This window comes from Streptomyces sp. NPDC093071, assembly GCF_044754545.1.
GTDB lineage: Bacteria > Actinomycetota > Actinomycetes > Streptomycetales > Streptomycetaceae > Streptomyces.
In genome coordinates this window covers 111,618-169,288 of record NZ_JBIVPH010000002.1, presented here as the reverse complement: position 1 = coordinate 169,288, position 57,671 = coordinate 111,618, and the positions used below count along the sequence as shown (strand labels likewise).

Sequence of the window (57,671 nt, the reverse complement as noted above, 5' to 3'; positions counted from 1 at the left end):
TTCCCCTTCTTCCGTGTGCGGGCCTCCCCGGATGCGGGCGACGCGGGACGACGTGTGCCCCGGGCCGCGTGAGGGAACGGCTGCGAACAGCGTTTGGGTTCCTTCGCCGTCCGTAAGCGTCATGTCGCTCGGAAGGCCCCTCGAAGCGGCACTTTCGAGGCGCCGACCACAGGAGGAACGGTGGCCGGCCGGGGTACACGCGTGACGGCTCCGGCCCCTCCCGAACGCGGGGACGTGACACGAGCGTATGCGCGTCGGGCTCCGCGCCCTTCGCGGATGCCGTCGCCATCCGGCAGACGGGACCTGCCCAGGCGTCGGTCGGACTCGTCGTGGACCCCGTGATCACCGGCGTCCTCCTCCTCGGCGCGAGGATCGGGGACGGGGAACTTCCGCCCCCGACCCCGCCCCCGACCCCGTCTCCCGGCACCCGCGTGCGGCGGGACCGATCGCGCGAAGTCGGGACGACGCGTCGGCGAGAACTGCCCGGGGCGACGGAAGTCCGGCACGCGCCGTATGCCTCTCGCGTCGTGTTTCGACGCAAGAACGACGCGACTGGCGGCCGTCTCTCCGTCGGGGAACGGTGGAGACGGCAGCGAACCCGCCTCACCGATCGGAGGAGAGGTCATGGCCGAACCGCTCGTACCCCCCGAGGAGACCCCGCCCGTCGAGGGTTCCATCTCCTCCGCCCATCCCGAGCGGCCCGACGGGGGCGTCTGGGAGCACCCCATGATCTGGGTGTCTCTCATCCTCCTCGGCTCGCTCTCCGTGGCGCTCTTCTTCGCCCTCCGGATCATCGACCTCTGACTCCGCGTCCGGGGCTCCGGGACACCGACCGGAGCCCCGGACGCGGAATGACCGCACGGATCGACCACGGCCGGTCCCGCGCCGGCCGAAGTGGCGGTCGCGCAGGTTCGCGGAAGCGGTCCGGCGTCCGGTGCCGCTACGTGTGCGACGAGGTCCGTACTCGCCCCGCCGGTCGTGATCGACCACGACTTCCGTGATCGAGTCACGGCCTCGGGAAACCCGGGCGCGTCACCGGCCTGCCCGGGCATGGGGAAGAACGCCGGTCGTGGGCACCGGACGCCCGTTGTGAGGTGGAACCGACAGCTCAGCGGTGAGCCTCTTCTGTCCCGGTACCACGAGGTCGTCGCCCGGCACTGACACCCGGCCCCGGTGACCGGTGTCGCGAAGGCGGGTCGCTGTTCGGTACGGGGGCTGCGGACCGGACGGCGCAGGACGACCCGGGGCCACCGCGCCATGGCAGCCGCAGCGGCCGCGTTCGTCCTCGTCAACGCAGCCGGGACGGCACTCCCCGCCCTGGGTTCCGTGGAGCACCTGCCGACAGCAGTTCTCACCGTCCTCCTGCCGGTCACCTTCCGCGCCCGTCTGCGCGCCACGCCTTCGACCGACCACATGTCGCCACTGCCCGTCTGAGCAAGCCCTCGCCGACTCCACAGCCGCTGCGAAACGCTGCCGACAGGCCCGCGCAAGATCTGCGGTCCCCCAGTGTTGTTCCGGGCTCTCCGTGACCCGATCCGGGGCGTCGGGAGGCGGCTGTTCCGTCAGGTGGGCCGACGACAGTTTTTCGCCCAAGCGGGCTTTTCTCTCGGGCAGTTGCTACGAGAGAAGGAGGGACGGAACGGTGCGTCGTCGGCACGTGTGATCGACGTGCAGACCGTCGAGATCTCCATCGGCGTCCCGGCCTCGAGCCAGGGCATCGACAGCGAAAGAAGGGGCCGCCGACCGCGAGCGAAGCGTCATCACCGACACGCTGGGTCTGCTCCCTGCCGTGCCGGTCACCACCGCCGGCTTGGAGGACTCCACCGCCGGTTCCGCCCACCGGGGAACGGCTCCCGGGGCATTGCCGCCCGTACGGCGTCGGTGTTCGGCGTTTCGGCGTCTTCCCGTGACCACCGCCACGGGAAGACGCCGGGAGCCGGGACGATTCCAGCGCGTCGTGCCCGGACTCGGGGCCGGTGACAGCACCCATCCCGGACCGTTTCGGGATGCCCCTCTGATGTCGAGGGCGGGGGATGCGTCGGCTGGGGATCTCGGTACGGGATCGCGATGATTCTGGTGCCTTCGCGGGGGAGCGGTTCGGCTGCTGTCCGGTCGGAACAGGCTGCCGCCGCTCTGGTTCCTGCTGCGGTGGTGGGCGGCGTGCGTGCCGCGTCCACGAGCGGGTGAGCCCGTGGGGGTGCGGTGCCCGATGTGCGGAGCACTGCCAGAGCTCCGCCCACCCCGGCCCGGCGGCCGTCGGCGGCGGAGGCGTGCGACCGCGCGGTCGCCGGGTCCTTCGGACCCGCCGTCGACGTGCGCACTCATGAGGGGGAGGTCCCTTGCCTTCTGCACCTGCCCGCACAAGCCAGCCCTTCTCCAAGAACCACTGCCTCGGCGAGCAGGCCATGGCCGTCCTCAAGGGAGGGCGGCTCCTGCGGAAGCTCCGCTGCGGCACCAACCGCATCACGACGTGGTGAAGGCCGTCCTCGTCCTTCACCACCACGTGTCGGCCTGGGATCGGAAAGAGCTCACGGTCGGGTGGGAAAGGGCTCGCTCAGCTGCGCAGAGTCCGGTCCAGTCGTCGGAATGCGAGCACGAGGGCGAGGGCGCCCAGCGCCAGGAGGTAGGTGGCCGGCAGCAGCAGTTCGGCGCCGAACCGGCCCAGTGAGGGCTGCCGGACGAGCTCGATGCTCTGGTACAGCGGCAGGCACTCGACCAGTAGCTGGATCGGACGGGGGTAGACCTCCAGCGGGTAGAAGGTGGTGGCGAACAGGAACATCGGCAGCATGGCGAGCTGGATGTACTGGAAGTCCTGCCAGTCACGCAGGTAGGTCACCACGGCCAGGCCCAACGCGGCGAAGGTGAATCCGACAAGGAGCGCGCCGGGTATCACGAGCAGCACCAGCGGACTGTGCACCAGGCCGAAGACGGTCACGGCCACGAGGAACCCGGCCGTCACCAGAGCACCGCGCAGCAGAGCCCAGCAGACCTCGCCCAGTGCCACGCTGCGCACCGTCATCGGTGTGGTCAGGATCGACTCGTAGGTGTGGTTCGTCTTCAACTTGTTGAACAGGTTGAAGGTCGTTTCGTTCATCGCGCCGTTCATCGCTGTGGTGGCGAGCAGGGCGGGGGCGACGAACTCCGCATAGGACACGTCGGTGTCGGCGAGGCCCGGTACGTTGCCGACCAGCCCGCCGATGCCGACGCCGACGGCGAGGAGGTAGAGGACAGGCTCGAAGATCTCGGCGACGAGGAGCAGCCAGCCGTGCCGGTAGATCATCAGATTGCGCTCGACCATCGCCAGGGCGCCCCCGGAGCGCAGGGCCGGGGTGGGGTGAGCGGAGATGTGCGGGCCCAGCACGGCCGACATGGGATCCCTGCCTTTCAGGGGTGAGTGCTGGTGGTCAGGAGTGCAGGTGCCGCTGATAGGTACGCCTCCCGAACAGCAGGCCGACGGCGGTCAGCGCGGCCAGGTAGCCGACGTGGACGGCGGTGCCGGCCGCGGTACCGGTGCCGAGTGCTGCCGTACGGCACAGTTCGACCCCGTGCCACAGCGGTGTCGCCTGCACGACCGGCTGGAGCCAGCCGGGCAGTTGCGTCAGGGGGAAGAAGGTGCCGGAGAACATGAACATCGGCATCACACCGAACCGGAGGACCGCAAGTACCGTCGGCTGGCGCTTCGCGGTCACCGCCCAGGCGGCGGACGGCGTGGCGAACGCGGCTCCGACCAGCAGTGTCGCAACCACCACGAGGGGGGCCCGGAGCGCGTCGACGGCGCCGAAGACGGCTGCCACCGCTGTGAAGGCCGTGGCGGAGAACGCCACCTTGAAGATGTTGAACAGCAGGTGACCGTAGTAGATGTCGACGGGAGACAGCGGTGTGGCGTTCGCCGCCCAGTAGTGACCTTTGGACTGCACCGACTGGTGGACGGGGTGGGCCGAATCGATGTAGGCGGTTTGCATGGCCGAGGCGGCGAGCAGGCCGGGAGTGAGGAAGGCCAGGTAGGACAGGCCGCCCAGGTCGGAACTGTTGTTGTGGTTGACGAGGGTGCCCAGCCCGGCGCCGATGCCGGTCAGGAACAGCAGCGGGTTGGCCACGTTCAGCACCACGGTTCCGCGCCAGGTGCGGCGGTAGCGATGCAGCCAGTACGCGAACTCGCGCAGGGCGGGCGGGACCGTGCGGGCACGACCGGGCGGGACGAAGGGGCGGGAGGCGTGGGTGGTCATCGGTACTCTCCGTGGCGACGCCTGGACGGTGGGCGGGGGAGGCGGCGCTTCAGTCGACCAGGCTGCGGCCCGTCAGGGTGAGGAAGACATCCTCCAGGCTCGCCCTGCGGGTCAGGGCGGTCAGCGGGACGATGCCGCGCGCGTGGGCGGCCGCCATGGTGGCCTCCCCTTCGTCCGTGTAGAGAAGGATGCGGTCGGGCAGTCCCTCGATCCGCTCCACCAGGCCTCGCGCCTTGTCGGTCATGGCCTCGCGTTCGCCCGGGCCGAAGCGCAGTTCGAGCACCTCCCGGGTGCAGTACTGCTTGATCAGTCCGCTGGGCGAGCCCTCGGCGACGATCAGACCGCCGTCCATCACGACGAGCCGGTCGCACAGCTGCTCGGCCTCGTCCATGTAGTGGGTGGTGAGGATCAGCGTGATGCCGTCGTCCTTGAGCTGGAACAGGCGCTCCCAGAGCAGGTGGCGTGCTTGCGGGTCGAGGCCGGTGGTGGGCTCGTCCAGCAAGACGATCTCGGGCTCGTTGATGAGCGCTCTGGCTATCGTCAGGCGCCGCCGCATGCCGCCGGACAGCGCCTCGACCCGTTCGTCCGCCTTGTCGGTCAGCCGTGCGAAGTCGAGGAGGTCTGCGGCGCGCCGCCGGATCTCGGCTTTCGGCAGTCCGAAGTAGCGCCCGTAGATCAGCAGGTTCTCCCTGACCGTCAGTTCGACGTCCACGGTGTCGTCCTGCGGGACCACGCCGATCCGAGCACGGATCCGGGCGCCCTCGGTTCGTGTGTCGAGCCCGAGCACCTCGAGGCTTCCGCCGGTGGCCGGCGAGGTGCACGCGATCATGCGCATGGTCGAGGACTTCCCGGCGCCGTTGGCGCCCAGGATCCCGAAGGCTTCCCCGGGGCGGACTTCGAAGTCGATGCCCGCGACCGCGGTGAACCCTTCGCCACGAGCTGCCTCGTAGCGCTTTTGCAGTCCCTTTGCTCGGATCAAGGGGGTCTGTCCCGGCACTGTGCTCTGTGGCTGTGCAGTGGTCTCAAGCATGGTGGTTTCCTTGCGGATGGCGCCGGAATCGGTCGACGAGTTCGCCCACCGGGGTGCCGGGGCGCTGGGCCGCCCGCACCATCAAGTGCTCGAGCCCTTGCAGGAAGTCGCCGGCGGAGGCGGGCAGGAAGCGCGGGTCTGTGCACAGGGTGAGCGCGCAGGACTCGCGCAACCCGTCGAGGAAGAGGAAGAACTTGGCGCCGGACTGCTGTCCCTCGCTGTCCGGAAGGGTCAGGCGGGTACGGGCCAGGGCCTCCTCCAGCTGAGCGGGAAGCTTCGATGCGTCGATCACGGGCGGCGGGGCGTTGCGCTCCTCGGCGCTGAACCGGATGTCGTTGAAGAAGCAGTAGCCGCCGGGGTCGATGCCGCGCCGGCGGGCGATCTCCTCCAGCTGCTCCTCCATCTTGACCGGGCAGGCCTCCGAGTGCCGGTAGGCGTTCAACGTGGTGCGGGCGGCCCGGGCGAGGAACTGCTCGGTGGACTCGTCGGCGGGTTGCAGGCGGACGATCGCGTTCTGGTTGAAGGCTCCGACGAGCTCTTCGTCCTCGGGCTTGAAGCGGGTCGACACGATCACCCGCAGTGCCGCCTCGGGCTCACCGAGGTAGGAGACCAGCAACAGCGCGGTCGAAGCGAGCAGGGCCGTGGCCGTGTTGCAGCTGCTGCGTCCTGCCAGCGCGTGGGCGGCCAGCGCCAGGGCGGGGGAGTCGATGCGCGCCCAGTCCCGGTCGGACTGCTGCGGCGTCGAGGTGGTCGCCAGCATGCTGGCGGGAACCGTGGCCGCCTGACGGGCCCAGTACTCCAGCGTGCGCTTCTCGCGCCGGGCGCCGGCTTCGGACACCTCGAACTCGGCCCGGTCGACGGGTTGTCGGGAACGTTCGCGCAGACTTGTCGCGCCGCCCGGGCCTGCGGCGAGCGCGGCACGCAGTTCGTCCATGACGATCTGAAAACTCCAGCCGTCGACCGCCAGGTGGCTTGCGGCGATCACCACGGCGGCCGGTACCCCCGCGCGTAATCCGACTGCCGCACGCACCGGGAGTCCGGTGGCGTTGTCGAAGGCTCCCGAGCGGATTCGCTCGCCGAGCGGGGCGACAGCCTCTGCCAGGTCACCCGGTTCGAGCTCACGGAGCAGGAACTCGATCTCGCCCGAAGCCGCGACGTGTTGCACCAGGCCGCCGCCATGTTCGGCGTAGGTCGTCCGCAGCGACTCGTGCCGCTCCACGAGCAGCCTGACCACGTCACACACCTGGGCCACGGTGGCGGAGCCGACCGGCGCCCAGCCGACCTGATTCAGTGAGTCGTCGTCGGGCGGCAGCCAGCGGATCACCTCCCAGATGGCGCGCTGACCCCAGGTCATGGGCCCGGTACGGGGTTGGCCCTCGTGGAACCGTACGCGGGTGGTCGTCGGGTCTGTCACCTGTCCTCCTCCCATTTGTCCTGCTCGCCGGAGTGTCCAGCCGTGAGCGGGCTCAAGAATGGCGCGTACTGGTGTCATTTCTCAACAGCTTGCGCTGAATTTTTTGACACTCAGGTGACACGGACTTGATGTATGCGAGGACGCCTGGAGGCGCCTGGTCCGCTTCTCGTTCATTTTTGGGAGGCTTCATCCCGAATGCCCCTAGTGATGCGTGTGCTTCAGAGAGGGGAGAGTGCAGGAGTTCTGCAAAATCAGCTTGCTACTACTTTGATTTTGCTCCATTCCATGCATAGTTTGCATCTGTCTGGATGTGGCGCTAGCTTCTGGGGCCGTACTCCAGCCTCCAGGCCGTACGCAGAGCTGCATCTCCAAGGAACCGAGGAGCAGATCACGATGGAAGTCCGTGCGAAACCGCTCTGGACACGGATGGCGGTCGACTCCGCAGGGGGCGGATGGCCGCCCGCCCTCACACCCACCGCGGGATTACGCACCGCCCTGACCGTGCTGGACCTGGGCATGATCGGTGGGGACAGCTCACGCCGGGCAGTGCCCTCGGCCGGCGCCTCATACCCCTACGAGTGCTACATCCTGACCAGGGACGACGCAGGCGCGACCGGCCTCCACCAGGTCGACCCGGGCCGGCGGCACTGCCAGATGCTCAGCTGCGGGCCCCGAATCGACGAGGCGCTCTGCCACGCGGCGCTCGCCGTCCCCGAGGGCGGCGCGGTCGTCGTGCTGGCCACCCGACCTTGGCTGTCCATGCGGAAATACGGTGACCGGGGCTACCTCTACACCCAACTGGACACAGCACACCTGCATATGAACCTCGTGCTGGCGGCCGACAACCTCGGCGCGGGTGTCGTGCTGCGCCGACGCCCGCAAGGCCTGGAGTCCTTGGTCACCGAGTACGGCCAGTGCGCGGAGGTCCACTCGGCGCTGGCCGTCACTGCACTGCCGGCCGGCGACGGCCCCGACGTCGAACCACCCGGCTGGGTGGTGCGCGACGCCCGCGCCACCCGGCCGGCCTCGCTGCGCCAGCAGCCACACTGGCTGGAACGGCTCTGCTGGGAGTCACTCGTCACCGATTCCGCAGGAGTCGAAGTCGGCTCGCTCAACGCTGCCATCTCGCTGCCGACGGCTGTGCGGCGCAGAAACAGGACACCTCTCGTGCCACGGGCGGCGTTCCACAGCCGCCGGTCGGCTACCGGATTCGCACCCGGAACCGTCCCTGCGCGAGACGTACGCTCCACCGTCGACCGCGCGATCTCCGTTCTCGACGACGTGCTACCCGCTGCGGGAACGCCGCCCCACGCCACCTTGGTCATACGCCAAGAGGAACGCGAACAAGGCAAGTCCGGCAGGCCGACCGGTCAGAGCATCCGATGGCTCCCCGAGCTGACCGACGAATCGGTGACCGAGGCGTTCATGGCACAACGCCATCTGGCCGACGCCTCGGCCGTACTGCTGCTGCACGCACCCACCGCCTCACTCATCGAAGAGACGGGCGGCTCCCAGCTGTGGACGGTGCTCTACCGCGCCGGGGCGCTGGCCCAACTGGTCTATCTGGAAGCAGCCCAGCGCGGCCTTGCGGTCACGGGTGTCGGGGGTTTCGACAGCGAGCGGTGGAAACAACTGGCCGGCCTGCCCGCCGATCACGATGTGGTGTACGCGGTCGCCATGGGCGTGGACACACCTGACGCCCCGAAGCTCGACCGGCTCGCGGTCGCCTACGCACAGAACGAGCGCTCATGATCCTCGCCTCGGAATTCGACCGGTGCGCCGTCCAGTACGCGGACAGTCCCGTACTGCTCGGCCCGGACTCCTCGATCGACTACCGTGCCTTGCGCGAGCGGAGTTTACGTGCCGCCGAATGGCTCAGCGGCACTCGATCCGTGGATGGCCGCCCCCGGATCGCTCTGGCCGCCCGCAACAGCACGACGTGGGTGACCGCCTACCTCGGCCTCCTGCACGCAGGAGCAGTGCCGTTCCTCATCGACGCATCGGCCGGCGACAGCGAACTGGAACGCATCTGCGAGGACTGCTCGCTCGACCTGGTCCTTCACGACCGCGACACGCCAGGTGATGTGATCCCCGTGCTGCCGGGCCTGACCGCCACGCCCCGCCATGCCGCCGAGCGCCGCCATCTGCTGCACCCCGACACCGAGGTCTGCCGCTTCACCTCCGGTACCACGGGAAAGCCCAACTGTCTGGAGTTCTCCGGCCGGGCGGTGCGCGCGGCTGCGGAGAACTGGGCGGCGGGCACCGCCATGACGGCCGATGACCGCATCCTGTGCTGCGCAGGTCTGTCCAACGGCCTGGCCTTCAACACCTCCCTCCTGTCCAGTTTCCTGGTCGGCGCCCAGCTGCTCCTGTCGCACGGGCTGCCGACGAGCGGCCGGATCCGCCGGCTCACCGCCCAGACCCGGCCCACCCGGCTGGTCGCCTTCCCCGCCCTGTACGACTCCTTCGTCCGCACCGGCGGGGACCGCACGGACTTCGTCTCCGTCCGCGTCGCCATCTCCTCCGGGGCTCCGCTGCGCGAGGACACCAAAAAACAGTTCACCGAACTGACCGGAGTCCCGATGGGCAACTACTACGGCGTTGCCGAAGCCGGACCACTGACGTACTCCACCGCCACCTCGGCGCAAAGCCTGGGCCGCCCGCTGCCGGGAGTGGACATCCAGATCCGAGAGGCTGCTGACGTGGACGGGGCTGTCCATGTGCGCAGCGCCTCGATGGCCACCCGCTACCTCAACGCCCCCGGCCTTCTCGAAAGCCGCATCGACCGCGGCGGCCACTACAGCACGGGGGACCGCGGACGCCTGGAGGACGGTGAACTGGTGCTCACCGGCCGCTCCAACCGGATGATCAACGTGGGCGGCCGCAAGGTCGACCCGGTCGAGGTCGGCGACACCGTCAATGCCGTGCCCGGCGTGGAGCAGGCCGTGATCCTGGAGGTTTCCGACCAACACGGCGAGCCCGCCGTAGCCGCCGTACTCGTACTGGGCGAGGGGCTCGACGCCGGCGAGGTCCGCCTGCGCATCCGAGACAACCTGGCCCCCCACAAGGTCCCCACACTCATCCGCGTCGTCGACGCCATCCCCACCACGGTGATCGGCAAGCCGGTGCTCCACGAACTGCGGAGCCTCTTCGACGCCGCCTCTTCCTGAGCCCGTCCCCACCGTTCCGCTCCCTCCCCACCGCCCCCCTGGCACCCTGCCCGGGCATCCGCGGCCGACGACGAGATCCGCCGGCCCCGTCTCGAGGAGTCAGTCATGTCTGCCAGCCCGCAACTGATACGCGAGGGCGTGCTCCGCCTGATCGTCTCGTCTCACGAAGGTGACATCAGCATCTCGGACATCGAGGCGCACGGAGGCGTACTGGAGGCCGTCAACTACACCTCCCTCTCCTACATCCGGCTGCTCGACGCCATCGAGAACGAATTCGGCGTCTACCTGGACGCCGACGAAGGAGCCGAGGCGCTCGGCACGGTGGACGGCATCTTCGCCGCCGTTCTGGCCGAGCTCGGCTCCGATGCCGCCTGACGCGGCGACGGCCACCCCCCGCACCGGCGGCCGGCCCCTCACCGTGGGCATCGTCGGTGCGGGACGACTCGGCGGTGCACTGCTGCAGGCCTGCACGGACGCGCGCATCCCAGTGAGCCTGCGGGCACGGGCGAGCACCGGCTGGACAGCCCGATCCGTGCCCGACGTCCTCATCGACGCCGGCGCCCCCGCCGGCTTCCCCGAAGTCGCCGCTTACTGCCTGAAGCACACCGTGCCGCTGCTCGAGTGCGTCTCCCATCTGCGGCCGCGGTACTCGGGCCTGCTCGACGAGGTCGCTGCCGCAGTGCCCGTGCTCGAGGCCGTCAACCTCTCGTTCGGCAGCTACCTGCAGCGCAGACTGACCGGTCTGGTCGCCGCCGTCCACCACTTCACAACCCCTCACGTGGACGTCCTGGACCGTCACCCGCACCGCAAGGCGGCGCGGATCAGCGCGACGGCCGAACGGCTCGCCACGGCCTGGACGGACGCCGGCGGGCATCCGGAGGCGCAGCTGGGACTTCGCCGCGGAGGCCCGGAGGTCAGCGAACACTCGATCACCTGGACCTGGGGCACCGATGAAGCCCTCACCGTCCACCACCAGGTGATCTCCCTGCGCGCCGCGGCCCGCACCGCCCTGGCTTTCGCCCCACGTCTGCCGCGGCATCCCCCTGGCCTGATCGCTCTGGACGACTTCTTCCACGCCCTGTCGACGAGCCCCTTCGACGACCACCCCATGAAAGGGGCCTTCTGATGACACGCAGGCTGGCCAACCAGCTCGCCCTGGGCGGGCGGATGCTCTCCCTGGACGGACACGACGACTTCAACCAAGGACAGATATCGGCCAGGAAACCCGGCGCGGACACCTTCCTGATCAAAAACGCACTCTGCGGCTTCGACGAGGTCACCCCGGAGGAGACCGTCAACGCGACGGTGGACCACACACAACGGGCCCCCCGCGTGGCGCCACCCGAACTTCCGCTCCACCAGGCGATCTACCGAGCCAGGCCGGACGTCAACGGCATCGTGCACAGCCACGCCCCGTACACGCTGCTGTTCGGCGCCTGCGACCTCGAACTGCGTCCCCTATCCCACGAGGGTTCCTACTTCGTCGACGCGACCAGCGTCTTCACCACCACCAGCAACACGGTGCTCGACATCGCCACCGGCGACCAGATCGCGAAAGAACTCGGCGACACCGGCCGCGCCGTGTTCCTGCGCAACCACGGAGGGGTGATCGTCGGCAAGAGCGTGCGCCACGCCGCGATCTTCGCCCAAGTGCTGGAACGCGCCTGCCGCCTCCAACTCGCCGCGCTCTCCACAGGAGTGGAGTACCACTACTCGAGTTCCGAAGACGTCCGGCTCAAACAGGACTTCATCTACGCCGACCTGTCCGTACGCTCCTACTGGGACTACGCGGTGCGCCGCACCGTACGGCGGTGGCCCGAAGCCGAGCAGTGGCTGCCGGCCTGATCCCCGCCGGCTTCACCGGCCGGCCGGTCCTGCTGCCACTCGCGCACGGCGACATCAGGGCGGTGACGCTGCTCGGACGCGTGGACGAGACGAACCTCCAGATCGCCGCGGGAGGGACCGACGACCTGCGGGCGCCGGACACGCTTTCCGCCGTGCGCCGCAGGGAATTCCTCGCAGGCCGCACCTTGCTGCGCTTGGCCGTCGCCGAACTGACCGGCGAACCGGCCGAAAAGGTGCAGATCGGCACCCTGGGTGACAGACGGCCGTTCTGCTCGAGCGCCCGCGAGGTGGGCGTGAGCATCTCGCACAGCGCCGGCCGGATCGCGGTGACAGCCGCCCACGGCGGCGAAGTGGGGATCGACATCCAGATCCCCGTGCCGGTGAGCGCCAGATTGCTGCTCCGTTACGACGTGCCCGGATCCGGACCCACCACCTCGGCCGTCCCCCGCCCCGCACGGGACGACCGCGGCCCCGCCGCGCCCGTCACCGACGGCAGCCAGGAAACCCGGGCCGCCCATCCCTCCTACGACTTCGCCGATGCCTGGACGGTACGCGAGGCGTGCGCCAAATCACTCGGCCTGGGTGCCGGTGCGGACCTCTGGCGCATCCGTGTCCCGCCAGGAGCACAGCGAGGCGACTGGGGCGATACGCACTGGTACCGGATGCCCCCCTTCCAGGGCTGCCCCGTGGCGCTCGCGCTGCGCCTTCGCCTCCGCAACGCCGCACCAGGGCCGCAGTAGAGCACCATCCACACCCATCGGGGCCTCGCCCGAGCACTTCTTCACCGGCGTCGACGAACCGACGAAGCACGAACCCGCCACATGTGAGGACGTCACCGTGTCCACCAACGCGCCAACCCGTCACCTCCAGCCCACCGGACCCGCCTGGACGGAGGAGGCACTCGACCTGCTGAACCTCGTTCGACAACTGGCCGGCGCCGAACTCGCCCCACGGGTGGAGAAGTTCGAGTCCGATGCCACCTTCCCCCGTGAACTGCTGAAGACGCTCGGCCGGGCCGGACTGCTCGGGCTGCCCTACCCGCAGCAGTACGGCGGAGGCGGCCAGCCCTACGAGGTGTACCTCACCGTGCTGGAGACCCTGGCCCAGCACTGGCTCGGGGTCGCCCAGTCGGTCAACATCCACGTTCTCTCCTGTTACGGCCTGGCCGCCTTCGGCACCGAAGAACAGCAGGCCGCCTGGCTCCCGGACATGCTGGGGGGCGAACTCCTCGGCGCGAACTGCGTCTCGGAGGCGGAAGCCGGCTCCGACATCTCGGCCCTGCGGACGACGGCCACCCCGCAGGAGCACCGATACATCGTGAACGGCGTCAAGTCCTGGGTCAGTCACGCGGGCGCCGCCGATTACTACAACGTGTTCTGCCGTACCGGGAGCGACGGGGTACGCGGCCTGTCCTTGCTGCTGGCGCCCGCGGACACACCAGGAATCCGCCCGCAGGCCCCCGAGCGCAAGATGGGCGTCCGCTCCTCGCCGACCGCCCAGATCGTTTTCGACGGGGCGGAGATCGCCCGGGACCGGCGGATCGGCAGGCCCGGCAAGGGATTCCTGATCGCGATGGGCCTGTTCGACCGAGGACGCCTCGGCATCGCCGCCTGCGCGGTGGGACTGGCCCAGGCCGCGCTCGACTACGCCGTCGCCTACGCGAAGACCCGACAGCAGTTCGGAAAGCCGATCATCTCCTTCCAGGGAATCGGCTTCATGCTCGCCGACATGGCGACCCAGGTCACCGCCGCTCGCGCGCTGCTGCTTGACGCAGCCCGCCAGCTCGATGCCGGACGACCTTCCTCGGCCGCCGCCGCGAAGGCCAAGCTCTTCGCCACCGACACGGCGATGCGTGTGACCACCGATGCGGTCCAGGTCCTGGGCGGATACGGATACGTGAGCGACCACCCGACGGAACGCTGGATGCGCGAGGCCAAGCTGCTCCAGCTCATCGAGGGAACGAACCAGATCCAGCGGCTGGTGATCTCGACCGCACTGTGATTCGTGCCCCGCGGGTGACAACCGCGTGCGCCGGAGCCGGAGCGGCTTCAGACGGACGTGACCAGACCGTCGATCTCACCGGCCCCGGAAGCTCCGACGTCTGTCCCGCCGTCGAGACGGACGACCTGCGCTGTGGGGGCCCATCATGGAGCGGGGTGCCAAGGACGAGACGCTTGGCGTTCAGCCAGGGAAATCTCGATGTCACCGCAGTGAACCCACGACTTTCCCCGAGACGGTTTCGGATTCCGCGCTCCAACCGAGAGCGTCGCCTCGGCCAGGTGAATTCAAGCCCCTTTCCCAGCGCGAACGTGCGCAGTCCCCGGGTGGTGCGGGTGACGTCGATGAGGCGGGCACCGCCGAGCCGGTGCAGTACGGCTCGTGCGGTCGGTCCCAGACGCCAACACCGGACCGGACAAGGAACCGGCGATGTGCGTCCGACTTCCAAGTGCCGATGCGCGGCGGCGCCCGCCCCGCCTCACAGGACACCGTCTTGTAGTCCCCGCGGGCCGCCCGGCCGCCGGCAGCGGTCGATTGTCTTCGCGCGGTCGCAGAGCGTCCTGATCGCCGAGCCGGACCGATGTCACCGTGCGGCGCGGGGGCGAGCACCCCCATGCCGAAGATTCCTCACGCACTCGACCGGGCCGCCGGGGCAGGCGCCCAGCGGCCGTAACCACTCCCAGACACCCGCAGGAGACCCCCATGCCGTTTCCCCCGCTGGCGCGACCCGCCACCGACCTGCCCACCGGAGAAACGAATCGCCAGGCACACCAGTTGATACTCGCCGGACACGGCTCCGAGGGACAGCGCCGGCTCGCCGCGGGCCGGGTTCTGGTCGTCGGCGCCGACGAGATCGGCGCCCCGCTCATCGCTCACCTCGCCGACGCCGGAGTGGGGACGATCGGTGTCGCCGACGGTTCGCCCGTGGAACCGTGGGACCGCTACCTCGGGCTCCCGGACGCGGAACCCGCAGACCGGGCCACGGCCTGGGTCCGCGCGCTCGGGCGCACCCACCCCATCGTGCGCACCGTCGCGGAGAGCTGGTTCGAGCTGCCTCACGCGCGCGGGCTGGTCCATGACTACGACCTGGTGGTGTGCGCGGGGGAGGACCCGGCCCGGTGTCAGCTCGTCGACGACGTCTGTGCCGAGGCAGGCATTCCCTTCGTGTGGGGCTCCATGGGGGCCGCCGGAGGGCGCGTCTCGGTCTTCTGGGACCGTCACGGACCGGGCATCAGGGACCTGTTCCCGAAGCCTCCCGCCCCCTACTTCCGTGGCGTGTCCGGCGCGCTGAAGGTGATCGGCGCCTGGCTGGGGGTCGCCCTGGCCACCGAGGTGGTGAAGCTGCTCACCGGTCAGGGCGAGCCGCTGGTCGGCCGGGTGATGGAGTACGACGCCATGGCCGGCACGTGCGCGACCGTACCACTGCGCCCGCACACACGTGCCGCGCGCCCGGCCGAGCCCACCGCTGCCGAACCCTTCTTCGGGCTGCTCTCGCCCGCGGCGACCGAGGCCGCCCGGGAGTCCACCATCTCCGTGGAGCAGCTGAAGGAACTGCTCGACGCGGACGCGCCGGTCAACCTGGTCGACGTTCGCGAGCCCGACGAGTACGCCTTCGCCCACCTTCCGGGTTCGGTGCTCGTACCGCAGGGGGAGTTCCTGCACGGCGACGCCGCCACACGCCTGCCCACGGACCGCAAGACCGTGCTGCTGTGCCGGGCCGGCATCCGCTCCGCCGAGGTCCTCGCCGTGGTCAAGCGCAACGGCCACCATGACGCGGTCCACCTGGGCGGAGGGATCTTGTCCTGGGCGGAGCGGATCGACCCCGAGATGCCCACCTACTGAGGTTTCCTCGGCGAAGATCACCTCCGGACGGCAGGCCATCGACGCGAGGCCGAGGGGAGCGGCCTCGCGTCACCGGGCGACGGATGGCCCCGCCAGACGTTCGGCTCACCTGAACACGCATTGTCAAGTAGGGGCAGAAATTTTTCAACAGTCTGAAGAAAAATATGATGACCAGCGAGTTGCGGTGGAGGCTGGTCGGGGTCCACGCGCCCTCGGGTCGACGCCGTTCGCAGGTCCTGCGGGGTCGGGCCGGCGCCCGCCGGTCGACTGCGCTGTCGGCGCCGTCGGCGGAGGCTTCCAGGTGGCCCGGAGGCGGGGTGGCGGCCATGCGGCGAGGGGAGGTGCTGACAGCCCTGTGGGGTACACCCGCTGAGGCGCATCAGTTGAAGAGGCTCGTGACACAGTCGTAATCATGCAATCCTGGGTCGAAATCTTGCGCGACTCTGTTCTGCGTCCTAGTGTGACGCTCCGATCAGGGCAGTGCCCTGGGTCCCACCTCGGAGGAGCCGTAATGAAGCCCCGCAACCTCGCGATCTTTCTGATCTCTTCAGGTCTTGTCCTGTCAGCCACGGCTTGCGGTGGTGATGCGGACACCGGAGCCAAGGGGGACGTCACGATCACCGTGGCGTGTCAGCCGGCGAAGACGGCACCCAAGCAGCGCAAGGCATGGGACGACGACGTCAAGGCGTTCGAGAAGGCGCACCCGGGCGTCAAGGTCAAGAGCACGGACCAGCAGCCGTGCTTCGACCCGAAGACCTTCGCCGCGAAGCTGGCCGGCGGTCAGATGGAGACGGTCTTCATGGCCCCCGTCACCAACTACGCCGACGTCATGGCCAAGGGGCAGGCCAAGGACATCACCGCGTCCACGGATCTGGTGAAGAACTTCGGAGACATCCGCCAGGACGTCCGGGACATGGTCACCAAGGACGGCAGGATCTACGGCGTCCCCAACGTCAGCTACAGCGTCGGGCTGGTCTACAACCGCAAGCTCTTCGAGGAGGCCGGCCTCGACCCCAACTCCCCGCCGAAGACCTGGGACGAGGTCCGTGACGCGGCCAAGAAGATCGCGGACCTGGGCGACGGCTACGTCGGATACGGAGAGTACGGCGGCGGCAACGTCGGCGGCTGGCACTTCGCGCAGTCCATCTTCAGCCGCGGTGGCGAGATGGCCGTGGACGGCAAGGCGGCCTTCAACAGCGCCGAGGGCAAGGCGGTTCTGCAGACGCTGCACGACATGCGCTGGAAGGACGACAGCGTCGGCAAGAAGGTGCTGATCGGCTGGGAGGCGCTGATGCAGCAGATGGCGGCCGGCAAGACGGGCATGATGCTCGGTGCCCCGGACGTCGTCACCGACCTGGTGCAGAAGTTCCAGGGAAGCAAGGACCAGTACGGCATCGCCCCCATACCCGAGGGCAAGGCGTCGCTCACCGGTGGCGAGGCCTACATGATCAACCCGAAGGCAAGCGCCGCCGAGACCGAGGCCGGCCTGCAGTGGATCGATTTCCAGTTCAACACGCCCGGCAAGGGGCGTCACGACTACGCGCGCGGCAAGGCCAACGGTGAGGCCGTGGGCGTTCCGAACAACGACTACATGGGCGACTCGCCGACGGGCCAGGAGATCGTCAAGCTCCGCGGCGAGAACGCGGTCCTGCCGGTCGAGTACTACCAGCCCTACATCGACGGATCGAAGAGCATCGAGCTCAAGCTGGAGCCGGCGAAGGCCCAGGAGCTCTACGCGGTGCTGGATGTGCCCATGTCCGCAGTTCTGACCCGCGAGGACGCCGACATCGACAAGCTGCTCGCCGATGCCGAGGGCAAGGCGAACACGATTCTGGCGAAGAACTGACCGTCGTGGAACGGGTGCCGCCTCCCCTTCCGACGGAGTGCGGCACCCCGACCCGCGGCGCGGAACGGGAGATCACCATGGACACACCCACCATGCAGGCGAAACGACCCCCGAGGTTGCGGCGCCGGCCACCCGCACACCCCTCACGTCAGAGGAAGGCCCTTCGCACCAACATCACCGCCTACGGATTTCTGTGTGCGGCCCTGTTCTGCTTCGCACTGTTCGCCTGGTGGCCGATCATCCGGCAGGTCTTGCTCAGCTTCCAGGAGACCAACCTGGTCGACGAGCCCAAGTGGGTGGGCCTGGACAATTTCCGCGCGGTGGTGGAGGACCCGGCGTTCGGCCAGGCCTGGAAGAACACCTTCGCCTTCACCTTCCTCGCCCTGCTGTGCGGCTACGTGATCCCGTTCGCGGTGGCGATCGTGCTCAACGAACTGCGCCACGCGCGCGGATACCTGCGCTTCGTCGTGTACCTGCCGGTGATGCTCCCTCCGATCGTCTCGGTACTGCTCTTCCGCTGGTTCTACGATCCCGGACCCGGCCTGTTCAACCAGCTGCTCGACTTCGTGGGCCTGCCGGGCCTGTCCTGGCTGGACTCCACCGACACCGCGCTGATCTCCCTGGTCATCGTCTCCACGTGGATGAACATGGGCTCCGGAGTCCTGATCTACCTCGCCTCACTGCAGAACATCCCCGGTGAACTCTACGAAGCGGCCGAACTCGACGGAGCCGGCATCTTCAAGCGGATCTGGAACGTCACCATCCCGCAGACCCGGCTGATCCTGCTGCTCATGCTGATGCTCCAGATCGTCGCCACCATGCAGGTGTTCATCGAGCCCTACATGCTCACCGGCGGAGGACCGGAGAACGCGACCGTCACCGTCGCCTTCCTGATGTACCAGTACGCCTTCGTCTACGGCGGCAACTACGGCGCCGGCAGCGCGCTCGGAGTCATGCTCATGATCGTTCTCCTTGCGGTCGCCGCAGTCCAGCTCAGGCTGACCCGCGACGAGAAGAGGTAGTCCCATGGCCAGCACTGTCGACACGACAGCCCACCCGGAAACCGCCGCGGACACCCGCAAGGAAACGCCACCGTCCGCGACCCGCCGGCGCAAGCGGCGCCGCGCCCACTGGGCCGAAGGCCACTCCCGCACCATCGTCTCGCCCCTCGAGCTCAAGTCCCGCTGGGGCTCACGGATCTACTGGACGGTGCTCGCCGCCATCCTGTCCGTGTTCACGCTCGTGTTCGTCTTCCCGCTGTACTGGATGGTCACGGGCGCGATGAAATCGGGCGAGGAAATCGCCCAGATGCCGCCGACGCTGTGGCCGAAGGACCCGGACTTCTCGGTGTTCGCCGACGCGTGGGAGCTCTTCGACGTCGGACTCCTCCTGAAGAACACGCTTTTCTACTCGGTCGGCGCCTGGCTGTTCGCCCTCGCGGTGGACGTGACGGCCGCCTACGCGCTGTCCAAACTGCGTCCGATGTTCGGCAACGTGATTCTCGGGGCGATGTTCGCGACCCTGATGATCCCGCCGATCGTCGTCATGATCCCGGCGTACATCACCGTCACGGACGTGCCGATCTTCGGGTGGAACCTGCTCAACACGCCCTGGGCGATCTGGTTCCCGGTGGCGGCCAACGGGTTCAACGTCTTCCTGCTCAAGAGGTTCTTCGACTCGATTCCCGACGAGATCCTCGAAGCGGCGGAGATCGACGGAGTGCCGCCGTGGCGCGTGCTCGTCTCGATCATCCTGCCGATCTCGCGGCCCATCCTCGGTGTGGTGTCCATCTTCACCATCGTGATGGTGTTCAAGGACTTCGTCTGGCCTCTGCTCGTACTGCCGGACAGCGAGAAGATGACGATCAGCGTGGGCCTTTCCCAGACCGCGGGACAGGTGACGCAGAACCAGATCATGGCGGGTCTGGTGATGGCGAGCATCCCGATGATCATCGTGTTCGTCTTCTTCCAGCGGAGCATCATGGCGGGCCTCACCGCCGGCAGCCTCAAGGGCTGACACGCATCCCGCGCCACTCACCTCCCCTCCGGTTCACCACCCACATGCCTCCGCCGCCGGCCGGCACCTTCCATGCCCCGTCCCGGCCGGCGGCGGAGCCCCACCTGCCCGAAAGGACCTCCCGTGGCAGCCGTGCACCCCTCCCGCACCCATGATTGGTGGCGTGACGCCGTCATCTACCAGGTCTATCCCCGCAGCTTCGCGGACGGCGACGGGGACGGCACGGGCGACCTCGCGGGTGTCCGAGCGAACCTGCCCTATCTCAGCCGGCTGGGCGTGGACGCGGTGTGGTTCACCCCGTGGTACCTCTCGCCGCTCGTCGACGGTGGCTACGACGTGGCCGACTACCGCGCCATCGACCCGGCCTTCGGCACCCTGGACGACGCCGAGAAGCTCATCGCCGAAGCGGCCGAGCACGGCATCAAGGTCATCGTCGACATCGTGCCCAACCACGTCTCCGACCAGCACGTCTGGTTCCGCGAGGCCCTCGCCGCCGGCCCCGGCAGCCCCGAACGGGAACGCTTCCACTTCCGCCCCGGCCGCGGCGAGAACGGCGAACTCCCACCGAACAACTGGCCCTCGCAGTTCTCCGGGAACACCTGGACCAGGGTCCCCGACGGCGAGTGGTACCTCCACCTCTTCACCCCCGAACAGCCCGACCTCAACTGGAACCACCCCGACGTCCGCCGCGAACACGAGGACGTCCTGCGCTTCTGGTTCGAACGTGGCGTCGCCGGCGTCCGCATCGACTCCGCCGCCCTCCTCACCAAGGACCCCGACCTCCGCGACTTCACCGAGGGCGTCGACCCCCACCCCTACCTCGACCAGGACGAGATCCACGACATCTACCGCTCCTGGCGGGCCGTCGCGGACGAGTACGGCGGCGTCTTCGTCGGCGAGGTCTGGCTCCCCGACGCCGAGCGCTTCGCCCGCTACCTGCGCCCCGACGAACTGCACACCGCCTTCAACTTCAACTTCCTGTCCTGCCCCTGGGACCCGGACTGCCTGCGCCGCGCCATCGACGACACCCTCGCCGAGCACGCCCCCGTCCACGCCCCCGCCACCTGGGTGCTCTGCAACCACGACATCACCCGCACCGCCACCCGCTACGGCCGCGAGGACACCGGTTTCGACTTCGCCGAGAAGCGCTTCGGCACCCCCACCGACCTGGAGCTCGGCACCCGCAGGGCCCGCGCAGCCGCCCTGCTGACCCTCGCCCTGCCCGGCTCGGTCTACCTCTACCAGGGTGAGGAACTGGGCCTGCCCGAGGCCGACATCCCCCTGGACCGCATCCAGGACCCCATGCACTTCCGCTCCGGCGGTACCGACCCAGGCCGCGACGGCTGCCGCGTCCCCCTCCCGTGGAAGGCCGAAGTACCCTCCTTCGGTTTCGGTACCCTGCCCGGCAAGGAGCCCTGGCTGCCCCAACCCGCCGACTGGGCCCGCTACGCCGTCGACCGGCAGGCCGCCGACCCGGGCTCGATGCTCACCCTCTACCGCACCGCGCTCGAACTGCGCCGCACCCTCCCCGGCTGCGGCGACGGACCGATGCGTTGGCTGCCGACCGGTGACGGCGTCCTTGCATTCGCCCGCGACCACGGGCTGATCTGCGTCGTCAACCTCTCGCCCGCCCCCGTGGAACTCCCGGATCACTCCGCGCTCCTGCTCACGAGCGGACCCCTTGATCCCGCCGGCACCCTTCCCTCGGACACCGCCGTCTGGCTCCAGGCCTGACCCCGGGTCACCCCGACGGCGCCGCTCGCCGCACGTGACCGTCGGCGGCGCCCCACTGAAAGACCCCATCGTGCGGCCGAGGCCGCTCAGCGCCGACTTCGTCGGCCGCGGCGCACGGTGGCCGAGGCCGGGGTCCTGACCCCCGGCCGTGACGGAAGTCCCGTTCCCGTTCCGTGGGGGGCCGGGAGCGGGGCTTCCGTGCATGCGGCGGCGACTCTCGTCCGCCGTGCAGTCCGCCCGCCGCCGCGACACCCGTTCGCCGCGGTTCCACACCGTCAGAGAAGCGAGCTCAGATGATCCCCAGCCGCGTTCGTCCGCGCGTGCGCGGCGGTGCCAGAGCCACCGCCGTCGCCTGCGCGCTCCTCTGCCTCGGCCAGGCGGCCGTCACCACGACGGCCACCGCCGCCCCGGGACCCGGTACGGTCCCGCCCGCCGTCACCCGCGCCGGCCTCGCTCCGGCGCTCGTGGCAGGGCGGGGCGCCACCGTGGCCTTCGACGAGCAGGAGGCCGAGAACGCCCGCACCACCGGCACCGTCATCGGGCCGGACCGCACCCCGTACACCCTCCCCTCGGAGGCGTCCGGCCGGAAGGCGGTCCGGCTCGTCCCCGGCCAGTACGTCGAGTTCACCCTGCCCCGCACGACCAACGCCCTGACCGTCCGCTACAGCATCCCCGACGCGCCCGGGGGCGGCGGCATCACCGCACCCCTGGACGTCACCGTCGACGGCCGCCACCGCACGACGATGACGCTGACCTCGCAGTACTCCTGGCTCTACAACCAGTACCCGTTCACCAACGACCCGGGCGCGGACCTCCTCCACCCCGACTGGTGGCTCGCCGAGTGCGCCTGCGTCCCGGCTTCCACCACGCCGACGCCCACCTTCGACAAGCCCTTCCGGCCCACGCACTTCTACGACGAGCAGCGCCTGCTGCTCGGCAAGACCTTCCGGGCGGGGGAGGAGGTACGGCTCACGGTGCCGGCCGGGAGCCCCGCCGCCTGGACCGTGATCGACCTCCTCGACACCGAGCTCGTCGCGCCGCCGCACGTCGAACGCGGGGGGATCGACGTACGGCTCCTGGGCGCCGACCCGACCGGGCGCCGGGACGCGGCCCCCGCCATCGAGCGCGCCATCGCCCTCGCTCGCCGCGTCGACCGGCCCGTGTACCTGCCGCCGGGCACCTTCCGGGTCGACCGGCACATCGTCGTCGACGACGTCACGATCGTCGGCGCCGGCAACTGGCACACCATCCTCAAGGGCCGCCAGGTCACGCTGTCCGAGCCCGCGCCCGACGGCTCCCGCCACACCGGCGTCGGCCTCTACGGCAGGAGCGCCGCCGAGGGCGGCAGCCGCAACGTGCACCTGCGCGGCTTCGCGATCGAGGGCGACGTCCGCGAGCGGATCGACACCGACCAGGTCAACGCCATCGGCGGCGCCATGAGCGACTCCACGATCGACGGCCTCCACCTGCACCGCACCAAGGTCGGCCTGTGGTTCGACGGCCCGATGTCGAACGTGAAGGTCACGAACAACGTCATCACCGACCAGATCGCCGACGCCCTCAACTTCCACACCGGCGTCACCGACTCCCTCGTCCGGAACAACTTCATCCGCAACACCGGCGACGACGGCATCGCTCTCTGGTCGGACAAGACCCCAGACGCCCGCAACACCGTCACGCGCAACACCGTCCAGTCGCCCACCCTCGCCAACGGCATCGCGATCTACGGCGGCGAGGACAACACCGTCAGCGGCAACCTCGTCGCCGACCCGGTCCGCGAGGGCAGCGGCCTGCACGCCGGGTCCCGCTTCGGCGCCGAACCCTTCACCGGCACCCTCCGCTTCACCGGCAACACCACGGTCCGCGCCGGCACCCTCGACCTCAACTGGAGGATCGGCCTCGGCGCCATCTGGTTCTACGCCCTGGACAGGAGCATCGACGCCGACGTCCGGGTCACCGGCGACCACTACCTCGACTCCACCCACAACGCGATCATGCTGGTCAGCGAGTACGGGGTGAAGGACCGGGTCGACGTCCCGGCCGTCCACTTCAAGGACGTCCGCGTCGACGGCACCGGCAACTCCGTCCTCAGCGCCCGGGTGAAGGGCTCCGCCACCTTCGAGAACGTCGACGCCCGCAACGTGGGGGCCGTCGGGGTCAACAACTGCGGCTCCTTCAACTTCCCCGCCACGGGATCGGAGTTCGCCCTGACCGACCTCGGCGGCAACGACGGCGGCTGGCTCGCCCCCTGGCTCCTGCCCAACACCCTCACCTGCGACGACCGCCCACCGGTCGTCACGCCCCCGGCACCCGCGCCCTGGTCCTGACGAGAACAGCTCCCTACCCGGGAGAGCGGCGGGTCCGAGTCCACCCCTTCAGTCGATCCTCGGATGCCCGCCGCTCTCTTCTCCTGAGCCGCGGAGCGGTACACCTTTTGATTCTTTTACGTCAGGAAGACATCTGAGCTAGCAAGATGGCGAAATCCGCTTGCATGGCTTGCGCTATGCTTGCATCCATGACGCGACGACTTGCTCTAGTGGCGAAAAAGGTGGGGGTCAGCGAGGCCACGGTGAGCCGTGTCCTCAATGGCAAGCCCGGGGTCTCCGAGACGACCCGGCAATCCGTACTGACGGCACTTGACGTGCTCGGCTACGAACGGCCGACACAGTTGCGCGGTGAGAGGGCCAGGCTCGTCGGCCTGGTGCTTCCCGAACTCCAGAATCCCATCTTCCCGGCATTCGCCGAGGTCATCGGCGGCGCACTCGCCCAGCAGGGACTCACCCCGGTTCTCTGCACGCAGACCAAGGGCGGCGTCTCCGAAGCCGACTACATAGAACTGCTCCTCCAGCAGCACGTCTCCGGCGTCGTCTTCGCCGGCGGGCTCTTCGCGCAGGCCGATGCTCCGCACGACCACTACTACCGGCTGGCCGAGCGCAACATCCCCGTCGTCCTGATCAACGCTTCCATCGAGGGACTCGACTTCCCGTGCGTGTCCTGCGACGATGCCGTCGCCATCGAGCAGGCGTGGCGTCACCTCGTCTCACTGGGGCACGAGCGGATCGGGCTCGTACTCGGGCCTGAGGACCACGTGCCCTCCCGCCGCAAGCTGGAAGCTGCTCGTGCGGCTGCCGCGGCGGCCGGCGCGGAGTGGAACGACACCTTCGTGGAGCGATCGATCTTCTCCCTGGAGGGTGGTCAAGCCGCTGCCACGCGGCTCCTGGACAGGGGGATCACCGGCATCGTCTGCGGCAGTGACCCTCTGGCGCTGGGTGCGATCAGAGCCGCCAGGCGGCGTGGCCTGTCGGTTCCCGCCGACATCTCTGTCGTGGGCTTCGACGACTCCGCATTCATGACGTGTACAGAACCTCCGTTGTCAACGGTGCGACAGCCCATCGAGGCCATGGGGCGCGCTGCGGTGGACCTGCTGATCACGCAGGTCCAGGGCACCCAGCGTCACTCGGGGGAGCTGCTCTTCGAGCCCGAACTCGTAGTCCGCGGCTCAACGGCCCCGCCGCCCGCTCGTTAAGTCCCGGTTCGAAGCCGACTCCCTCCGGCGTCTCCAGGACTCGCTGCCCGATAACTGAACAATTCCTGCCCAACGGCACCGGTGTCCCCGCCTCCAACGGCTTCGACACCGGTGCCGTTGGCGTTTTCGGTACTACCTGTTGCTGGAGATGAGACGGGAACCGTTGACAAAGTCGTCATCCAGTAGAAACCTTGCGGGCTGACAGCGTAAATGAGCCACAGAGCAACTCAAGAACCAGGCTGGCTGTCATTCGATCCTTGTCAGAGCCATGTTGGGCTCTAGGCACGTGATCCTGTCGAGCTCCTCGAGCTTCCCCACGCGTCCGTCGGCACGTGCCGTTACGGACAGGGGACAGGTCACGAACCCTGCCCGCATGCGGAGAGGTCACCATGAGAGGCACACACCCGAGCAGGCGGCTGGGGGTCGGTCTGCTGACAGCGGGCCTGATCTCCGTAGGCCTGCTGCCCATCCCCGCGCAGGCCGCGGCGGACACCAACCTCGCGCTCGGTCGAGCCGCGACGGCCGGTGGCGCCAACGGCGGCTACCCGGCGTCCCACGTCACCGACGGCAGCCAACAGTCCTACTGGGAAGGCCCCTTGGGCTCCTTCCCGCAGTGGGTGCAGGTCGATCTGGGCACCCAGGTCGACCTCGACCGCCTCGCGCTCAAGCTGCCCACCGGCTGGGAGGCGCGCAACCAGTCCCTCGCCGTCCTCGGCAGCGCCGACGGCACCGCGTTCAGCACCCTCACCGCCGCCCAGGCACGCGCGTTCAACCCCTCCGCCGCCAACACGGTGAACATCGACCTGCCGGCGGCCACCGCCCGGTTCGTCCGCGTCCAGGTGGGGAACAACTCCGGCTGGAACGCCGCCCAGCTCTCCGAGCTGGAGGTCTACGGCGAAGCCGGCGGAGGCGAAGACCCGGGCGACCCGCCCCCGGTGACCGGCACCAACCTGGCCCGTAACAAGCCCGTCGAGGCCACCTCCACCACCCAGAACTACGCGGCCGGAAACGCCAACGACGACAGCACGTCAACCTACTGGGAGTCCGCCGGCTTCCCCGCCTCGCTCACCGTCAAGCTGGGCTCCGACGCGGACGTCAGCGGCGTCGTCGTCAAGCTGAACCCGGACTCCGCCTGGGGCCCTCGCACTCAGTCCTTCGAAGTGCTCGGCCGGGCCTCCGACGCCTCCGGCTTCACCACCCTGAAGGCGCGCGCCGACTACGCCTTCAACCCCGCGTCGGGCCAGAACACCGTCACCATCCCGGTGACCGGCCGGATCTCCGACCTCCGCCTGACCGGCTTCTCCAACAACGGCGCCCCCGGTACGCAGGTCGCGGAGATCCAGGTCCTCGGCACGGCGGCCCCGGCCCCCGACTTCGTCGTCAACGAGCTCACCTGGGAGCCGACCACCCCGTCCGAGGCCGACAACGTGACCGCCAAGGTCACGGTCCGCAACGCCGGCACCGCGCCGGCCCCGGCCACGACGGTGAACGTCAGTGCCGAAGGCACCGTCGCGGGCTCCGCCGCGGTGCCCGCGCTCGCCGCGGGCCAGTCGACGACGGTGAACGTCCCCATCGGCAAGCGCCCGATGGGCTCCTACACCATCTCGGCCGCCGTCGACCCGACCGACACGGTGCCCGAGCTCGACAACGGCAACAACAGCCGTACCGCGACGGCCAAGCTGACGGTCACGCAGACCCCGGGCCCCGACCTGACGGTCACCGGCATCACCTCCAACCCGGGCACCCCCGCGGTCGGCGCGCCCGTCTCCTTCACGGTCGCCGTCAAGAACCGCGGCACCTCCGCCGTCCCGGCCGGCAGCGTCACGCGGCTCACGGTCGGCTCCACCACCCTGAACGGCACGACTCCGGCCGTCGCCGCCGGGGCCACGGCCGACGTCGCGCTGACCGGCACCTGGACGGCCACCGACGGCGGCGTCACGCTGACCGCGACCGCCGACGCCACGAACACCGTCACCGAGACGAACGAGAACAACAACGTCTTCTCCCGCTCGATGGTCGTAGGACGCGGCGCCGCCGTGCCGTACACGGAGTACGAGGCCGAGGACGCCTCCTACCGCGGCACGCTCCTCCAGACCGACTCGACCCGTCCGTTCGGCCACACCAACTTCGCCACCGAGTCCTCGGGCCGCGAGTCGGTCCGGCTGAACTCCACGGGCGACTACGTGGAGTTCACCTCCACGAACGCCGCCAACTCCGTCGTCGTGCGGAACTCGATACCGGACGCCCCGGGCGGCGGCGGCCAGGAGGCCACGCTGAGCCTCTACGCCGACGGCCGGTTCGTGCGGAAGCTGACGCTCTCCTCCAAGCACAGCTGGCTCTACGGCACCACCGACCAGCCGGAGGGGCTCGTCAACACCCCGGGCGGCGACGCACGGCGGCTCTTCGACGAGTCCAACGCCCTGCTGACCCAGTCCTACCCGGCCGGCACCAAGTTCCGCCTCCAGCGCGACGCGGGCGACACCGCCTCCTTCTACGTCGTCGACCTGATCGACCTGGAGCAGGTCGCCCCGCCGGCCGCCAAGCCCGCTGAGTGCGTCTCGATCACCCAGTACGGTGCCGTCCCCAACGACGGCATCGACGACACCGACGCCATCCAGCGCGCCGTCACCGCCGACCAGAAGGGCGAGATCCCCTGCGTCTGGATCCCGGTCGGCCAGTGGCGCCAGGAGCAGAAGATCCTCACCGACGACCCGCTGAACCGCGGCATGCACAACCAGGTCGGCATCCGGGACGTCACCATCCGAGGCGCCGGCATGTGGCACTCGCAGCTCTACACCCTCACCCCGCCGCACCTGGCGAACGGCATCAACCACCCGCACGAGGGCAACTTCGGCTTCGACATCGACGACAACACCAAGATCTCGGACATCGCGATCTTCGGCTCCGGCACCATCCGCGGCAACAACGCCAACGAGGAGGGCGGCGTCGGCCTCAACGGGCGCTTCGGCAAGAACACGAAGATCAGCAACGTCTGGATCGAGCACGCCAACGTCGGCGCCTGGGTCGGCCGCGACTACACCAACATCCCCGAGCTGTGGGGACCGGGCGACGGCCTGGAGTTCACCGGCATGAGGATCCGCAACACCTACGCCGACGGCATCAACTTCTCCAACGGCACCCGCAACTCCACCGTCTACAACTCGTCCTTCCGCAACACCGGTGACGACGCGCTCGCGGTGTGGGCCAACAAGTACGTCAAGGACACCTCCGTCGACGTCGGCCACGACAACCACTTCCGCAACAACACCGTCCAGCTCCCCTGGCGGGCCAACGGCATCGCCGTCTACGGCGGGTACGGCAACACCATCGAGAACAACGTCATCTCCGACACCATGAACTACCCGGGGATCATGCTGGCGACCGACCACGACCCGCTGCCCTTCTCCGGCCAGACCCTGATCGCCAACAACGCCCTGTACCGCACGGGCGGCGCGTTCTGGAACGAGGACCAGGAGTTCGGCGCGATCACCCTGTTCGCGCAGGGCCCCGACATCCCCGGCGTCACCATCCGGGACACCGACATCCACGAGTCGACGTACGACGGCATCCAGTTCAAGACCGGCGGTGGCGCCATGCCGAACGTCAAGGTCACGAACGTGAAGATCGACAAGTCGCTCAACGGCTGCGGAATCCTCGCGATGGGCGGTGCGCGCGGCAGCGCCACGCTGACGAACGTCACCGTCACGAACTCGGCCAAGGGCGACGTCTGCTCGCAGCCCGGCACGCAGTTCGTCTTCAACCAGGGCTGACAACCCGACACCGGCGGGGGCGTACGGCTCCGCAACCGGGCGCCCCCGCCGCACCCCGAGCCCCGTCGAGAAACGAGGAACGATGAGAACCCCCACCTGGCGGTCACGGTGCCTGAGCACCGCGATCGCGACGAGTCTGCTGGCACTGGGCGGCCCCCTGACGGCCGCCCACGCCGCCGGCGGACCCAACATCGCGCTGGGCGACGCCGCCTCCGCCGCCAGCACCGAGTCCGGTTACGGCGCCGGCAACATCACCGACGGCAACCAGGGCACGTACTGGCAGAGCTCCGGGTCGAGCCTGCCCCAGTGGGTGCAGACCGACCTCGGGACGAGCACCCGCATCGACGAGGTCGTCCTGAAGCTCCCGGCCGGCTGGGAGAGCCGCAACCAGACCCTGTCCGTCCAGGGCAGCGCCGACGGAACCAGCTTCTCCACCCTGAAGAGCTCGGCCACCTACACCTTCGACCCCGGCTCGGCCAACACGGTCACCATCGCCTTCCCGGCCACACAGACCCGCTTCGTCCGCGTCAACGTCACCGCCAACACCGGCTGGCAGGCTGCCCAGCTCTCCGAACTGGAAGTCCACGCGGCCGAAGGCTCCTCCGCGAACCTCGCAGCCGGCAAGACCCTCACCGCCAGCAGCCACACCGAGGTGTACGCCGCACCCAACGCCAACGACGGCAACCGCGCCAGCTACTGGGAGAGCGCCAACAACGCCCTGCCGCAGTGGCTCCGGGTCGACCTCGGCACCTCGGTGGCCGTGAACCGCGTCGTCCTCAAACTGCCGGCCGGCTGGGGCGCCCGCAGCCAGACCCTGAAGATCCAGGGCAGCACCAACGGCACCGACTTCACCGACCTCTCGGCCTCCCAGGCGTACGCGTTCAACGCCGGCAACGACAACACCGCGACGATCACCCTGGACTCCACCACCACCCGCTACGTGCGGGTCCTGGTGACCGCGAACACCGTCCAGCCCGCCGCACAGATATCCGAGCTGGAGGTCTACGGCCCGGCCACCGGCGACACCCAGGCCCCGACCGTCCCGGCGAACCTGGCCTACACCCAGCCCACGACCGGTCAGGTCAAGCTCACCTGGAACGCCTCGACCGACAACGTCGGCGTGTCCGGCTACGACATCTACGCGAACAACGTCCTGCTGACCTCCGTCGCAGGCGACGTCACCACCTTCACCGACAACCGTCCGGCCGACCAGACCGTCTCCTACCGGGTCAGGGCGAAGGACGCGGCCGGCAACCAGTCCGGAGACAGCAACACCGTCACCCGCGTCGGTGACGGCGGAGACACCCAGGCACCCACCGCACCCGCGAACCTCGGGCTCACCGAGCCCGCGAGCGGACAGGTGAGACTGACCTGGACGGCCTCCACCGACAACAAGGGCGTCACCGCATACGACGTCTACGCCAACAACGTGCTGCGCGGCAGCGTCGCGGGCAACGTCACCACCTACACCGACACTCAGCCGGCAAGCGCCACCGTGACCTACCACGTGGTGGCCAAGGACGCGGCGGGCAACACCTCCGTCGCCTCCAACGGCGTCACCCGCAACGGCACCGGCGGCAACGGCTCCAACCTCGCCGTCGGCAAGACCGTCGAGGCCTCCTCGTCGACCGGGAACTTCACCGCGGCCAACGCCAACGACAACGACACCGCCACCTACTGGGAAGGCGGGAGCGGCGCCTACCCCCAGACCCTCACCGCCAAGCTCGGCGCCAACGCCGACCTCGACAAGCTGGTGCTGAAGCTCAACCCGGCCCAGGCCTGGCAGGCCCGCACCCAGACCGTCGAAGTCCTGGGCCGCGAGCAGAGCGCCACCGGCTTCACCAGTAAAATCGCGGCCAAGAGCTACTCCTTCGACCCCGCGAGCGGCAACACGGTCACCATCCCGCTGGCCGGACGCCTCGCCGACGTCCAGCTCAAGTTCACCGCCAACTCGGGAGCCCCCGCAGGCCAGATCGCCGAGTTCCAGGTGATCGGCGTCCCGGCGCCCAACCCGGACCTCGTCGTCACCGGTCTCACCGCGACGCCCGCGGCACCCGAGGAGGACGACGAGATCACCGCTTCCGTCACCGTCCGCAACGACGGTGCCGCACCCGCCGCGGCCAGCAAGGTCGCCGTCCGCCTCGGCGGCACCAAGGTCGCGACCGGACAGGTCCCGGCTCTCGCCGCCGGCGAGCAGGCCACCGTTCCCGTCGCCCTCGGCGCGCGTGCTTCGGGCTCGTACGAACTGAGCGCGGTCGCGGACGACGCCGGTGAGGTCCTGGAGCAGAACGAGTCCAACAACACCCACACCCGGCCCACCGCGCTCGTGGTCAAGCCGGTGGCCAGCTCCGACCTGCTCGCCACCTCGGTGACGACCAGCCCGTCCAGCCCGACCGCCGGCGACGCCGTCACCTTCAAGGTCGCGGTGAAGAACCAGGGCACCGAGGCGACCTCGAGCGGCAGCCACGGCATCACGCTGGAGCTGGTCAACGCCCAGGGCGGTGTCGTCAAGACGCTGACCGGCGCCTACAACGGGGCCCTCGCAGCCGGCGCCTCGGCCGATGTGAACCTCGGTCCCTGGACAGCGGCCAACGGCTCGTACACGGTAAGGACCGTCCTCGCCGCCGACGCCAACGAGCTGCCCGTCAAGCGCGAGAACAACACCCAGTCGCAGCCGTTGTTCGTCGGACGCGGCGCGAACATGCCGTACACGATGTACGAGGCGGAGGACGGCACCGCCGGCGGCGGCGCCACCGTCGTCGGGCCCAACCGCACCGTCGGCGACATCGCGGGCGAGGCCTCCGGCCGCAAGGCCGTCACCCTCGACGCGACCGGCGAGTTCGTCGAGTTCACCACCCGCGCCGCCACCAACACCCTGGTCACCCGCTTCTCCGTCCCGGACGCCCCGGGCGGCGGCGGCATCAACACCACGATCAACGTCTACGTCGACGGCGTCTTCAAGAAGGCGCTCCCGCTGACCTCGAAGTACGCCTGGCTGTACGGTGCCGAGGCCGGTCCGGGCAATGACCCGGGCTCCGGTGCCCCGCGTCACATCTACGACGAGGCGAACCTGATGTTCGGGGAGACCATCCCCGCCGGCAGCAAGATCCGCCTCCAGAAGGACGCGGCGAACTCGGCCGCCCACTACGCGATCGACTTCGTCAACCTGGAGCAGGTCGCCCCGGTCGCGAACCCGGACCCGGCCACCTACACCGTGCCGGCCGGCTTCACCCACCAGGACGTGCAGAACGCCCTGGACAAGGTCCGCATGGACACCACCGGCAAGCTCACCGGCGTCTACCTGCCGCCCGGCGACTACCAGACGTCCAGCAAGTTCCAGGTGTACGGCAAGGCCGTCAAGGTCGTCGGCGCCGGCCCGTGGTACACGAAGTTCCACGCGCCGACCACGCAGGACAACACCGACATCGGCTTCCGTGCCGAGGGCACGGCGAACGGCTCGCTCTTCAAGGGCTTCGCCTACTTCGGCAACTACACCTCGCGCATCGACGGACCCGGCAAGGTCTTCGACTTCGCCAACGTCGCCGACATCGTGATCGACGACATCTGGAACGAGCACATGGTGTGCCTCTACTGGGGCGCCAACACCGACCGTGTCACGATCAAGAACTCCCGGATCCGCAACATGTTCGCCGACGGCGTCAACATGACCAACGGCTCCACCGACAACCACGTCGTCAACAACGACGCCCGCGCCACCGGCGACGACAGCTTCGCACTGTTCTCCGCGATCGACGCCGGCGGCGCCGACATGAAGAACAACGTCTACGAGAACCTCACCACCACCCTGACCTGGCGCGCGGCGGGCATCGCGGTGTACGGCGGTTACAACAACACCTTCCGCAACATCCACGTCGCGGACACCCTGGTCTACTCCGGCGTGACCGTCTCCTCGCTGGACTTCGGCTACCCGATGAACGGCTTCGGGACCGTCCCGACCACATTCGAGAACATCTCGATCGTCCGATCCGGCGGCCACTTCTGGGGCAACCAGACCTTCCCCGGCATGTGGCTGTTCTCCGCCTCGAAGGTCTTCCAGGGCATCCGGGTCAGCCACGTCGACATCGTCGACCCCACCTACAGCGGCATCATGTTCCAGACCAAGTACAACGGCTCCCAGCCCGAGAACCCGGTGAAGGACACCATCTTCACCGACGTCTCCATCACCGGTGCAAAGCGGAGCGGCGACGCCTGGGACGCCAAGTCCGGGATCGGTATCTGGGCCAACGAGATGCCTGAGCCCGGTCAGGGGCCCGCTGTCGGCGAGGTCACCTTCAACTGCCTGCGCATGCGGGACAACGCCCAGGACATCCGGAACACCACGTCAACCTTCAAGATCAACATCAACCCCTGCTGATCCTGCTCCGTCTCACGGCGGTAACCCTGGCGCCCGCCGCACCCGGCGGTGGGCGCCGCCCCGTGGAAGCCCGCTACGAACCGCGGCGGCCCCGGAGCCACCGACGTGAGGCGACCGTCGAGGTCGAACAGGTGGGGGTCACCCTTGTCGAGACGGCGTGGCGAGCCGACCGGGCCTCAGTCGGCTCGCCCGGACGATTCCCGCGGCGGTCAGCCGGAGAGGGGTGCACGTCGAGGGGAGAGAAGGTGCCGGGAGAACAACGACATGAGCGGCATGGTGCTCTGAACGACCTGGGAGTCGTGCGAAAACCGCAGGTAGGGGCCGATGCCGGCGAACGTGACGAGCGCGACGCCGGGACTTCAGCCGGGGAATCATCACCCACGCGGGGAGGATCCAAGCCTGCTCGCGGGGAACGGGGGCCGTGTACGTCGCATCCGGCTTCGCCCGCACCGGAGACGGCTCGGAGGCCGGCCGCTCCGGCCGGGTGTGGAAGTACGAGCCGAGAAGACGCCGCCTCCCTTTCGTCGTCGTTCCCGGTGCCGACGCCACGTTCGCGATGACCGGCGCCTGGCACCGAGCCGCTCGTACGAGCGCAGCACGCTGCCGTCGGACAGCGGCGCATCATGTTGCTTCCTCGGCGACCCTGACGGCCGGGATCAGCCTGTGTACGCATACGACCTCAACGGGTCCAGAACGGTAACTCTCGATCCCCGTGGATTCACTCTATCTTGAGCCTTTTTATCCATAATTTTCTATGAATGAACAAGATGCTGCGTGGCAGCGAAAGCGATGATCGAGTGTGCGTCGTCCCTCCGAGTTGACGTACTGGGACGAGGGCGAACCTCACGCGTGTTCAGAAGGGGGCTACACCTTGAGAGCTGTCCCACTGCGTCGTCGTCGGCGTGTATCCACGGCTGCTTTGCTCGTGCTTGCGCTCACCGCCTGCGGTGAGGACGACGACTCCTCCGACCCGACGACCCAGCTGGACCCGAAGACCGAGGTGACGATCACGATCGACTGCATGCCGCCGGCAGAAGAGGCGGCGGAGCTGAAGGAGTGGAAGGAGGACGTCGCCGAGTTCAACAAGACGTACCCGAACGTCACCATCGAGGGCCGCTCCACCCCCGGCCAGTGTCTGGAGCCGCCGCAGTTCACCGCCATGCTGAAGGCGAAGACGCAGCCGGACGTGTTCTACACGTACTTCACCGACCTGCCGCAGGTCCTCGCCGAGGACGCGGCCGAGGACATCTCCTCGTACGTGCACCCGTGGACGGTGAGGCTCCTCAGGGACATCAATCCTGACGTCCTCGACTCACTGAGGCACAAGGGCCGACTCTACGGTCTGCCCAACAGCAACTACACCTTGGGTCTGCTGATCAACCGCAAGCTCTTCAAGGACGCCGGCCTGAACCCGGACGCCCCGCCGCGCACCTGGGACGAGGTCCGCACCGCCGCCAAGAAGATCGCCGCCCTCGGCAACGGCGTCGCCGGCTTCGGCGAGTACAGCGCGGGCAATACCGGCGGCTGGCACTTCACCGCCCAGATGTACAGCCTCGGCGGCGACATCGTCGACGCGTCCGGCGAGAAGGCCGCGTTCAACACCGACCTGGGCCGCCAGGTCGCGAAGAACCTCCACGCCATGCGCTGGGAGGACGACTCCATGGGCAAGACCCAGCTGCTCAAGTGGGGCGACCTCCAGAAGCGGATCGCCACCGACAAGCTCGGCATGTTCCTCGCCGCCCCCGACGACATCGCCTACATGGTCCAGCAGCTCGGCGCCAAGTACGAGAACTTCGGCATGGGCCCGATCCCCGGCGGAAAGAACACGCTCGCGGGCGGCAACAACTACATGATCAAGAAGGGCATATCCGGCGACAAGATCAAGGCCGCGATCGCCTGGCTGAACTTCAAGAACCTCACCGTCGGCAAGGGCCAGTTCGACTGGGCCCGCACCAAGGCCGACGGCCTCCCGGTCGGCATCCCGCAGCCCAACTTCTGGCTGAACGAGTCCAAGGCCAAGGACGACGCCGCCCGTCTGGAGCACGCCACCATGCCGGTCGAGAACTTCAAGACCTTCATGGACAACCCGGTCGCCGGCAAGAACGAGCCGCCGAAGGCGCAGGAGGTCTACAAGGTCCTCGACAACGTCATGTCCGGCATCCTCACCAACAAGGACGCCGACATCGACGAGCTCCTTTCCACCGCCGAGACCGAAGTCAATCGGATCCTGGCCGATCACTGAACCTGATCGAGTGATGCCGGGACGGTTCTCCGGACGGCGGTCTGGTCGCTCCGGTAGGCCCTGGGTCGTGAGATGCGCGCGGAGTGGTGGGCTGACCGACGCCGAGAGGGCCGTGCGGGAGCGCATGCGGTCGCAGGCCGTCGGATGCTGTGGGCCGCCCGGGCGGAAGCGGACGTGGCGGGAGACGTCGAGTGGCCGGTGTCGGTCGACTCCACCCTCGTGGGTGACGAGGGCTGCGGCTCGAAGGCGATCCGCATCCGGCTTTGCCGCCGGGGCGTCCCGCACACGGTTCCCGAGCGGGCCGACCAGGCCCGGCGGGGGCAGCCGCGGAGGCCGCCCGCCGGCCTTCGACCGCGAGATCCACAAGCACCGCGACGTCGTGGAACGGTGCTTCACCCGCCTCGAGCGGTGGCGCGGCATCGCCACCCGCTACGACAAGACAGCCGAGTCCCGTGAAGCAGCCGTCACCCTCGCGCCACTCCTGATGCGGGCGTGACATTTGGCGACAGAACCTAGCCGTCGTACGTCCAAGGGGCGCCGGGAACCTGCCTGAACGGCAAGTCTCCTCGAGTCGGACTCTGTCGAGCAGGGATCCATGGGGGAGCAGAGGATTCTGTACAGGACATCGCGTTCCGGCCGACAGCCCACTGCGAACGTCTCCGCTGCCTGGAGGAACCCCGGACGGCCGTCAGTCTCCCCGGTGCGGGGGAGCGGAAGTCGGTGAGCCGCGACAGACGAACTCGTTTGCCTGACGAGGCCGCCCCAGGCCGTCGGCCATCACGAGGTCGCTGTGGCTTGCCGCTTGCGGACCGGCCTCACCGGCGAGCTGGGGGACGGACGCGACGACCGGACTGCCCGGTCGGCCGACGGCCCGTGATCGATACGCATCCGCCCGATCTCGTGACCGCTGGTCGGCCCGACTGCGATCGGGCCCGTGGGCGACGCCCGGAGCCACTCTGGGGCCTGTCTCCGTGACGCGTGCCAACCAGCACGGTGCGGAAACTTTGGTTTCCGTTGACGGTTTTGGAAACTATAGTTGTCACATGACGGTTTCTGAGATCACCCCAGAAGAGCAGACGGAGCTCGCCAAGGCCCTGTACGACGCCTTGAACCCCCTGGCCTCGGCCATCCGCTCCCGGGAGACCGGGTTGTCCGCCGACCGCATGTGGGACGCGAGCCCCGTCGAAGTGGCGCTGTCCGTTCTGGCCGCGTGGAAGGTGATGGATGGCGAGGTCAAGCGCCTCACGGAGCGAGCGGCGGCGACCGCCGGTTCCTACGGCGCGAGTTATGAGCAGTTGGGAGCTGTCTGGGGCATCACTCGCCAGGGCGCCCGCAAGAAATGGCCCGACGCCGTCAGCCGCCCGGCATCCGCGACGGCCGGCACGCTTGCGCTGTTCGGAGGGACTGCCGAGCTGGTGCAGTCGTCTTCAGGCGGTTGGGGCTGGACCGGGCGAGGCGCTGATGGCGCATCCAGTACGGTCGCCGAGCGGCCGCCGTACGCAACCGCAGAGGAGGCGGCAGCCCACGCGGGCGTATTCCTCAAAGAACACGCCCTCGACGCCGACGACCGGCCCTAGGGCTTCTCCGTGGATCGCCTGCGGGCCCGGATGAGGATGGCCGCGAGGCTGGATGGGCCTGGCGGTAATCGCGAGCTCGTCCGTTCGCGTCGCCGGTCCGCGGCACCGTTCGAGCCGGTTGATGCACCGCTCGACCGCATCGCGTTGTCTGTACGCCTCGGCGTCAAAGGCGAGGGCGGTCTCCGGCGCGGCCGCGACTCGGACGACGGCCGACCTGCTTGGAGAGCCAGGGGCGACAGCGTGGATCCCGCTCCATCGGAGGTGATGGCGGATCGCACGGGATGAGTACGCGCGGTCCGCCAGGGCGGTTTCGGGTCGGGTCCCCGGTCCTCCGGGTCCGCTTCGCGGAACACGGATGTCGGCCATGACGGTTTCGAAGGCCGGGGCGTCGCCCACCCGGCTCGTGGTGGCATGCAGGGCCGGAAGTCGTGCGTGGCTGTCGCCGGCGAGGCGGACCTTCCTGCTCGGGCTGTCGCGGAAACGTCCGGGCGCATGGTCGTCGGGTTCGGTCCGGCCGGACGCCTCTTTCCCCGACGCCTACGGAATGCTGGTGGGCTCGGCAGACGGCGGGATCCACCAACAGGCACGGTCCCGCCGATGTCGTCAGCATCCTCGGCCGCTGTCGGGGCCGCGGCCGGGGGCGTGGACTTGGTCGGCGGCATCAACGGCTCGATCCGGTTCCCCCATCGCATCAGTGATCACCAACCGGGTCGGCACATCCGATCAACGGACCGACCGGTCCAAGAACCACGCGTTCAGCCGACCCTGTGGCCGGTGCTGGACCCGGACGGCCCACGGACCCATCACGGCGTGATAAGTCGCTGCCGGATCCGTTCTCCATGCCGTGACCCACCGGATCTGGAACGCAAGAAGGCTGGTGACCGGGCGCGCTCGGGCGGACACCTGCCGGGAGCCGGCGGTAGGGAAACACGCAACCCCGTCCGCACCCACGTCGGTCGGACACGGCCCACCGCACCCGACTTCGCGGTGTTGCTGGCCCTCGTACACCTGCTCTACCGGCAGCCGACCGTCCCGTGATGGGTCGCCGCCGGCGTGGGGATCACCGTGCTCGGGTGGATCCACGTCACCCGAACCGTCTGAAACGAATCTCCTGCCATACCCAGCTGCAGGGGTTTCCCGTCGTACGAGACGCGCAGTCGGTACGCGGCACACTGGAGCGCATGACCGATGCCTCCCACGACCCCATCGATGCGCACCTCGGGCAGAACCCCGAAGTGCGCCGCAGGACCCTGAACGACCCGTTGGCCGCCGCAGACGTCCACCAGCTGCGAAGCGTCCTGGAACAACTCGACAGACTGCTCGTCGCCGAAGGTCTGGACGAGGCCGCGCGGCAGCGGGTCAAGACGGGCCTTGCGACCGACTCCCTCGGCACGGATGAGGACCTGGCCCGGCGGCGCGAACAGGAGACCCTCGCTGCGGGCCTTGCCCAGCCGGTCACGTGGGAAGGGCTCGACCAGCGACGGTAGTGTCAACGGCGCGGTCCGCAAGGTCGACCGGGCCGCGCCTGAGCCCGCTCCCTGACGCCATGAGGCTGCCACCGGCCCGCTGACTGATCGTTTCAGAACGAGGTTCGCAGTCGTCTCAAGCAGATGATGCCGCAGTCGAGTTGGAGCAGGCCGAGATGGAGGTCTGCGCGCATCTCGTAGCGGACGCGGAGTCGTTTGAACCGGTGTGGAGCCAGGCGAAGGCCCGCTCGACGAACCAGCGGGTCCTGCCCAGGCCTGAGCCGTGCGGGACGCCGCGTACGGGTGATCCTCGGTGTGATGCCGCGGGCCCGGAGGATGCGGTGGTACGTGTTGCAGTCGTAGACTCGGTCGGCGAACAGTCGGTACGGCCGGTGCCCAGGTTCCCGAACGACTGATGGCCACGGCGCCGGATCGAATCGGAGCACCGACGGACGCCACCGAGGAGGCGGATCAGGCAGCCGCCTCGTCCGTCGCCGGGACGCCGCGAGGGTGTGGCCCTCATGAAGCACGTGCCCGTGGGGACGACCGAACCGTACGGCGGCGCCACGGGGTTCCGCTTCAAGATCCGCGACGTACGGATCGACGGCCGAGGCCCCGTGGCGCACGTCGCCACCGGCGGCACCTGCACCCTCGGCTTCTCGCTGCTCCACCACCGCGCCGAGTGCGGCGACGCCGTCGACCAGGCCGTCGTCGGGCCGGCGGGCGAGGACCGCGCGCAGGCGTCCGTGTGGAACGGCAAGCGGCACAGCGGCGGAAGCCCGCGGGTGGTTACCCCCGGCACCGGCGGCGAGGCACTGGCGGAGGACGATCCGGGCCCGGCCGAATGGGCCGACGTCTCCTGCGACATCGTCGTCCCGAACGACTCCGGCACCTACTCCGTCTGCGCGCTACGCCCAGGCGTACCAGGGTCGGCTGATGACCGGTGAGGGCCGGGCCGTGCCCCGGAGCGAGTCCCCGGACGCTCCGGGCCGGTGGACGGTCGACCGGCCTGACGGGCCCGGTCCGGAGTCGGCGACGGGAACGATCGTCGTGGAGCTCTGAACCGGGCACTCGGCCGACGGGCGCGGCGCATCGGCCCGGCGGGCGCTCCTCCCGGGCCGGCGGGCCGTCGTGGGAGGGACGGTCAGGGGCGCGGCGCCGGTGCGGTCCGTCGTCTGCGGGAGTAGCGGCGGGCCAGCGGCTCGGCGCTGAGACCGTGGAGGACGATGCTGACCATGACGGTGATGACCATGACGCGGGAGATGAAGTCGCCCCCGCTCCCGTCGCGCAGTTCCAGGGCGGCGAGCAGTCCGAAGACCACCGAGGTCACTCCCCTGGGCCCCATCCAGCCGAGGAACAGCCGGTCTCCCAGGGACAGGTCCGTGCCGATGAGCGCGAGCAGGACGGGCACGATCCGCACCAGGCTGACGGCGAGGAGGGCGTAGAGGACGACCGAGAGGTGGAAGCCGTCCCAGAACTCGTCCGTGACGATCTGCCCGAAGAGGAACCAGAGGGCGAGTGTGAGGAGGGTGACTAGGTCGTCGGTCATCTCCACGGCGTTCTCCGGCATGTGCCGCATCGCGGGGGCGATGCAGACACCGGCCACGAAGGAGGCCACGAAGCCGTTGCCGCCGAGGACCGACGACAGGGTGTACGCGGCGACGGGCACGCTCAGCACGCCGAGGCGCATCGCCGCCGGCTGTGCCCAGCCCTTCGCCCAGGACCGGCGGAGCAGCCATCCTGCGCCGTAGCCGACGAGCGAGCCCGCGCCGAGCGCCCAGGCCGCCGCGCCGACGGCGTCGAGGAGCGCCTCGGCGTAGTCGTCGCCCGCCGTGTGGACCTCCGCCGCGGCGGCCACGCAGAGCAGGAACACCGGTGAGACGATGCCGTCGTTCAGGCCGCCCTCGACGTTGAGCACTTCGCGGAGCCGGGCGGGGATGCGGTGGTCGCGCACCACGGCCGCCGCGGGTGCCAGATCGAGCGGGACGACGACGGTGGCCAGCACCGCCAGGACCCAACCGGGCCGGTCGGGGAAGAAGGCGAGCGCGGTCAGGAAGGCGGCGGCCAGAGTGAGGGGCAGCGCACCTCCCAGGAGGCGGATCACGACGCGGCGCTCGCGCCGGATGGCTCCCGAGGGGACCTCGGTCGCGTCGACGAAGAGCAACAGGGCGAGGACGACTTCGACCGCGTGCTCGAACCCGGCCATGTCGCCGAAGTCGAAGACGAGGGCCGGGTCCGAGCCGCTGGTGAGGGCGATCCCGGCGGCGAGCATGGCGATCGGTGCGGTGATGCTCCAGCGCGCCAGCCGGTGCGACAGGACGCACCAGGCGAGCAGCACGGCCGTGATGACGGTGACGGCGAGCAACGGCATCGGCGCTTTCGGAGGGGAGCGACTGACGCGGACACGGTAGTGCCCCAGGCGGGCCGCCTCCGCAGAGCACGCCGACGGCCGCGCCGTCCGCCCCCGAACGGCCCGCAACGCCTCGACCGTGCCGTACCGGCGGAGCCGGGGGCCGGAGGAGGGGGCGCAACCGAGCCCGGACGCCGGGGGTCGGGCGCCGGAGGATCGGCCACGTCTCGGTGGAGGAGCGGCCCACCCGCCTGTTCTTCGTGACGACACCGCCGAACATCACGAGGTCCTTGCCGATCACGCGGGGCGCGCCCGGCCTGTCGGGCTTCCGAGCGCCGCGCTTTCCGAACAGGCCGAAGAGCCCGAAGTCCCTGACCTCGATCTCGATGTCGTCGGGGAGGACGATCTGGGTGCCGTCGAAGGGCGCGACGGCCCGGACGACCGTCTCCTGGTCGGCATACCGCGCGTCGCCGAGGTCGAGTCGACCGCCGCCCCACATCGACCAGGCGGTGAAGCGCGGCGGGTTCACCCACTCACCCTGGCGTTCGAACCCGCCGAACACGCCGAGGGCGAAGCGCGAGGCGGGCGATCGACCACGAGGGCGTCCCGTGGGCCGGCGTCCGGCAGGTCGCGGCCGGCCGCGGCGAGCCCTCCACGGGTCCTGGCCCGGTAGATCAAGGTCAGCCCGGCATCGAGATCGTCCATCTCCAGACGGTCGACGGCAACGGCCGCCCGTACCTCCTCGGCATCTTCCCGGCGACGCGGTCGCGGTCGCGGTCGTGGTCGGAGGCCGGCGGCTCACCGGCCGGGGCCTGCGCGGGTTGCCTCCGCTCGATCCGGTCGTGGTCGCGATGTCAGGAGTGCTCAGTCATGCCGTCAGCCCTTCCACACCCTGCTCCCGTACAGCGGTCCTCACGGTCTGAACCGGTGCGCTCTGAACGACCGCTGCCGGGCTCCTGACAACGGTGCCGGGCCGACACGGCGCGGGATCGGCCTCTCCGGCGGTGCCGGGGAGGCCGGCCGCATGTGGTGCCGCCACTTGAGGCAGGCCGGGCCGGCTGTCTGACGCGCCTGAGCGCTTCGGGCGGGCCCTGAGCGGTTTACTGGGCTCGGCCGGGGACGCTCCCGCCCGCCCCGCAGCGCGGCCGATGAGTTCCCGGCTCCCGGCCGGTCCAAGCCCATGACGCCGCAGATTCGCGACACCGAAGAATTCGTGACACCGCACACGCGTGACACCACCGGAAGGACACCGCCATGTCGGAGCTTCTCGTCGACTTCATCACCTCTCTCGACGGCTACGCATCAGGAGAGGGGTGGCCCGGATTCTGGGGACTGGAGGGCCCGGAGTACCTCGCGTGGCTCGGTGAGCAGCCCGAGGTCACGTACCTGATGGGGGCGAAGACCTACCGCCTGATGTCGGGCTTCGCCGCGGGCCAGGTCCCGGACGGCCAGGACGAGTTCAGGCCGGAGGAGGAGGCGTCCGTGGACGAGCTCACGCGGGCTTCCAAGGTGGTGTTCTCCTCCTCTCTGGAGGAGCCGCTCACCTGGGCCAACGCCACGCTCGTTCGCGGCGACGCCGTCGAGGCTGTCCGCGCCATGAAGGCGGAAGGCTCGGGCCTCCTCACCACGATCGGCAGCCTCAGCCTGGGCCGTTCCCTACTGCGGGCGGGGCTCGTCGACCGCTTCCGGGTCGTGATGTTCCCTGTGATCACGGGGGCCACGGGCGCGGAGCGCATCTACGACGGCTATCCGGACGTCGCCCTGGAGATGATCGGGCACCGCACCTTCGACGGCCGCACCCAGATGGTGGAGTACAAGCCCCGCGTGCTCGACCACCCGCCGCTCGGCGCACCTGCCTGACGACGCCCCGGTCGCCGCTCCGGTCCGCGCCCCGGCCGCCCGTCGGCGGACGGGGCGCGGGCGGCGGCCCCGGTGTCGGCGAGGGGGCTGAGGGCGAGGCGGACCAGGGCGAGGAGGTCGCGATCGCCGGATATGCGGTTGGCGGAGAGTTCACCGCAGGCGGCGCACTGATGGACGATCAACCACTCGCCGTCGGCGTGGACGTACAGACTCAGCGCCTCCGTCCGGCCGCGGCAGTCCGCGTCCCGGTCGCCCGGGACCTTCCGGTCGACGTGCAGGCTGGTCAGGCAGTTGGGACAGTGGTTGCGGTGTGCGGTGTGCGGTGTGCGGTACCGGGTGCGTCCGGGGACACGTCCAGCCGGCAGGACGTGCACCGGAAGTCGAAGGGGGCCGGCGAGCGGACGGCCGTGCGCATCAGGACGAGCTGGTTGTCATCCGTGCGAGCAGGTTCGGAGGCGAGCTCGTCGCGGCGCACGCAGCGTTGGATCACCGTCCGGTCACCGGTGGGCAGGACGACGACGATCGGGGACGTCCGCCCCCGCAGTCACTCGGGCCGCCCTCGAGGTGATCGAGGACGTGCCGTGAATGCAGGCGGGACGGCCAGTGGTTGCGCGGCGCGCCATCGTCGGCGGACACGGCCGGTCCGTACCACGCGCAGGCGAAGGCGCGGGGGCCGAGAGTGGCGTCGGTGGTGGTGTGGCTGGACACCCGGGTGCTCCTTGCCGGGAGTCTGTCAGGACGGCAGGAGCAGGCCGAGTGGCCTCGTCGGAAAGCAGCCCGTGACGCCTGGTCGGCGAACGGACGGTTCAAGGCACCGGAGGACGCGTCCGGCAGCGGCCCGAGGAAGCGGGCGGCGAAAAGCTGCGGACGGTTACACGATGCGGCGAGGCGCGCTCGGCATGGGCCGGGTCATCAAGCACCCGTTTCCAGGGTGCGCAGGCCCAGAACGAACCACAACGACCCGCGCAAGCCGGCAAGACGCCGTCCGGGGTGTCAACGCGATATCCCGAGGGGCGTGCTCCCGGTGACGGTTCCCACGAGGTGGCGTGAGGCGTCGGCCCTCACCCGCAGACGAGACCGGAGGCACACGACGTGGCCGGTGAGGCCCGCACCGTGATCCGGAGCAGCGAGAACGAGCACTCGGGCTCGCGGTAGTCGATCCACTCGATGACGCCGGTCTCGTGGCTGCCGCCGGGCGGGGTGCAGTGGGTGGAGCCGGCGCGGTCGCGGCGGATGAGGGCGACGTCGTCACCGCAGAACACCAGAGCCCCGGCCCTGATCCTGATCCGGGAGAACGGGCCCGCGGTGGCGGGTTCGGGTGTGCCGGTCATGGCGGCCAGTATCGCGGCCGCTCCAGCGGCCGGACGGCTTCCATCCGTCCGCTCAGCCCTGGCCGCTGTCGTCGAGCCTCTTTCACCCTGGGCCCACCGAGGGACCTTGAGCAGCTCTGAGCCGCGGGGATGTTCTGGATCTCCACTCTTGGAACCCCGGGATGAAAGAGGCTCAACGGGCCCGGCTCGAGTCCTTACTGCCGACGGGCGTCAAGCCAGGCCGTCCGTGGGTGTGGACGCGGCAGCTGGTGAACGGCATACGGTGACGGACCCTGACCGGCGCCCCGTGGCGGGACGTATCCGAGTGGTACGGACCGCGGGACCGGGTCCACGACCTGTTCCGGCGCCGGTGACGATTCATCGGCCGACGAGTTCCCGCTGCCAGACGGGACTCTCGAAGTAATGGTTGTCGAACTGCTCGGAACTGTCCTTGATCTCCTGCACGGTGGCCTCACCCCGGTGGACGCGCTCGAGCAGCCGGTAGTAGTCGAACCGGTCCATCCCGGGCGTGAACACGACGATCATCTCGGCCTCGCTCCCCGGGGCCGGCGCGAAGGCGTGTGGCACGGTCGGCGGAACGGTCAGGAAGTCGCCCTGACCGAGCGTGACGACCTTGTCGTCCAGCAGGATCCGCATGGAACCGCTGAGGACCAGGAACATCTCGGTGGCGCGGGTGTGGAAGTGGGCGGGCGCACCCGGCGACCCTTTCCGGAACGTGGCCTTGTTCGCGGTCAACGCGCCACCGGTGGCAGGTGAGTCGGCGAGTAGCGTGATCAGGCTGAGGGTTCCGTCCTGCAAGGTTTCGGCCTCCTGGGCGCGGACGAGAACGGGCTGAGCGGTGGTGAAAGACATGATTGCTCCTGGGTGTTCCACTGGCTCCACCAGGCGGTACTCCCTGGCGACACTCCTAACCTAGAACCCGAAAAGACCCTCCTCATGGTTCATTCCACTGGCTGAATCGTGGGTCAATTCTCCGGGAAGAAGAGCGACGGCTCGCGGATGTCCGCGGCGTGGCCCACCGTGATCGCTCCCGCCGACGGCGTTGACGCGGGCACCGACACACACCTTCCGCTGTGCTGGTCCCATCCTGTCTCTGCGAGGCGAAAACGCAGGTCAGCTGGGGTTTGCAACGAGGTGAGGCTTCTAGCCGTTGCGGTGGTGTTCTCTACGCGCCACGCATCGTCCGAGGAGCCTCGTTCGGCGCCGTATCCCGCCATGCTCGACATCCCGCACGAGCTGGTCGAGCATGTTTCCCGGCTCATCCACGGGGTCTGGTGCAAGTTCGGGTGACAGGTTCGGTCACGCGGCCTGGAGGGCCGGTATGGTCATGACGGTCTCGTATTCGACGGGGGTCAGCCGGCCGAGTGCGGATTGCCGGCGACGGCGGTGGCAGGTCCGCTCGATCCAGGTCACGATCGCGATCCGCAGTTCCTCGCGAGTGGTCCACTTACGGCGGTCGAGGACGTTCTTCTGCAGCAGGCTGAAGAAGGACTCCATGGCCGCGTTGTCGCCGGCTGCCCCGACTCTCCCTATCGATCCGGCCATCCGGTGGCGGTCGAGTGCCCGGACGAATTTCCGGGACCGGAACTGTGATCCGCGATCGCTGTGCAGGATGCACCCGTCGACATTTTCACACCGGGCCACGGCGTTCTCGAGGGCGGTCACGGCCAGGCGGGACTTCATCCGCGCGTCGATGGAGTAGCCCACGATCCTGTTGCTGAAGACATCCTTGATCGCACGGAGACACAGCTTGTCGTCGCCGGTGGCGTGTTCGGTGATGTCGGCGAGCCACAACCGGTTCGGGCCGGCCGCGGTGAAGTCACGACGGACGAGGTCGTCGTGCACCGGCGGGCCGGCCTTCTTCCCCGGCCGCGTTTCTTCCCGAACACGCTCCACCAGCGGTTCTCCCGGCAGATCCGCCACGCCGTCCGGTCCGCCATCCAGGCCCCGGCGTCGCGTGCTTCGTCCGCCGGGAACCGGTAGCCGAACTCCGGATCCTCGCGGTGAGCGTCGAAGAGCGCGTTCGCGCGATACGCCTCGGCAAGGACGGCGTCAGCCACCGGCTTGTCGAGCCAGCGGTAGTACGGCTGTCTGGCGAGCTCGAGCACCCGGCACGTCACCGAGACGGGCGTTCCGTCCGCGGCCGGCTCTTTCACGAGCGGGCAGATCCTTTCCCGGCAGATGCGCCTGCGACAGATACGCCGCGGCCCGCCGCAGCACCTCGTTCTCCTGCTCCAGCAGCCCGATCCACCGACGTGCCTCCCTCAGTTCCGCATTCTCCTGGCTGGTGGCCCCGGCCCTGGCCCCGTCATCGATGTCCGCCCGGCGCATCCACTTCCACAACGTCATCGGGTGGACCCCGAAGTCAGCGGCGACCTGTTCGACCGTCACACCCGGGCCGCGGTTCCGCGCGACCCGCACGACGTCCTGCCGGAACTCTTCCGGATAAGGCTTGGGCACAGCGACATTCTTCCCACCTGCCCCACAGGGCAGGCCACTTCAGATGTCACCCGATCGTGCGGCAGACCCGATCCAGCCCGGCTGCCTACCGGTATCGCCGGCCCGCACCCCAAGACGTAAGGCGTTACAGGTCGTACGGTCCGCGTCATGAGAATCCTGCTGCAGTACGGACCGGACCACGGCCGAACCCTCACCACCGATCAGCCCCACGCTCCCAGCGACGAGGTACACGTCGCCTTCGACCTCTATGTTTACCTGCTCACCGACAAGGAGGATGCCCTGGGGCGGCCGATCGCCGAGGTCCATCCCGACTGAGACACAACACCGACCAGCTATCCTCCGTCGCCTCCTGTCTGATGAAGCCCAGAAGAAGGGCCGCCCTTCCGTGCGTGGAGAAGGGCGGTTCTCTCGCCGTAAGCATCCGCTCCGTTCACGGTCGGGCGAAGATGCCGTGGGTCCCGATCCGGCGCCACACGATGTGCCGGCCCCCGGTTATCCGTGCCCGGCCATACGACCATGTCGCGCGCCCGTCCGGCCCCCAGGTCAGTTCGTAGACGCCCGGGACGGAGCGGACGCCCTTGATGCGCAGGCCCGGGTGGAAGGGCCGCCCGGTGCGCAGGTCGGGGACGAAGGCGTCGAGGACGGCGTGGCGGAAGCGGTGGCGCTGTGTGGGGGTGGGGCGGTCGAGGTCGGTGGTGAAGCGGGTGTGGTCTCGAACGCGGGCACGGGGTTCTCCTCCGGGCAGCACGACGAGGCACCCGGTGGATACCGGGGGCCGGGTGAGCGTTCGGGGTGAAGCGGAAAGGGTGCGCTACGTGGTGCTGATAGGCGTCAGACGGCACGTCGGGGGTGGTGCCGGAGAGCGATGACACTCCGGGTCGGCCCCGGGCCGTGTCCCGCCCGGCGGGACACGGACGAGAAAGTCGGCGGCCTCGTTCCGCCTGGCGCGACGTGTACCGGATCGGCCTTTTCTGCTGGTCAGGGCGGTGTGGCGTGGTGGTCATGATGAATGTCCGCCTGATCAGGCGCGGTCAGATGTACCGCTACTACCTGCGGCAGGTCGTCGTCGGCGACTACCTCCGCCCCGTCCGCACGCCCCTCGGCATAGCCCAGGTACAGGTGGGTGTTCCGCCGGGCCGGTGGACGGGACGGGGCCTGGCCGACCTCGGCCTGCGCCCCGGAGCGATCGTCACCGAGGACGAGCTGCGCCAGCTTTTCGGGCAGGGCCGTCACCCGCACGGCGACCGCCTCGTCGCCAAGGTGCTTGCCGCCGGGAAGACACCAGCCGTCGCGGCGAAGGCCGGGAGACCGGGCCGCGCGGTGTAGGTCACCGGAGCGGATCTCGTCTTCCGCCCGCAGCCGACCGTCCAGCTCCTCTGGGCGCTGGGGGAGGAGGAAACGAGGCGGGTGATCGAGGCCGCGCACGAACGGGCGATCGAGACGACGCTCGCCTGGATCGAGGACCACGCGGCGACCATCCGCGTCGGCGCCCAGGGCCGTTACCCCACCCGCCCGGTACACGGCCTGGCCTTCGCGCGCTTCCGCCACCACGAGTCGAGAGCCGGAACACCGCTGCTCCACGACCATGTCCTGGTGTCCCTGCGCGGGCTGCGGCCGGACGGGAAGTGGGGCGCGGTGCACTCCACGACCCTGCTGGAGAACGTGGTCGCGACCTCCTCCCTCTACAGCGAACTCGTCATGACAGAGGGGTGCGAGGCGCTGGACGTGGCCTCCGAGCCGCGTACGGTCAGCGCGGGGCGCCGGCCGATGATGGAGATCGGCGGGGTGCCGCACGAGCTGATCGGCTGGATGTCCCAGCGCGGCCACGAGATCGACCTGTGCCGCCAGGAGCTGGAGCACGAGTACGTCACCGCCGTCGACGAAGACGGCAACCTCACGTTCGGGCCCGTCGTCTCCGAGCAGGCCCGCACCAAGCTGAACCGGATCGCCGCCCGCAAGACGCACCCGCCGAAGCCGAAGGCCCGCCCGCTCGCCCAGTTGCGTACCGACTGGCGGGCGAGCGCGAAGGAGTTCCTCGGGGAGGCCGCCGAGCTCGTCGACAGACTGTTGGAGCGGGCCCGGGCCGCGGCCGCCGCGATCCGCGCCCAGGTCGCCGAGACCCTGGACGTCGCCCTGGCCGCCCTCGGCATCTCCGCGATGGTGTTCGTGATGAGCAGCAACGGCCTCTTCCACCGCCGCCACCTGCTCGCCGAAGCGCGCCGCTTCCTCGCCCTGGTCCAGCGCGGCCGCCGCCGCGAGCCCGGTCTGGACGAGACGATCGTGAACGCGGCCATCGCGGCGCACTGCCGGGACATCACCGAACCGAAGACCACCCGCGGCCTGCTCGCGGACTACCGCCTCTACACCGCCCGCTGGGCCCACCCCGATCCCGCCCGCGCCCGCCGGCGCGCACCGGAGGCGGCTCCCGACGTCGACCACCGGCCCCCGACCGGCCTCACCGCCCCGGACAGTCCGGCTCTGCCGGGGGAGGTAGGGGAGTGGGACATCCCGCGCGTCCCGCTGCGCTACGACTGCGCGGTCATCGCCTCCACCGCCCTCACCCACCAGATGCGTGCCGCACGCGGCGCGGGACGCGCCCGCTACTACGAGGGCCTCACCACGCACCAGCAAGCCGCGATGCCCGAACAGCTCCTCCCCCTCTTCGACACCACCTCCGACACCAAGGAGCCAGAGGCCGGGGACGAGCCAGCGGACTACATGGAGCGGCTGCGGGCACTGCAGAAGGCGCGCGCCGAGACGGGCGCGCACGATCTGACCGCCGAGCAGATCAGCAGCATCCAGGCCCGCATCGAGGAGATGAAGAGGCGCGGCAAGGCACTCCGGGAGCGCTACGGACCCGGCCCGAAGCTCCCGCTCCCCGGCCGGTCCTCGAGGACCAGCAGCACGGGCAGCCCGGTACCGGACAGCCCGGTACCGGACATGGTGGGGCGAGCCGCTGAGTGGGCTCCACTCTCCACGGGTGGGTTTTACTCCATGGAGAGTGGAGCCCACCGTTTCGTGCTCTGGTCCCGTCGGGCGGGCCGGGGGCCGAAGTCGCGGTCGCATCGGCTGGGACACGACCGTCGGCCACTCCTTGGCGGTGGGGGAGGGAGACGAGGGTGGGAGTGCCGGTCACCGATGTACGGAGGTCCTTGCCATGGTTCACCCGATCCCGGATCTCACACCTGAGTACATGGAGCGCTTGGAGCAGCTCGCCGACACGGTCCGGCTGCGGGCGGCGCTGTAAGCGGCGCCCGCCGTGCCCGCGCCGGTCCGGGGACGCCGGACACGGCAGTATCCCAGAGGCCGGCCGAATCCGCCGAGGGTCGTACGCCTGCACCGTTCCCACCGACGCTGAACCCACCCTCGCCACCCGGTCTGGCTGTGCGCCCGGACGGAATCGGCACCGATCGCGCCAGGAAGACACCCGGCACAGGAGCGCTGACCCGGCCGTACGCTCGCGAACCATTTCTCCCGGGTGACGGTGTGCGACCCTCTGCCGAAAACCCAGCAGCAACGAGGTTTACCGGCCCGACGGTGACACCGGATCCTGAGAACGCGGGCTGGTCCGCTGACGAAGACGGGGCTGACCGGCCGGAGACCGGACAGTCCCGCAACAAGGCCTTCCGCTGCCTTCTGCCAGGGCTCAGCGGCCGAAGAATGGGAGACGGGCCGGTGCCGTGGCGGGGCTCGGCGAGGCGGAACGGGAGTCTTCCGCGGGGGGCGGGTCAGCCGCGCAAGTGACGTCCCGGACCGGAAGCCTGCCGGTGATCAGATAGTGCGTGGTGACATCGTCGGCGCATGCGCTGATGCCGAGCGAGTACACGCCGTGGCCCTGTCCCTCGTCCACCGTGACGAGCCGGGAGCCCTTCAACGCCCGGCGCATACCGAGTGCAGTGGCCAGAGGGGTCTGCGAATCCCATTCGTTCTGGACGATGAGTGCGGGCACCTTGTTGTCGATCGTGGTGGCCGCTTCGATCGGGCGGCCCCAGTAGGCGCACGGGAAGATGTTCGAGACGGAGTCGCCGTACAGGGGGTAGCGGACGCTGTCGCGCCGGGCGTCGGCTCGGTAGACGGCCGAGGCGGTGGGCCAGCGGGTGTCACCGCACACAATCGCGAGGTAACTCGCCAGCTCGTTGTCGGTCGGTACGAAGGTCGGGAAGGTCGGGACGGGCTTGCCCGCGGCGGCGTCCCGAAGCAGCCCCAGGGTCCTGGCGGCGATGGACGGGTGGGTGATCTCCCAGCGAATGTACTCACGGACCTCGGCACCGTCGAACCTGGTACCGCCGAGATCGAGCGGTTCCCTGTCGGCGCGCGCCACGATGTCCCAGAACAGCCTCTCGACCTCGGCGGGCGTGTCACCGAGTCCGTACCGTGCCGCATGACGAGCGGTCCAGTCCGTCCACCGGTCGAACACGGTCTCCGCCTGTTCTGCCCAGACCTGCCCCATGCCCCGCCAGACCCGCTTGGGATCGACTGCGCTGTCCAGGACGAACCGGTCGACCCGTTGGGGGTACAGCTGGGTGTACACAGAACCGAGGTAGGTGCCGTACGAGAGCCCGAAGTAGGAGATCCTCCGTTCTCCGAGGGCCGCGCGGATGAGGTCCATGTCGCGTGCGGTGTTGCGGGTGGTGATGTGCCGGAGCGTTTCCTCGCTACGGTTCCGGCAGCGATCCGCGATGTTGCGCGCCCAGGCGACGTCCTTGGCGAACGTCGCGTCCCTGTAAGGCCGGTACGTCAGCCGTTCGTCAGCGGTGGTCGTGCCACAGGCTAGCGGACTGCTGGCGCCGACCCCGCGCGGATCGAAACCGATCAGGTCGTACCGGTCCTTCACGGACTGCGGCAGAAGACCGCTGAGTGCCAGGGGATAGAAGAGCCCGGAATTGCCGGGGCCGCCCGGGTTGAAGAGCAGGACCCCGTGGCGTTCGGCCGGGTTGGCGGCTTTGATCCGTGACAGCGATACGGCGATCTTCTTGCCGCCCGGCTCGTGGTGGTCGAGAGGCACCTTGAGGGTCGCGCACTCGACGGTGTCGGGGACGTCGCCGCCACACCCCTGCCAGGTCAAGGAGGAGGTGGCCGGGGCGGCCACCGACGAACCGGGCCCGGCAGCAGCCGCAGCCATGGCCGCAGTTGGGGCGCTGAGAAGCGTGGGGATGAGTAACGCGGCCACGCCCAGGGCGATCTTGGAGGTCGTTCTTCGTCTCAGGAGCAAGGGAGTGCCTTCTTTCGTTGGGGTGGTGAATGGCGCCCAGTGGTCCGCAGGGGCGGTCCGCAGGGGCGCCGGACAGGCTAACGTGCCTACGAAACAACCGAGTTCGAATACACAGTTTTGACAGGTCGGCTTCGGGGACGGCGGCGCCCGCCTGAGCGGGGAGGTGCGGAAAATCTGCGTCGCCGATGGCGCCCATGTGCTCCTGACGAGATCGCCGTCGTCCATACCCCGGACGCCTCCAGCGAAGACCTCTCCAAGGTCTGTGCAGTCACCGTGTGGGTCCTGTTCGGTCAGTGAGCCGTTTTCATCCTGTCTCTGCGGGGTGAAATAGCAGGTCAGCGTGGGTGTGTAACGAGGCGAGGCTCCTGGTCGTTGCGGTGGTGTTCTCTACGCACCACGCATCGTCCGAGGAGCCTCGCCTGGTCCCGTATCGTGCCACGGTCGACGTCCCGCATGAGCTGGTCGAGTACGTTTCCCGGCTCATCTACGTATGAAGGTGTGAACGCCGTTCGCGGTGGCGGAAGCTCGGCTGCTTTCGCCAGGCCCTGCTCGTCCTGGTGCACCTGCGCAAGAACGAGACGCTGCCTGCCCTGGCGGCCGGCTTCGGCGTCTCCACAGCCACAGCCTGGCGCTACGTCGACGAGACCCTCGGCATCCTCGCGGCGTGGGCGCCGGGCTTGCACGAGGCCCTGACCGGCCTGGGCGAGGGTGACCACGTGATCGTCGACGGCACGCTGATTCCCATCGACCGCATCACAGCCGACGAACCGTACTACTCCATGAAGCACCGCAAGCACGGCATGAACGTGCAGGTCATCGCTCGTCCCGACGGCACACCTCTGTGGTTCTCCCGCGCGATGCCGGGTCGCACCCACGACCTGACCGCAGCCCGGGCCCATGGCATCGTGCAGGCCTGCCTGACCGGGCAGATCCTCGTTCTCGCCGACCGGGCCTACCAGGGCGCCGGCGCAACCGTCCGCACCCCCTACAAGAACCACCGCGAACAGCCCGAGCACTACCAGCAGTTCAACCGCGACCACGCCCGCCTGAGAGCTCCTGGGGAACGCGTCTTCGCGCAGCTGAAGTCCTGGCGGATCCTCCGCCGAGCCCGATGCTCCACCCGCCGCATCGACACCATCGTCCAAGCCGTCCACACGCTCCTGACCTGCAGCTACTCAGGATGAAAACGGCTCAGTGACTCCTCAGCCTCCGCGCGAAGGTCGTGAATCGGAAACGTCGTGGGTGAGGGATGTTCCTTGCGCGTTCCTCCTTCTCGATGCAGTTCTTCGGGCCGCAGCGCCCAGCCGATGGCCTCGCCCGGACCGCAGAACGATGGATCGAGGTGGAACGCGGTCCGGGTCCCGAAGGGTTTCGGCGCCATGAACTCCTTCATGGGGCCGGTCGGGTCCATCCCGACGAGCTCCTGGCGATAGCCGAAGCCATCCAGCCACACCTCGATGACTGTGCGGACACTGAGTGCGGCAGCTGCGGAGGGAGCCCATCGCTGCATGTCGAATATGTAGAGCAGGGAACCGAAGAATTCCGGAAGAAGCCTCTCCCGTTCATCGGCGCTGGGGCGCTGATCGCTCTCCACCGTGAAGCTGAGATCAGATCCGATCTCGACACTGATCTGTCCATGCCTGCCGTCGCGGCGGTGCAGCGCGTCCCAGGCCACCGCTCGCAGGACCTCGGTGGGAAGTTCGGGGCTGTCCTGATCGACCAGGAAATACCTCGCTGGGCGGCGACGCACGTGCTCCACGAAATCGACCATCCGAAGCGGCTCGACGGTGAACTTCTCCACTCGCCCGCCCCGTCCCTGCTTTATCAGTCGGCTACAGCCGATCATGACACCCGGCACCAGCAAGCACTACGCTCCCCGCTCATCGGTAGCCGTAACGGATTGGCACCAATCACGGAAAGTGAGCCAGAACCATTTCTCGTGAGCATCTACAGCATTGAAGATCGCCAACTGCCACCCAAACCACTGATCAAACGCTGCTACTTCACGTGAACGAAGCCAGATTTCTTATGTTCCAGTGCGATGCGACGGCGGTGTGCAGGATGCCGGGGGACCCGCGCCTACGCCCTCCTCGGCGGCGTCGGCGACACCCATGCCGTCCGGGCCTGGACCCGCACCGCCGCGCGCCGCTTGGCCCGCGCGGCTGCCGGACACGGCGACGCGGGGGCCGGCCTGCGCACCGAGTGCGAGCGCTACGCGGCCGACCGCGCCCGCCGGCGGACGGAAGCGCGACCAGCTCGCCGCCTGGGGCGTTCCCTGCTTCCCGCCCAAGGGCTGGAAGGGCGAGCTGCACAAGCGCTGGAGGGCCGCCGGGCAGAACGGTGCGCCCCCGCTCCCGCCCCGACCGTCTCCGGTGCCGGCCGATTTCACGCAGGAGGCGCTCGGCTTCGGCTGACCCGGCGATCACGGGGCCGGGCAGGAAGATCCTGCCCGGCCCCGCCGCTTTCTCTCGTTTTCCTGCCCGCACCTCACCGACCCGGTCCGGGTGACCGTTCCCCTGGACGGTTCTTCTGTCGTGGATCGCCTGCGGTTGAAGCGGTGGTGGCGGGGTTTCGTCGTAGTGTTCGCGGCTGCGTGGGCGACACTCCACATCTGTGTACTATATCGCTAGTACATTGAGACATCGCGCGATGGAGGTTGCCCGTGTTCGCATTCCGAATGCTTGACAGGTCGGGAGTGCCGGCCTACCTGCAACTGGTCGATCAGGTGCGCCGCGGCCTCCTGCTGGGCCATCTCCAGGAAGGCGACCAGTTGCCCACGGTGCGGGCGGTGGCGGCCGGGCTGGTGATCAACCCGAACACCGTGGCCAAGGCGTACCGCGAGCTGGAGCACGCCGGGCTTGCCGTGGCGCGAGCCGGGCAGGGCACGTTCGTGACCGGGAGCATCGAGCAGGTGCCCGCCGCGACCTACGCCCGGCTGTCGGGCAGGCTGCGGCAGTGGCTGGCCGACGCGCGGGGAGCGGGCCTGGCTCCGGAGCAGGTGCGCGCGATGGTCGAGGCGGTCATGGACGACGAGCAGTACAGGGAGACGGCATGAGCTCCGACGTCGCTGTCCGGATCGATCGCGTGGGCAAGCGCTACGGCCGGCACTGGGCGCTGCGTGACTGCACGCTGTCCCTGCCCGCGGGCCGGGTCATCGCTCTCGTCGGCGCCAACGGCGCGGGCAAGACGACCCTCCTGCACCTGGCCACAGGCCTGATGCCGCCCACCGAGGGCACCGTCTCCCTACTGGGCACACCCCTGCGGCCGGACCGTCCGCAGACTCTGTCCCAGGTCGGGTTCGTCGCCCAGGACCACCCCCTCTACAGCGGGTTCACCGTCGCCGAAATGCTGCGCTACGGCCGCAAGACGAACGCCCGCTTCGACCAGGCGGGCGCGGAGCGCCGCCTGCGCGACCTCGGCATCCCGCTCAAGCGCAAGACCGGCCGCCTCTCCGGCGGCCAGCAGGCCCAGGTCGCCCTCACCCTCGCCCTGGCCAAACAGCCCCGTCTGCTCGTCCTGGACGAACCCGTCGCCAGCCTCGACCCGCTGGCCCGCCGCGAGTTCATGAAGACCCTCATCGCCGCAGTCGCCGAGACGGACGTCACCGTCCTGCTCTCCTCCCACGTCGTCACCGAACTCGAACGGGTCTGCGACTACCTGGTCCTGCTGCGCGACGGACAGGTACGCCTCGCCGGCGACATCGACGACCTGCTCGCCGGACACCGCGTCCTGTCCGGCCCCCGCGTCGACGATGCCGCGCTCGACGGCCTGGTCGCCGCCACACACGGCGACCGCAACAGCCACCTCCTGGTGCGCCAGCCGGCCACCGCGCCCACCCACCCCCGATGGGAAGCCCACCCCGTGAACCTGGAAGACCTCGTCCTCGCCTACCTCGAAGGGCAGGACTGAACAGTGATCTGGGTAACCTGGCGCCAGCACCGAGCCGTCCTGCTGACGAGCGCCTTCCTGCTGGCCGCCGTCGCCGTCCCCACCCTCATCAGCGGCCTCGCCATGCACGAGCAGTACCGCACCGACGGCATCGCCGCCTGTGTCACCGATCCCCACGCCCGCGCGGGATGCGCGCAACTGGTCGAACAGTTCGCCGCCCAGTACGGCGAGTGGGGAAACCGGATGGTGTGGGTGGCCTTCCTGCCCGCCCTCATAGGCGCCTTCGTCGGCGCGCCCCTCCTGGCCAGGGAGTTCGAGAACGGCACGTGGCGGTTCGCCTTCACCCAGGGCGTCTCCCGCACCCGGTGGCTCCTCACCCAGCTGACCCTGGTCGGCACCGCGGCAGCCGTCCTCGCGCTCGCCTGCTCCCTCCTGTTCACCTGGTGGCGCCAGCCTCTGGACGCGATGGGCAGCCGGATGCGGACCGCGGCGTTCACCGTCTCGCCGGGCCTGGTGGCACTCACCCTGTTCGCACTGGCCCTCGGCGTGTTCGCCGGAGTCCTCCTGCGCCGGACCGTGATCGCCATGGGCCTCACCCTCGCCACCTACCTCACGGTCCGCATCACGCTGGAGGAGACGCTCCGGCCCCATTACCTGAGCCCCCTGGTCCGCACGGACGCCCCCAGCGTGCAGAAGACGTCCGACACGCTTCCCCCGACGGACTGGATCGTCGACGAAGGGTTGATCAACAGCGCCGGTCACAGGATCTCCGACGGCGAGAAGAGAGACATCCTCAAACAGGTCTACGACGGCGACACCGTCCGCGAGGGCGGCGCCGCCCTCGAACGCTACCTGACCGAACACGGCCTGCAGCACTACACCGAATACCATCCCGCAGACCGCTACACGGCCATGCTCGGCATCGAGATCGCCCTCTACCTCAGCCTGGCCCTGGCCCTCTTCGCTGCCGCCGCCCACCTGGTACGACGCCGCACCTCCTGACGCCCCACCCGGCGACAACATCAACCAACGGCCCCTCCTCGCTCACCCCTCGTGGTCTGCGGCGTGCCGCAGGCCACAGGTATGTTTCAAGACAGAGACGGCCGGTCGGCTCGTCTGGGAAGCGTGGGGCGGCGAGTAGGGCGTCGACATCAAGCAACACCCCGTCCCGGCCTTCTCCACTCTCGCCTATCCCGCCCGCCTCTCCTTGGTGGACCGGCTCCTACGTCGGTGCCGACGCCGTCCGGCGTGCCTACGCGGTACAGGACCCCTACGCCGACAATGTCACCGTCCTGATCGCCCGCATCACCTGACCGACCCGCCGAGAAGAGGAGTTCACCCGGAACTTGCGGATGGCCGCCCCTGACCTGGATTGGGGAAGACCGGCTGGAGGGCGCTGTGGCGGGGCGCAGAACTTCAGACCACGGTGAGTTGCTCGTGTTCGGGCAGGTCGAGGTGCATGATCTGGTTGGCGGGGAGAACCTGGGCGAGGCAGGTCTCATGCGGATACTTGCAGGGTGTGGACCCTTCTGCGGTGGCAGCGTTCTGCTCGTATGGGCATGGCCGCATCGGTAGTCGCTGACTCCGGGTGCTGCCGGGTCGTGTCCCTGGTTGTCGGCGGGTCGCCTTCGGCGCTGTTGTGACGCGCCGCGTCGCATGGTCAGGGACGGACTCGTGGCCGTGCATCGGGTTCCAGGCCGGAGGGGCTGCGCGGTTCTCTCCGGAACGCTGCTTGCTTGCCGGAGTGCTGGCTGGCACGAATCTCGGGAGTTCGTGTCTGCGACCAGGGTCAGCGCCTGCGGCGTACGTACGCGAAAGCCATTACTGCAGCCCCGACTGCGACCACGATCGCGAACCCTGTGCTCAGCCACGTCGGACCGTCGGGCCCCCCGCCTGGCGCCGCCCAGTACGTCCACCCCATCACAATCCCCCTCGACCCGATCTCACACACTTGTCCCATTCGCTGTACCCGCCATAGGCACCGGCACGCCTGAGCCGGCCGGGCTCTGGTATATACCCGCACCGGCAAACTGACCAGGCGCTGACGAAGACGACAACCACGGCGCTTCGCAGATGTGCGCCGACCTGAGCGGGACTCCGGGAGGCACCCGAATCGAGCTCTTTGTCGGCTCCCGGTTCAGGGTGTGGCAGTTGGAACGACGGGAAGCGTGGCGGTTCAGTGCGGCGACCGGGCAGCCGGGCATCCTCGTAGCATCCCGGATGTAGCAGGCGTCTTTCGTGCGGCCTTGAGGCGGGTCGCATCCCTCCCAGGATCCTGCTGTCCCCCCGGTAGGTTCTCTCCTGGCAGTGGCGAGCGGGCTGCCGGGGGCTTGTAGTTCCTGACCGGTCGTCGCGTGGGGCGGGGGGGGGGGGGGCGCCGGGGGGGGGGCCCCCCCCCCCCGGGCGGGGGTTTTTTTGCGGGGGGGTGGGCGGTGGGTTGCCGGGGGGGGGGGGGGCCGCCAACCGGCCCGGGGTGGGCGGATTTAATGGTTG

At 69.2% G+C, this 57,671-nt stretch carries 38 protein-coding genes and 7 pseudogenes; 30 read left to right on the top strand and 15 right to left on the bottom strand.

Annotated elements, in window-relative coordinates:
• Window positions 1-624: 624 nt before the first annotated feature.
• From ACIQD7_RS06635 to ACIQD7_RS06625, 3 genes are all read left to right on the top strand, one after another.
• Window positions 625-804 (top strand): DUF6480 family protein, encoded by a 180-nt coding sequence (locus tag ACIQD7_RS06635; protein WP_125656896.1) that lies wholly within the window; start codon window positions 625-627, stop codon window positions 802-804.
• 453 nt (window positions 805-1,257) lie between these two features.
• On the top strand, window positions 1,258-1,434 hold the full coding sequence (locus tag ACIQD7_RS06630; RefSeq protein WP_402440016.1) for a hypothetical protein: 177 nt from the start codon (window positions 1,258-1,260) through the stop codon (window positions 1,432-1,434).
• A gap of 905 nt (window positions 1,435-2,339) precedes the next feature.
• Window positions 2,340-2,477 (top strand): hypothetical protein, encoded by a 138-nt coding sequence (locus ACIQD7_RS06625; protein WP_402440013.1) that lies wholly within the window; start codon window positions 2,340-2,342, stop codon window positions 2,475-2,477.
• A gap of 77 nt (window positions 2,478-2,554) precedes the next feature.
• Here ACIQD7_RS06625 and ACIQD7_RS06620 read toward each other — a convergent pair whose 3' ends face one another.
• Genes ACIQD7_RS06620 through ACIQD7_RS06605 form a run of 4 tightly spaced genes read right to left on the bottom strand, consistent with a single transcriptional unit; the run spans window position 2,555 to window position 6,610 of the window.
• On the bottom strand, window positions 2,555-3,370 hold the full coding sequence (locus tag ACIQD7_RS06620; protein WP_402440010.1) for an ABC transporter permease: 816 nt from the start codon (window positions 3,368-3,370) through the stop codon (window positions 2,555-2,557).
• Window positions 3,371-3,404: 34 nt separating this feature from the next.
• On the bottom strand, window positions 3,405-4,226 hold the full coding sequence (locus ACIQD7_RS06615) for an ABC transporter permease (protein ID WP_402440008.1): 822 nt from the start codon (window positions 4,224-4,226) through the stop codon (window positions 3,405-3,407).
• Window positions 4,227-4,275: 49 nt separating this feature from the next.
• Entirely contained in the window at window positions 4,276-5,256 is a 981-nt protein-coding gene (locus tag ACIQD7_RS06610) for an ABC transporter ATP-binding protein (protein WP_402440004.1), read from the bottom strand.
• Window positions 5,249-6,610, bottom strand: a complete 1,362-nt coding sequence (locus ACIQD7_RS06605) for a condensation domain-containing protein (protein ID WP_402440001.1) — start codon at window positions 6,608-6,610, stop codon at window positions 5,249-5,251. Before ACIQD7_RS06605 ends, ACIQD7_RS06610 begins: the two co-directional genes overlap by 8 nt.
• Window positions 6,611-7,171: 561 nt before the next feature.
• Between ACIQD7_RS06605 and ACIQD7_RS06600 the strand changes: the two genes are divergently transcribed.
• The 18 genes from ACIQD7_RS06600 (at window position 7,172) to ACIQD7_RS06515 (ending at window position 36,611) form a co-directional block, all read left to right on the top strand.
• A complete protein-coding gene (locus ACIQD7_RS06600) occupies window positions 7,172-8,422 on the top strand; it encodes a nitroreductase family protein (RefSeq protein WP_402439998.1) in 1,251 nt (416 codons plus the stop codon).
• Window positions 8,419-9,840: a class I adenylate-forming enzyme family protein gene (locus ACIQD7_RS06595; RefSeq protein ID WP_402439995.1), complete on the top strand. Its 1,422-nt coding sequence runs from the start codon at window positions 8,419-8,421 to the stop codon at window positions 9,838-9,840. Before ACIQD7_RS06600 ends, ACIQD7_RS06595 begins: the two co-directional genes overlap by 4 nt.
• A 105-nt stretch (window positions 9,841-9,945) precedes the next feature.
• On the top strand, window positions 9,946-10,215 hold the full coding sequence (locus tag ACIQD7_RS06590) for a hypothetical protein (RefSeq protein WP_402439992.1): 270 nt from the start codon (window positions 9,946-9,948) through the stop codon (window positions 10,213-10,215).
• A 157-nt stretch (window positions 10,216-10,372) separates the two neighbouring features.
• Window positions 10,373-10,966 carry a hypothetical protein gene (locus ACIQD7_RS06585; RefSeq protein WP_402439990.1) on the top strand — a complete coding sequence of 198 codons (594 nt, stop codon included), beginning with the start codon at window positions 10,373-10,375 and terminating at the stop codon, window positions 10,964-10,966.
• On the top strand, window positions 10,966-11,685 hold the full coding sequence (locus ACIQD7_RS06580) for a class II aldolase/adducin family protein (RefSeq protein ID WP_402439987.1): 720 nt from the start codon (window positions 10,966-10,968) through the stop codon (window positions 11,683-11,685). Before ACIQD7_RS06585 ends, ACIQD7_RS06580 begins: the two co-directional genes overlap by 1 nt.
• Window positions 11,670-12,425 (top strand): 4'-phosphopantetheinyl transferase family protein, encoded by a 756-nt coding sequence (locus ACIQD7_RS06575; RefSeq protein ID WP_402439984.1) that lies wholly within the window; start codon window positions 11,670-11,672, stop codon window positions 12,423-12,425. Before ACIQD7_RS06580 ends, ACIQD7_RS06575 begins: the two co-directional genes overlap by 16 nt.
• A 97-nt stretch (window positions 12,426-12,522) precedes the next feature.
• The gene (locus tag ACIQD7_RS06570) at window positions 12,523-13,686 is read left to right on the top strand and encodes an acyl-CoA dehydrogenase family protein (RefSeq protein ID WP_402439982.1); all 1,164 of its coding nucleotides are present in this window, start codon (window positions 12,523-12,525) and stop codon (window positions 13,684-13,686) included.
• Between the two features lie 699 nt (window positions 13,687-14,385).
• Window positions 14,386-15,525: a ThiF family adenylyltransferase gene (locus ACIQD7_RS06565; RefSeq protein WP_402439979.1), complete on the top strand. Its 1,140-nt coding sequence runs from the start codon at window positions 14,386-14,388 to the stop codon at window positions 15,523-15,525.
• A gap of 622 nt (window positions 15,526-16,147) precedes the next feature.
• Window positions 16,148-17,371, top strand: coding sequence for an ABC transporter substrate-binding protein (locus tag ACIQD7_RS06560; protein ID WP_402439976.1), 1,224 nt, complete (start codon window positions 16,148-16,150; stop codon window positions 17,369-17,371).
• Window positions 17,372-17,448: 77 nt separating this feature from the next.
• Window positions 17,449-18,393 (top strand): carbohydrate ABC transporter permease, encoded by a 945-nt coding sequence (locus ACIQD7_RS06555; protein WP_402439973.1) that lies wholly within the window; start codon window positions 17,449-17,451, stop codon window positions 18,391-18,393.
• Between the two features lie 4 nt (window positions 18,394-18,397).
• Entirely contained in the window at window positions 18,398-19,387 is a 990-nt protein-coding gene (locus ACIQD7_RS06550; protein WP_402439971.1) for a carbohydrate ABC transporter permease, read from the top strand.
• Between the two features lie 123 nt (window positions 19,388-19,510).
• Window positions 19,511-21,121 (top strand): glycoside hydrolase family 13 protein, encoded by a 1,611-nt coding sequence (locus ACIQD7_RS06545; protein WP_402439967.1) that lies wholly within the window; start codon window positions 19,511-19,513, stop codon window positions 21,119-21,121.
• Between the two features lie 293 nt (window positions 21,122-21,414).
• Window positions 21,415-23,448 (top strand): glycosyl hydrolase family 28-related protein, encoded by a 2,034-nt coding sequence (locus ACIQD7_RS06540; RefSeq protein WP_402439964.1) that lies wholly within the window; start codon window positions 21,415-21,417, stop codon window positions 23,446-23,448.
• Between the two features lie 188 nt (window positions 23,449-23,636).
• Window positions 23,637-24,647: a LacI family DNA-binding transcriptional regulator gene (locus ACIQD7_RS06535; protein ID WP_402439962.1), complete on the top strand. Its 1,011-nt coding sequence runs from the start codon at window positions 23,637-23,639 to the stop codon at window positions 24,645-24,647.
• 389 nt (window positions 24,648-25,036) lie between these two features.
• Window positions 25,037-28,417, top strand: a complete 3,381-nt coding sequence (locus tag ACIQD7_RS06530) for a CARDB domain-containing protein (RefSeq protein WP_402439959.1) — start codon at window positions 25,037-25,039, stop codon at window positions 28,415-28,417.
• An 82-nt stretch (window positions 28,418-28,499) separates the two neighbouring features.
• Window positions 28,500-32,792, top strand: coding sequence for a discoidin domain-containing protein (locus tag ACIQD7_RS06525; protein ID WP_402439956.1), 4,293 nt, complete (start codon window positions 28,500-28,502; stop codon window positions 32,790-32,792).
• 871 nt (window positions 32,793-33,663) lie between these two features.
• Window positions 33,664-35,034 (top strand): extracellular solute-binding protein, encoded by a 1,371-nt coding sequence (locus ACIQD7_RS06520; RefSeq protein ID WP_402439953.1) that lies wholly within the window; start codon window positions 33,664-33,666, stop codon window positions 35,032-35,034.
• A 1,043-nt stretch (window positions 35,035-36,077) separates the two neighbouring features.
• Entirely contained in the window at window positions 36,078-36,611 is a 534-nt protein-coding gene (locus ACIQD7_RS06515; protein WP_402439950.1) for a hypothetical protein, read from the top strand.
• 138 nt (window positions 36,612-36,749) lie between these two features.
• Here ACIQD7_RS06515 and ACIQD7_RS06510 read toward each other — a convergent pair.
• Window positions 36,750-36,977: pseudogene (locus ACIQD7_RS06510) on the bottom strand (IS5/IS1182 family transposase); the annotation flags it as partial.
• Between the two features lie 815 nt (window positions 36,978-37,792).
• Between ACIQD7_RS06510 and ACIQD7_RS06505 the strand changes: the two are divergent.
• Window positions 37,793-38,098, top strand: coding sequence for a hypothetical protein (locus ACIQD7_RS06505; RefSeq protein WP_402439948.1), 306 nt, complete (start codon window positions 37,793-37,795; stop codon window positions 38,096-38,098).
• A gap of 92 nt (window positions 38,099-38,190) precedes the next feature.
• On the opposite strand, the pseudogene ACIQD7_RS06500 reads toward ACIQD7_RS06505, so the two are convergent.
• Window positions 38,191-38,478, bottom strand: a pseudogene (locus ACIQD7_RS06500) (transposase); the annotation flags it as partial.
• A 120-nt stretch (window positions 38,479-38,598) separates the two neighbouring features.
• Here ACIQD7_RS06500 and ACIQD7_RS06495 point away from each other — a divergent pair.
• Entirely contained in the window at window positions 38,599-39,024 is a 426-nt protein-coding gene (locus ACIQD7_RS06495; protein ID WP_402439945.1) for a hypothetical protein, read from the top strand.
• 197 nt (window positions 39,025-39,221) lie between these two features.
• Here the strand turns inward: ACIQD7_RS06495 and ACIQD7_RS06490 are convergent, their stop codons facing one another.
• Window positions 39,222-40,448, bottom strand: coding sequence for a cation:proton antiporter (locus ACIQD7_RS06490; protein ID WP_402439942.1), 1,227 nt, complete (start codon window positions 40,446-40,448; stop codon window positions 39,222-39,224).
• A 1,233-nt stretch (window positions 40,449-41,681) separates the two neighbouring features.
• On the opposite strand from ACIQD7_RS06490, the gene ACIQD7_RS06485 reads away from it, so the two are divergent.
• On the top strand, window positions 41,682-42,287 hold the full coding sequence (locus ACIQD7_RS06485; RefSeq protein ID WP_402439938.1) for a dihydrofolate reductase family protein: 606 nt from the start codon (window positions 41,682-41,684) through the stop codon (window positions 42,285-42,287).
• Between the two features lie 53 nt (window positions 42,288-42,340).
• Here the strand turns inward: ACIQD7_RS06485 and ACIQD7_RS06480 are convergent.
• The 5 genes and pseudogenes from ACIQD7_RS06480 to ACIQD7_RS06460 all read right to left on the bottom strand — a co-directional run.
• Window positions 42,341-42,702, bottom strand: a pseudogene (locus ACIQD7_RS06480) (RNHCP domain-containing protein); the annotation flags it as partial.
• A pseudogene (locus ACIQD7_RS06475) lies at window positions 42,685-42,995 on the bottom strand (RNHCP domain-containing protein); the annotation flags it as partial. The pseudogenes ACIQD7_RS06480 and ACIQD7_RS06475, both read right to left, overlap by 18 nt.
• Window positions 42,996-43,348: 353 nt before the next feature.
• A complete protein-coding gene (locus ACIQD7_RS06470) occupies window positions 43,349-43,618 on the bottom strand; it encodes a hypothetical protein (RefSeq protein WP_402439935.1) in 270 nt (89 codons plus the stop codon).
• A 357-nt stretch (window positions 43,619-43,975) separates the two neighbouring features.
• Entirely contained in the window at window positions 43,976-44,470 is a 495-nt protein-coding gene (locus ACIQD7_RS06465; protein ID WP_402439932.1) for a cupin domain-containing protein, read from the bottom strand.
• 447 nt (window positions 44,471-44,917) lie between these two features.
• Window positions 44,918-46,078: pseudogene (locus tag ACIQD7_RS06460) on the bottom strand (IS3 family transposase).
• A 147-nt stretch (window positions 46,079-46,225) separates the two neighbouring features.
• Between ACIQD7_RS06460 and ACIQD7_RS06455 the strand changes: the two are divergent.
• The gene (locus ACIQD7_RS06455; protein ID WP_402439929.1) at window positions 46,226-46,393 is read left to right on the top strand and encodes a hypothetical protein; all 168 of its coding nucleotides are present in this window, start codon (window positions 46,226-46,228) and stop codon (window positions 46,391-46,393) included.
• A gap of 115 nt (window positions 46,394-46,508) precedes the next feature.
• Here the strand turns inward: ACIQD7_RS06455 and ACIQD7_RS06450 are convergent, their stop codons facing one another.
• Complete coding sequence (locus ACIQD7_RS06450) at window positions 46,509-46,826, bottom strand: hypothetical protein (RefSeq protein ID WP_402439927.1); 318 nt, start codon at window positions 46,824-46,826, stop codon at window positions 46,509-46,511.
• Window positions 46,827-47,080: 254 nt separating this feature from the next.
• Between ACIQD7_RS06450 and mobF the strand changes: the two are divergent.
• A pseudogene (gene mobF / locus ACIQD7_RS06445) lies at window positions 47,081-49,267 on the top strand (MobF family relaxase).
• A gap of 457 nt (window positions 49,268-49,724) precedes the next feature.
• Here the strand turns inward: mobF and ACIQD7_RS06440 are convergent.
• A complete protein-coding gene (locus tag ACIQD7_RS06440) occupies window positions 49,725-51,290 on the bottom strand; it encodes an alpha/beta hydrolase (RefSeq protein WP_402439924.1) in 1,566 nt (521 codons plus the stop codon).
• 419 nt (window positions 51,291-51,709) lie between these two features.
• On the opposite strand from ACIQD7_RS06440, the pseudogene ACIQD7_RS06435 reads away from it, so the two are divergent.
• A pseudogene (locus ACIQD7_RS06435) lies at window positions 51,710-52,474 on the top strand (IS5 family transposase).
• Here ACIQD7_RS06435 and ACIQD7_RS06430 read toward each other — a convergent pair.
• Window positions 52,462-53,091 (bottom strand): hypothetical protein, encoded by a 630-nt coding sequence (locus ACIQD7_RS06430; RefSeq protein WP_402439922.1) that lies wholly within the window; start codon window positions 53,089-53,091, stop codon window positions 52,462-52,464. The pseudogene ACIQD7_RS06435 and the gene ACIQD7_RS06430 overlap by 13 nt on opposite strands.
• Window positions 53,092-53,952: 861 nt before the next feature.
• Here ACIQD7_RS06430 and ACIQD7_RS06425 point away from each other — a divergent pair.
• Genes ACIQD7_RS06425 through ACIQD7_RS06415 form a run of 3 tightly spaced genes read left to right on the top strand, consistent with a single transcriptional unit; the run spans window position 53,953 to window position 56,180 of the window.
• On the top strand, window positions 53,953-54,345 hold the full coding sequence (locus tag ACIQD7_RS06425; protein ID WP_402439919.1) for a GntR family transcriptional regulator: 393 nt from the start codon (window positions 53,953-53,955) through the stop codon (window positions 54,343-54,345).
• Entirely contained in the window at window positions 54,342-55,199 is an 858-nt protein-coding gene (locus ACIQD7_RS06420) for an ABC transporter ATP-binding protein (RefSeq protein WP_402439917.1), read from the top strand. Before ACIQD7_RS06425 ends, ACIQD7_RS06420 begins: the two co-directional genes overlap by 4 nt.
• Before the next feature lie 3 nt (window positions 55,200-55,202).
• The gene (locus tag ACIQD7_RS06415) at window positions 55,203-56,180 is read left to right on the top strand and encodes an ABC transporter permease (protein WP_402439914.1); all 978 of its coding nucleotides are present in this window, start codon (window positions 55,203-55,205) and stop codon (window positions 56,178-56,180) included.
• Window positions 56,181-57,671 lie beyond the last annotated feature (1,491 nt).

What these genes read in the sequence shown, in the direction of transcription:
- ACIQD7_RS06635 (WP_125656896.1), top strand. Translation starts at nt 625, where the DNA reads ATGGCCGAACCGCTCGTACCCCCCGAGGAGACCCCGCCCGTCGAGGGT.
- ACIQD7_RS06630 (WP_402440016.1), top strand. Translation starts at nt 1,258, where the DNA reads ATGGCAGCCGCAGCGGCCGCGTTCGTCCTCGTCAACGCAGCCGGGACG.
- ACIQD7_RS06620 (WP_402440010.1), bottom strand. Translation starts at nt 3,370, where the DNA reads ATGTCGGCCGTGCTGGGCCCGCACATCTCCGCTCACCCCACCCCGGCC.
- ACIQD7_RS06615 (WP_402440008.1), bottom strand. Translation starts at nt 4,226, where the DNA reads ATGACCACCCACGCCTCCCGCCCCTTCGTCCCGCCCGGTCGTGCCCGC.
- ACIQD7_RS06610 (WP_402440004.1), bottom strand. Translation starts at nt 5,256, where the DNA reads ATGCTTGAGACCACTGCACAGCCACAGAGCACAGTGCCGGGACAGACC.
- ACIQD7_RS06605 (WP_402440001.1), bottom strand. Translation starts at nt 6,610, where the DNA reads ATGACCTGGGGTCAGCGCGCCATCTGGGAGGTGATCCGCTGGCTGCCG.
- ACIQD7_RS06595 (WP_402439995.1), top strand. Translation starts at nt 8,419, where the DNA reads ATGATCCTCGCCTCGGAATTCGACCGGTGCGCCGTCCAGTACGCGGAC.
- ACIQD7_RS06590 (WP_402439992.1), top strand. Translation starts at nt 9,946, where the DNA reads ATGTCTGCCAGCCCGCAACTGATACGCGAGGGCGTGCTCCGCCTGATC.
- ACIQD7_RS06580 (WP_402439987.1), top strand. Translation starts at nt 10,966, where the DNA reads ATGACACGCAGGCTGGCCAACCAGCTCGCCCTGGGCGGGCGGATGCTC.
- ACIQD7_RS06565 (WP_402439979.1), top strand. Translation starts at nt 14,386, where the DNA reads ATGCCGTTTCCCCCGCTGGCGCGACCCGCCACCGACCTGCCCACCGGA.
- ACIQD7_RS06555 (WP_402439973.1), top strand. Translation starts at nt 17,449, where the DNA reads ATGGACACACCCACCATGCAGGCGAAACGACCCCCGAGGTTGCGGCGC.
- ACIQD7_RS06550 (WP_402439971.1), top strand. Translation starts at nt 18,398, where the DNA reads ATGGCCAGCACTGTCGACACGACAGCCCACCCGGAAACCGCCGCGGAC.
- ACIQD7_RS06540 (WP_402439964.1), top strand. Translation starts at nt 21,415, where the DNA reads ATGATCCCCAGCCGCGTTCGTCCGCGCGTGCGCGGCGGTGCCAGAGCC.
- ACIQD7_RS06535 (WP_402439962.1), top strand. Translation starts at nt 23,637, where the DNA reads ATGACGCGACGACTTGCTCTAGTGGCGAAAAAGGTGGGGGTCAGCGAG.
- ACIQD7_RS06530 (WP_402439959.1), top strand. Translation starts at nt 25,037, where the DNA reads ATGAGAGGCACACACCCGAGCAGGCGGCTGGGGGTCGGTCTGCTGACA.
- ACIQD7_RS06525 (WP_402439956.1), top strand. Translation starts at nt 28,500, where the DNA reads ATGAGAACCCCCACCTGGCGGTCACGGTGCCTGAGCACCGCGATCGCG.
- ACIQD7_RS06515 (WP_402439950.1), top strand. Translation starts at nt 36,078, where the DNA reads ATGACGGTTTCTGAGATCACCCCAGAAGAGCAGACGGAGCTCGCCAAG.
- ACIQD7_RS06505 (WP_402439948.1), top strand. Translation starts at nt 37,793, where the DNA reads ATGACCGATGCCTCCCACGACCCCATCGATGCGCACCTCGGGCAGAAC.
- ACIQD7_RS06495 (WP_402439945.1), top strand. Translation starts at nt 38,599, where the DNA reads ATGAAGCACGTGCCCGTGGGGACGACCGAACCGTACGGCGGCGCCACG.
- ACIQD7_RS06490 (WP_402439942.1), bottom strand. Translation starts at nt 40,448, where the DNA reads ATGCCGTTGCTCGCCGTCACCGTCATCACGGCCGTGCTGCTCGCCTGG.
- ACIQD7_RS06485 (WP_402439938.1), top strand. Translation starts at nt 41,682, where the DNA reads ATGTCGGAGCTTCTCGTCGACTTCATCACCTCTCTCGACGGCTACGCA.
- ACIQD7_RS06470 (WP_402439935.1), bottom strand. Translation starts at nt 43,618, where the DNA reads ATGACCGGCACACCCGAACCCGCCACCGCGGGCCCGTTCTCCCGGATC.
- ACIQD7_RS06465 (WP_402439932.1), bottom strand. Translation starts at nt 44,470, where the DNA reads ATGTCTTTCACCACCGCTCAGCCCGTTCTCGTCCGCGCCCAGGAGGCC.
- ACIQD7_RS06455 (WP_402439929.1), top strand. Translation starts at nt 46,226, where the DNA reads ATGAGAATCCTGCTGCAGTACGGACCGGACCACGGCCGAACCCTCACC.
- ACIQD7_RS06420 (WP_402439917.1), top strand. Translation starts at nt 54,342, where the DNA reads ATGAGCTCCGACGTCGCTGTCCGGATCGATCGCGTGGGCAAGCGCTAC.